This is a genomic window from Brachybacterium sp. GCM10030268 (genome assembly GCF_042666305.1).
Classification (GTDB): Bacteria; Actinomycetota; Actinomycetes; order Actinomycetales; family Dermabacteraceae; genus Brachybacterium.
Genome location: NZ_JBHTCW010000006.1, coordinates 1 through 57,481, shown reverse-complemented (window position 1 = coordinate 57,481; position 57,481 = coordinate 1). Strand labels below are relative to the sequence as shown.

The window sequence follows — 57,481 nt, the reverse complement described above, 5'->3', positions numbered from 1 at the left end:
CCGTGGGAGATCCAGGAGCGCCTCAGCGACATCGCGCGGAAGGTGATCACCGCGACGGGGCTGACCGACTCCACCTTCAACGTCGAGTTCTTCTGGGACGAGCGCACCGGCGCGATCAACGTGCTCGAGGTCAACGCCCGCCACTCCCAGTCCCACGCGCTGCTGTTCGAGATGGTCGACGGCGTCTCGAACCACCAGGCCATGCTGGATGTGGCCTTCGGACGCACGCCGCAGCTGCCCCACCGCACCGGCCCCTACGGGATGGCCGCGAAGTGGTTCCTGCGCGTCTTCCGCGAGGACGGGATCGTGCGCGCAGTCCCCTCCGGCGAGCAGATCGCCGAGCTGGAGCGCGAGCTGCCCGGCACCACCATCGAGGTGACGGCGGTGGTCGGCGAGCGCCTCTCGCAGCGGGTCTCGGAGGACGCCTACAGCTACGTGATGGCCACGATCTTCACGGGCGGGGACGACGAGGCCACCATCACCCGTGCCTTCCAGCGCTGCGTGGAGGCGCTGGACTTCCGGATCGACGAGGTCGCCGCCGACGGGACGACGATCTCGGACTCCGGGCTGGAGCTGTGACGAGCGCCCTCGAGCCGGGACGAGCGCTCAGGCTGTGACCAAGGCCCGGAGCTGTGACGAACGGACCAGAACCGTGACGAGAGGAGACGTGGAGACCGGATGAGGACCGTGACGAGCTTTCCGCACGAGGTCACCGAGACCGAGCACCTGTGGATCGAGATGTCCGACGGGACGCGCCTGGCGGCGCGGATGTGGCGGCCGGTCTCCTCGGACACCGAACCGGTGCCCGGGATCCTGGAGCTGATCCCCTATCGCAAACGCGACCTCACCGCCCAGCGCGACTCCATCCACCATCCCTACATGGCCGGGCACGGCTACGCCTGCCTGCGGGTGGATCTGCGCGGCAGCGGCGACTCCGAGGGGGTGCTGACCGACGAGTACCTCGAGCAGGAGCTGCGCGACGCCGAGGAGATCCTGGCGTGGATGGCCGAGCAGCCGTGGTGCTCGGGCCGCACCGCGATGATGGGCATCTCCTGGGGCGGGTTCAACGCCCTGCAGGTCGCGGCCCGTCGGCCCCCGAGCCTCGGCGCGATCGTCACCGTGTGCTCCACCGATGACCGCTACACCGACGACGTCCACTACATGGGCGGCTGCCTGCTCACGGACAACCTCTCCTGGGCCTCGACCATGTTCGCCTACAACGGCTGCCCGCCCGACCCGGCCGTGGTGGGCGAGAGCTGGCGCGAGATGTGGCTGGAGCGGCTGGAGAACAGCGGGCTGTGGCTGGATACGTGGCTGCGCCACCAGCGGCGCGACGACTACTGGCGCCACGGCTCCGTGATCGAGGACTACTCGGCGATCGAGGTGCCGGTGCTCGCCGTCAGCGGCTGGGCCGACGGATACTCCAACGCCGTCTTCCGCCTGCTGTCCGGCCTGGACTCCCCGGTGCGCGGCCTGATCGGCCCGTGGAGCCACAAGTACCCCCACCTCGGCGAGCCCGGACCGGCCATCGGGTTCCTGCAGGAGATGGTCGACTGGTGGGACCACTGGCTGAAGGACCAGCGGGACAACGGCGCGATGGACCGGCCGGCGCTGACGATCTGGATGCAGGACCACGCCCCACCGGCCACCACCTACGAGGAGCGGCCGGGCCGCTGGGTGGGCGAGAGCTCCTGGCCCAGCGACCGCATCGAGCCGACGCACTACCCGCTGGGCTACTACCGGATCCATCCGCCCGGCTCCGACCCCTCCAGCCCGCCGCGATCGGTGCGCTCGCCGCTGTCGGTGGGGCAGTTCGCCGGCAAGTGGTGCTCGTACAACGCCCCGCCGGACATGCCCTACGACCAGCGCGAAGAGGACGGCGGCTGCCTGGTCTTCACCTCCGACGAGCTCACCGAGCGGCTCGAGGTGCTGGGCTCGCCGATGGTCTCGCTGGACGTGGCCGTGGACCAGCCGATCGCGCAGGTCATCGTGCGGCTCTCGGACATCGCGCCCGACGGCGCCTCCACCCGCGTCAGCTACGGGGTCCACAACCTCACCCACCACACCGGCTCCGACGACCCCAGCGAGCTGGTCCCGGGCGAGCGGCAGACCGTGCAGGTGTGGCTGAACGGCATGGCGCAGTCCTTCCCGGCCGGGCACCGGCTGCGGGTCTCGATCTCCACGTCGTACTGGCCGGTGGTGTGGCCGCCGCCCGAGCCCGTGCGGCTGACGATCCACCCCGAGGCCAGCGAACTGGTGCTGCCGGTGCGTCCCCGCCCGGAGGACGAGGTCAGCCCGCAGTTCGGCGAGCCCGAGGGGGCTGAGCCGCTGGCCACGACCCGGTTGGAGCCGGGCAACCACGAGTGGAAGGTCAGCCGTGACCTGGTCGAGCTCGCCGGCCGGCTGGATGTGGTCAAAGGGCTGGGCACCGTGCGCTTCGACGACATCGACCTCACCGTCAGCCGCGACGCCCACGAGACCTACAGCTTCGTGGGGACCGACGTGAACTCGGTGCGCGGGGAGACCCTGTGGGACATCGGGTTCTCCCGCGGGGACTGGGCAGCGCACACCACCACCCGCACCGTGCTGACCTCCACGCCCACCGACTTCCACGTCTATGCCGAGCTCGATGCCTGGGAGGGGGTCGAACGCATCCACTCCCAGACCTGGAGCACCACCATCCCCCGCGACTACGTGTAGGGGCGCGGGGCCGCGGACGCCCCGCGAGCACCCCCTCCCCCCGCCACTACGTGAAGGGGCGCGGGGCAGCAGGCGCACCGCGAGCACCCCCTCGTTGAGGCCGTTTACGCGGGGTCCAAGCGGCCTCTACGAGGGGGTGCTCCCCCGGACGCCGGCCGGGGCCGCCGTGCACCGCGGACCGCCTCGCATCAGAGCGTCCCGCACCTCGCGGCCATACCGCCGTAGTTGCCGGTCTGCGACCCTTATTCCGACCACTGCGGCGGTATGGCGACCAGAATCGTTCGCCCGGGGCGGCTGACGGGGCGCCGCACTGAGCACCTCGAACTGAGCACGTCGACACAGCCACTAGGAGCACGCCATGTTCTTCATCTTCTCCATCGCCCCGAAAGAGCGGGACCTCGGCCCGGGAGCGACGCGCACCTGCCCGCGCTGCCACAACACGGCTCAGTGGATGCGCCGCAAGGCCTTCCAGCAGTTCACTTTGTTCTTCGTCCTCCCCGTGGCGCGCTGGGGCCGTAGGGAGTACGAGCAGTGCCCCATCTGCGGAGCGACCCTCGGGGCGTGAGACCCCGCGCGACCACCCGGTCGAGAGTGCTTCGGTGTGGTTCGTATAGTGGGCGGCCAGAACGGAACGCATGTTCGCGTCGACACCAGGAGGCACCGATGAGTGCAGACGAGAAGTTCGAGAACGCGAAGGACAAGGTGACCGGCCAGGCGAAGGAAGGCTTCGGCAAGGCCACCGGTGACAAGGAAGCAGAGTCCGAGGGCCAGGCGCAGCAGACCAAGGCCGCCGCCAAGGACAAGGCGCAGGATGCCCGGGACGCCGTCAAGGGCGCCCTCGACGGGCTCCGCGACGACAAGGGCGACGGCTCCCGCTGACCAGCGCCCACGACCGGCGCCCCCTCCCGCGCGCTCCCGGACGACGCGCGTTGGGCGCCACGGTGGCGGCTCCACCTCGGTGGGGCCGCCACCGGTGTGTCCGGCCCCTTCCACGGTGGCCGCTGATGTGCGGCGGGCCGACATGGCGCGGCAACGGCCGACCGGCATCGTCGCAGGATCGGACAACGCCAGGCGCCTGCGAAGCTCTAGTCTGAGTCGACGCATACCCGTTCGCGACCCCCGCCGCGACGACGCCCGAAGGAAGCACGCGATGACCCAGCGAGTCCGAGTCCAGAACTTCAACGTCTCTCGCGATGGCATCGGCGCCGGCGAGAACCAGACCCTGGAGCGGCCCTTCGGCGAGGTGGACCCCGGTGACCTGTTCGGCTGGGCCGGCGCCACCGCAAGCTGGGTCAACCGCACCGACCCCGGCGGCACCCGCGGCATGGAGGACTACATCACCCGCGACTTCGCCCGGAACATCGGCGCCGAGATCATGGGCCGCAACAAGTTCGGCCCCATCCGCGGGCCCTGGCCGGACCTGGAGTGGGAGGGCTGGTGGGGCGAGGAGCCCCCGTTCCACACCCCGGTCTTCGTCCTCACCCACCACCCGCGGCCGGACCTCACCCTCGGCGAGACGACCTTCCACTTCCTCGAGGCCACCCCGCACGAAGCGCTCGAGCGCGCCAAGGAAGCGGCCGACGGGAAGGACGTGCGCATCGGCGGCGGCGTCACCACGCTCCGGGAGTTCCTCGATGCGGACCTCATCGACGAGATGCACGTGGCCGTCTCCCCGACGGAGCTGGGAACCGGGCTGCGGCTGTGGGACCGGCCCGAGGATCTCACCGATCGCTTCCACCTCGAGAAGGTCACCCCGCCCAGCGGCATCACCCACTGCTTCTTCTGGCGGCGCTGAGAGGCCGAGAGCGACGCCGACGCGGACAGGGGCAGGATCCGCGGAGACGCCGCCGCGGACAGGTGCACGATCCGCGGGATCCCTGGGGATGCCGACTCAGACCGCCCAGTCCAGCCGCGTCGTTTCCGGCCCCTGGTAGGGCCGGTCGCCATAGTGCTCCTGCAGCCGGGCCAGCTCCGCCTCCAGCCGCCGGCGCACCTCGGCGTACGCCGGAGCGTCGGCGAGGTTGGTGAGCTCGGCGGGGTCCGCCCCCGAAAGTCTGGACAGCGCTGTCCGAGCGGTTGTATGTTCACGTTCTCGCTGTGCAACCCAGAGATCGACGACGCTCGAAGGGGCCCATCATGCTCACCACCTCGCTCCCCCGCACCCTCTCGCAGCACGACGGCACCGCTCGCAGAGGCTGCCCATCAGCAATTCCGCTGCATCCTGCCTGCTCGGCCCTACACGTCGCAGGCACCGGAGCCGGGCGACGGCGGCCCCGTACCCCGCGCCGCCGCACCGTCTTGGCCGGCGGGCTCACCTCCTCGATGATGCTGGCCGCTTGCGGCCCCTCGGCCCGAGAGGCCGAGACATCGACGGGGGTGAGCTTCGTATTCTGGGGCCCCGGCTTCTACCAGGAGTTCACTGCCGAGATGGTCGATGCGTTCCGCGAGGCCAATCCTGATATCGAGGTCGAGCTGCAGCCTTCGGAGTGGGACGGCTACTGGGACAAGCTCGCCACGCAGGTGGCCGGTGGAGACGTGCCCGACGTCATCAACATGGACGGCAAGTACATCGCTGAGTACGCCGGTCGCGGGGTCCTCGCTGACCTCGAGTCCTTGCCCGGCCTCGACCTCTCCGGCGTCGATGACGCCGACCTCGACGCGGGCCGGGTCGATGGCGTCCTGGCCGGTCTGTCCACCGGCTCCAACGCCTGGGTGGTCGTCGCCAATCCCGAGCTTTTCGAGCAGGCCGGCGTCGAACTGCCCGACGACACTTCGTGGACATGGGAGGACTTCCATGACATCGCCCGCCGCATCAGCGATTCCGGAGTGGCCACAGGCGTTACCGGTGGCGCGAGCTACGCGGACCTGACGATCTTCCTGCGCCAGAAGGGCGAAGACCTGTGGGGCGCCGATGGCATGGGGTGCACGCCCGAGTCGCTGACGGAGTGGTACCAGCTGTATCTCGACCTGCAGGAATCCGGGGCGACGCTGCCTGCCGACGCCGCGGTGGAGGACGGCACGGTGACTCTCGAGCAGCAGGCGTTCTCGGTGGGCCGGTCCGCGATGAGCTGGACCTGGACGAACCAACTGCAGTCGGTGCGCGATGCCGTCGGCTCCGAGGACGTGGTGATGCTGCGCCCGCCGTCGCAGACGGGCTCGGCGACAGAGAACGGCCTGTTCAAGAAGGCCTCGATGTACTGGTCGATCGGAGAGGGCTCGCAGAGTTCCGAGCAGGCGGCCGAGCTCGTCGACTTCCTGGTCAACGCTCCCGAGGCGCAGGCGATCCAGCTGCTGAACCGCGGTGTCCCGTCGAATCCGGCAGCGATCGAGGCGATGGGTGATGCGTTGACGCAGGCCGACCGCGACGTCGTGGAGTTCCTCGAGGCGGTGACGCCGGAGCTGGCCGAGGCCCCGGCCATCCAGCCCACCGGCACCGCGGATGCGCAGAACACCTTCACCCGGCTGCTGACCGACGTGCGCTTCGGGAGCGCCACTCCCCGCGAGGCCGCGGAGGCGACCATCTCCGAGGTCAACGGGATGGTCGAGTGAACTGACGGGGCCTCACGCCCCGATCGCGCCCTCCATCAGGTGGACGAACAGCACGATGACCGGCCCGCCGAGCAGGAAGTTGTTCAGGGCGTGCATCAGCAGCACGTGCCAGATGTTGCGCGTCCACAGGTAGACCAGGTTCATGACCAGGCCCGCTCCGGCGTAGGCGAGAGTCAGCAGCCAGTGCCCGTCGAAGTTGTTGACGTGGATCAGGCCGAAGACGAGGGCGTTGCCCACCACCAGCAGCGCGGCCAGGGCGGCCTTGTTCCACACCGGGAACTTCATCAGCAGGGTGTGGCGGAAGGTGAAGTCCTCGACCAGCGCGGTCACCGTCGGCCCGAGGGAGGCGAACAGCACCACCCCGAAGGCGATCGACGCCTGCTCGGGCACAACGCTCTCCTCGGTGAGGTCCGCCCCGGACAGCGGTCGCAAGATCGCTCCCAGCAGGGAGATCACGATCTGGATGACGACCATGCCGACGAGGATGAGCCCCAGCGAGCGCCACTTGGCCCGCCACATGGCCCGCCAGTGCCGGGCCAGCAGCTCGCGGTTGGCGATCACCAGCACGATGAACAGCAGGATCCGGATGCTGGTGTCGGAGATGGCGAGGACGGTGGTGCTCTCGGTCGCCGCCTCGACCAGCCAGCCGCCCAGGAAGATCAGGGGGACGGCCGCGATCGCGATCCAGTCGCGCAGGGCCCAGTGGGCGGTGGTGGGCAGCTCTTCGGCGCGGACCAGCTCGAGGAAGCCGGGTCTATGAGGGGAAGAAGGGGATGCGCTCATGTCCCGACCCTATGTGCGCGGCTGCCGGATCGGAGGCGTTTCGACCTGGCATGGCGCGCGCCGATCGATCTCGACCGACTGCCCGGATCCCGAGATGAGCCCCCGCGACTGCGGCGGGGACGAGCCGTCGCGCTAGCGTGGCCGCGCGATGGGGGACGCCGCACGGGCGCTCCGGCCGGTACCGGTGGAACCGACGAGGAGAGAACGCATGGGCCTGTTCGATTGGCTGCGGGGACGACGCACAGAGCGCGGCGACGCGGGTGCGTCGCCGGGCGCCGCACAGTCCTTGAGTGTCGAGGAGAAGCTGCGGCTGCTCGAGGAGGCCGGGATCCCGCGGCGCGAGGGCGTCGACATCTCCGTCTTCGACGATCCCCTCATGGACGATTCCTGGGGGTACTTCCTGGGCGCCGAGGGCCCGGACCCGGCCGATGACCGCTACGACGTCGGCGCTTTCTGGTACGTCTATGCCGTCCCGGATTCTCCGCTCGATGATCCGAGCTCCGACTGGCCGGACGTGGTCAAGACCCTCGCCGAGGTGCTCCGCCACGCCGGTGAGCCCGAGGTCGAGACGCGCCTGGATGAGGACGGGGACGGCCACCTCCTCATCACGGTCGACGGGACGGAGCACGAGATTCCCGTGGAGGGCATGGGCAAGCATCTCGACCTCATGGCGCTCGGAGAAGCCGCCGATCTCTTCACGCCGGAGGATCGGGAGTACATGGCCGTGGACGACGTGTGGCTGTGGCCGTACGCCTCCTCCGTCGGCCGCCTGCAGGAGGTCATGCAGGCCGGCTGAGGGCGATGGATGCGCCGGGCTCCCCCGCCGACGGACAATGGTTCCGTTCCTACACGAGTCGGGGACATCCCGACACGAGAGAGAGGCTGGTCGCCCATGATCACCGTGCTGATGTGGACCGGAATCGTGATCGCCGCGATCGGCGTGATCCTCCTGGCACTGTCCAGCCGCTGGGTGAAGTCTTGGGGCGACCAGTACGCCACGACGAACATGCCGGCCGCCTGCCTGGGCTGGCTGCTGCTCGCCGTCGGCTTCGCCCTGCTGGTGGGGCCGGCCGTGTTCACGGGGCAGCTCAGCTAGCCGGGGCCTGCGGACCGCGGGGGCAGGTCAGCTAGCCCGCAGCCTGCCGAGAGCGGGGGCGGTCCTCAGTGGGCGAGCTTGAGCCCCACGACCCCGCCGATGATCATCAGCAGGAACAGAACCTTCGTCACCGAGATCAGCTCTTCCCCGGTGGCCATCGCATAGACGACGGTGAGCACCGCCCCGATGCCCACCCATACGGCGTAGGCGGTGCCGGTGGGCAGGTCCTTCATCGCATAGGTCAGGCCGGTCATGCTCGCGGCCAGGGCGACGAAGAACACCAGGGTGGGGGCGAGCCGGCTGAAGCCCTCGGACTTCCCCAGCGCGGTGGCCCACACCGCTTCGAGCATCCCGGAGAGCACCAGAACGAACCACGACATCACAGCCTCCTGCGGGCCGTCTTGTCGCACTCCGGGTACGGCACCCCTCGTCCGGGAGCCCGATTCTCCGGGCTCACTGTCAAGATCGCACGCCTGGTGGCCGGCGACAACGTCAGGCGCATCACCGCGCGGTCACAGCCAGCGAATCGTGCGACCGCCTCCGGCCGTGACCGTCCGCGGGACGCCTCCGACCGCGACCGTCGGCGGGACGCCTATCGCACCTGCCGCGCCATACGCAGGGCAGATGCGATAGGCATCCCGCGCATGGACAACCGCGTCCGGATGGGTCGTCCATGATCGTGCTCGATGGCGGCCGACGGGGTGGCTCCCGGCCGCCGCGCGGTCATCGCGCGAGGGACTCGTAGTACTCGCTCATGGACGGGTAATAGCTGTGCCAGTCGACGTCGTCGGCGTCCTCCCCCTCGAGGGTGCGGGCGAGGCGGTCGAGGTAGTACTCCCAGCCCGGCCCGACGCTGCCGAGGGGGTCGTCGCCGAGCGCCTGGGCGAAGACCACGGTGGTGATGCCGTCCTCGTGGCTCAGCTCGAACCGCAGATGCCAGGCGCCGTCGCCGACGCTGGTGTCCGCGGCGAAGCGGTGAGGCGGGCTGCACTCCGTGATGGCGAATTCTTCAGGCTCGACGTCATCGCCCTCGGCGGTCATGTAGAACGTGACTCTGCCCGTGGCCGGGTCGCCCTCCCATCTGCCGATCCACCGCTGGAGTCGCTCGGGCTCGGTCATCGCGGCCCAGACGTCGTCGATAGGGGCTCGAAAGCGGCGCTCGATGCGGACCTCACGTCCGTGGGGCCCCTCCCCCAGCTGTCCGTTCGGTTGCGGCGTGGCGTTCATGCGGAGTTCTCCTGTCGGTGATCCTGTCTCGCGGGGCGGTCACGCACGGTTCGGCGCACTTCCAGCTCGAGCGCGTCCAGATGATGCTCGGAGACCGGCGGCGCTGGTTCCGGGGGCGAGGCGATCCGTTCGACCAGGTCGCGAACCGGTTCCAGTCCCTGGGCTCGCAGCGCGTAGAAGCGCTGCCGTCCGTTCTGCTGCACATCCAGCACGCCCGCCTCGCGGAGCACCTTCAGGTGGCGGCTGATCGCGGGCCGCGAGATGGTCTCCGTCCGAGCCAGGTCCCCGGCCGTGTGTGCACCGTCGGAGAGCTGCAGGAGCAGGCGGCGGCGCGTCTCGTCCGCCAGCGCGTCGAACACGTCCATGCCGAAAGCGTAACACTGCGGTTACGCATAGAGCGCCGGTTCGCGCGATGTGTGGACGGGCCCGCACCGGGGAGGAAGACTGACGACCGAGCACCGGAGCACGTCTGCGGACACTGCCCGCTGCCCCGCGACGGGCACACCTCAGCGTCTGCCGATCCGGCGGCTCTACGATCCAGGACACGGGAGGACGGCGAGCAGTCGGGCCCCGTGCGGCAGCGAGGACACTGATCATGGCTCAGCACTACGACGCGGACGCGATCGTCGTCGGCAGCGGATTCGGCGGGGCGGTCGCCGCGGCCCGCCTCGCGCAGGCGGGACTGTCCGTGATCGTGCTCGAGCGCGGTCGCCGGTGGGCCCTCGGCGAGTTCCCGCGTCGGCCCGAGCTGGAGGACCGCTGGCTGTGGCGGGCCGGCCAGGGCCTGTACGACATCCGCTGGCTGGACACGATGGGCAGTGTGCAGGCGGCGGGTTGGGGCGGCGGCTCCCTGGTCTATGCCAACGTCTTCTCCCGCCCCTATGAAGGCGTCATGGACGAGCGCTGGCCATCGCACCTGCGGCGCGAGAGCCTCGACCCGTACTACGAGCTGGCCGGGCACATGATGGGCATCGCCCCGGCCGGGGACGATCCGGCGACCGGCAGGCCCGCCCCGCGCACCTCACTGATCGAGCAGATGGTCCAGGGCATGGACATCCCGGCCACGGTGCGCCCGAGTCTCGCCGTGACCTTCGGGGATCCTGAGACGTGGCATCCCAACGTCCACGGGGTGCCGCGGCGCGGATGCGCTTTCGTGGGCGAGTGCATCATCGGCTGCAACCACGGCGCGAAGAACACCCTGGATGTCACCTATCTCGCGGTGGCCGAGCAGCACGGGGCCCGCGCGGTCACCGACGCCGAGGTCCGCCGGATCGAGACTCATCGCGACTCCTCCGGCCGATCCGGCTATGCGGTGACCACCACGTCCCCGACGGACCCGTCGGCCCCGCCCCGGACCTGGACGGCGCCGCGGGTCGTGCTGGCCGCCGGGGCGGCGGCGACCAACGAGCTGCTGCTGCGCGCCCGCGATGTCCACGGAACCCTGCCCGACCTCTCGCCGCAGCTGGGCCGGGGATTCTCCGGCAACGGCGATTTCCTGACTCTCGCCGAAATGCCGCGGGATGCCGCGGACATGACCACGGGCCCGACGATCACCACCACGACTGTGCTGTCCGTGCCCGAGGGCGGGCGGTCGGTGTGGTTCCAGGTGCAGGACGGTGCGATCCCGCCTCCCCTGCAGGAACTCTACGACGCGCTGCTGCCGGGGCGCACCGTCCGGCGCTGGTGGAAGCACCTGCGCGGCAGCGACCCCACGCGCACCTTCGCGCTGCTGGCCATGGGCCGGGACTCGGCCCGGGGCACGCTGCGGTTAGATGACAAGGGCGAGGCGGCGCTGAGCTGGAGCAATCGCTGGCAGGCTCACCTGTACCGCTCGCAGCGTCGGGTGGGGCCGCTGGTGCGGCGGCTGCTGGGCGGGCGACAGTACAACCCGCCGACGTGGTCGCTGCTGCGCCGCACCATCACCGTCCACCCCCTCGGCGGGGTGCGCCCCGGGGCCGACGCGGCATCCGGCGTGGTCGACGACATCGGCCAGGTGCACGGCTATCCCGGCCTCTACGTGATGGACGGGTCCGTGGTGCCCGCCGCGACGGGCGTGAACCCGTCGGCGACGATCCTGGCCGGCGCCGAGCGCGCCATCGAGGCCGTGATCCGGGCCGCCGGACGGCCCGAGTGGCGCGCCCCTGAATGGGACGCAGTGCAGGCGACTCCCGTGCCGGAGGACGGCGCCTTCGCCCATGCGGCGGCCGCGCGCGAGGCGACCAGGGGCGACGGGGTGGTCTTCGCCGAACACATGGCGACACCGTCGGGCACGAGACCGCGAGCGGAGCTGCGCCTGCGCGCGGAGGTGCGCAGCATGGACGGCTTCCTCACCGACCACGCTCATCCGATCGCCGTGCACGGCTCGATCGATCTCGAGGGCATCGCCACCGGCGCGGAGACCGCCGGCACGCTCTCGCTGTTCCCGCGCGGGGGCGACGAGGCCATGCGGTACTCGCTGGAGTTCGCCGACGACGACGGCAGGCCCCGCCGGCTCATCGGCGTCAAGCACACGTCCGGCCGCCGCCCGCTCGCGCTGCTGGCGGGGCTGACGACGCTGCACATCGAGGTCTCCCCCGCCGACGGGGCCGACGGGGCCGAGGGTGTGGCCGACGGGGCCGACGGGCAATCCGTCCGGACGGTCCTGAGGATCAGCGCACCGGACCTCGTCCGGCTCCTGACCTCGATCCGGGGGCAGGGCTTCACGCGGGCCCGACGGCTGACAGCAGCCGGGCGCTTCGCCGGGTTCTTCGTCCGCTCTGCGCTGGCGCGGCCGAGACGCCGGGTCGCGTCTGCCGGTCCCGGGTGAGCGACGGCATCCGAGCCTGGGTGGCCCCCTCCACGGCACGGACCAGCCGGGCCCGGATGCGGACACCGCACGGCCGCCCCATGCGCGAGGATGACACTGCGATCGACCACCCGCCAAGATCGACCACCCCCGAGCGACCACGGAACGAGGCAGCCGAGCATGAGATGCACACTGGTCACTGGAGCCTCCCGCGGGATCGGACGCGCGACCGCGATCGCCCTCAGTGAGCGCGCCGACCGGGTGGCCGTCCACTACGGCGCCGACAGGGCGTCGGCGGAGGAGACCCTCGCGCAGTTGCACGGCGAGGGCCACATTCTCGTCGGCGGCGACCTCTCCGACCCCGAGACCGCTCGCCGCGTCGTCGAGGAGGCCGAGGCCGGGATGGGGCAGATCGACATCCTCGTCAACAACGCCGGCATCGCGCCCGGGGAGGCCACCTCCCACCGCGTCGACGAGGTCGACTACGAGACGTGGCAGCAGCGCTGGAGGCGGATGATCGACGTCGATCTGAGCGCGCCGGCGAACCTGACCTATCTCGTGGCCAGTTCGCTGATCGCCCGCGGCACCCAGGGAGTGGTCGTCAACGTCGGCTCCCGCGGCGCCTTCCGCGGCGAGCCCGACGCCCCGGCCTACGGGGCGGCGAAGGCCGGACTCCACGCGTTCGGGCAGTCCATGGCCCTGGCCCTCGCGCCGCACGGCATCGCCGTCGCATCGGTCGCCCCCGGCTTCGTCGACACCGAGCGCCAGCAGCCCAAGCTCGACGGCGAGAACGGTGATGGCCTGCGGGCCCAGAGCCCCTTCGGGCGGGTGGGAACCGCCGACGAGGTCGCCGCGGCGATCCTCTACCTCACCTCACCCGAGGCGCAGTGGGCCTCCGGGGCTGTGCTCGATCTGAACGGGGCGTCGCACTTGCGGACGTGAGTCGAACAGGGCTGCTCACGCCTCCTCCGGGCGCTCACTCCCGCCGGCCGAGCCGCTGGCCTCGTGGGCGGCCGCGACGTCGTCGTCGGCCCGCGCAGCCCGTACAGCCACGAGCCCCTCTCGCAAATCCTCGACGAAGAACTCGGGGGCCTCGAGCGAGGGGAAGTGCCCACCGGCGTCCGGTGTCCGCCACCGGACGATTCGCCGGAACCGCTCCTCGGCCCACACCCGCGGCCACTTCTCGATGTCGCGGGGATAGACGGTGATGGCCGACGGGACGTCGACCCGAAGGACGGGATCCAGCGCGGCGTGGCTCTCGAAGTAGATCCGCGCGGACGAGGCGCCGGTGGCAGTCAGCCAGTACAGAGTCACGTTGTCGAGCACGTGGTCCCGGCTGATGGTCTCGAACGGGCTGTCCTCGGTATCCGTCCACTCGGCGAACTTGTCGAGGATCCAGGCGAGCAATCCCACGGGTGAGTCCACGAGCGAGTAGCCGATGGTCTGCGGCCTGGCGGCCTGCTGCTTCGCATACGCGGCGCGGTGACTCCAGAAATCGCGGGACTCGGTCACCCAGGCGCGCTCGGCCTCCGTCAGGCCCTGCGTGGTGAGGCCCGGGGGCGGCTGGGCGACGGTGGTGTGCAGGCCGATGACGTGCTCGGGGTACCGGCCGCCGAGGACTGTGGTGATCACCCCTCCCCAGTCGCCGCCATGGGCGAGGAACCGGTCGTAGCCCAGTCGCTCCATCAGCTCCGCCCAGGCGGCCGCGATTGCCTCGATGCCCCAGCCGGTGGTGGTCGGTTTGTCGCTGTAGCCGAAGCCGGGCAGCGACGGGACCACGACGTGGAAGGCGGGCGTCTCGGCCGAGTCGGGCTCGGCGAGCTCGTCGATGATGTCCACGAACTCGGCGATGCTGCCCGGCCACCCGTGGGTCAGGATCAGCGGCGTCGCATCGGCCCGGGAGGAACGCCGGTGCAGGAAGTGGATGCCCAGGCCGTCGATGCTCGTGCGGTACTGACCGATCCGCTGCAGACGTGCTTCGAAGCGTCGCCAGTCGTACTCGTGGATCCAGTAGCCGACGAGCTCGACGAGGTCCGCGCGCGGGACGCCCTGGTCCCAGCGGCGCGGATCGGGCGCGGGGCGATGGACCGTCTCGGTCTCGGGCAGGCGTGCCGCGGAGAGCCGCGCACGCAGGTCAGCGAGGTCGGCGTGACGTGCTCTGGTCTCGATGGCGTCGATGTCGCAGGGCGCGTTGGTCATGGGCTGTCCTCTCCGGGACTCACTGGAAGCGGCATTGCGGGACCGGCAATGCTGGAACCGGCATCACTGGAACCGGCATTGCTGGTTCTATCACGCTGCGTGTGACAGGGGCAACCAGCTAAGGTGGTTCCATGTCCACGGCGCACCCCGAATTCCGCCTCGGCACGGTGCTCGCGACCAGCTTCACGGCGACCCTGTCGGAGCGTCACGGTGAGCCCGTCGAGCGCATCCCCACGCCGAAGCGGCTCCTCGACTGGTTCGCCGTCAGCGGCCTGCCCGTGGACTCCTGCGACGGCGCCGATCTCGAGCAAGCACTGGAGCTGAGGGAGTCCATCCACGTCGCCGGGACGGCGGTCGCACAGGGAGAGACTCTCCCCGCCGACCGTCTCGAGGTGATCAACGACTGCAGCGCCGGCGGGCATGCCGCGGCCGTCCTGACCGCCGACGGCACCCGGCGCTGGCAGCTGGGCTCCCTCTCCCCCGCCCGGGACGCCCTGGGGGTGGTTGCCGCCGATGCCATCGAGATCCTCTCCGGCGAGCGGGACGGACGCCTGGCCATCTGCGCGTCACCGACCTGCCGTGCCATCTTCTTCGACACCAGCCGCAGTCGCACCCGCCGCTGGTGCGACATGAACACGTGCGGGAACCGGCAGAAGAAAGCGCGCTTCAGGAACCGGCACTGAGCAGTCGCCCGTACGCAGCTACCGACCCCGTGTGCAGGGCCGCGGCCCGCACCGTGCGAAGATCGGCCCATGACCGACCGATCCAAGTTCCGCGCCCTGGTGGAGGAGCTGCGCGCTCAGATCGAGGCGCTGCCCGTCGGCACCTCCGTGCCCAGCGAGCGGGCGCTCGCGGCCGAGAGCGGCGTCTCGCGGATGACGGCACGCCGCGCGCTGGATGAGCTGACGCGGGAAGGCCGGGTGGTGCGTGAGGTGGGCCGGGGCTCGTTCGTCGCACGCCCCGCGGTGAATCTGCCCCTGCATCTGACGGGGTTCACCGAGGACATGGCCGCCCGCGGCATCCGCGCGGGCTCGCGGGTGCTCAGCCTTGTCGAGGCGCCTGCCGACCCCTTCACGGCGGAGGCCCTCGGCCTCGGCGACGGCGCCCCGGTGGTGCGGCTGGACCGCGTGCGCCTGGCCGACGAGCGGCCGATGGCCATCGAGCGCACCGCGCTGGATGCGAGCGTCGTCCCGGGATTGGCCGAGGTCGACTTCTCGACCCAGTCGCTGTACAGCGTGCTGGAGTCCCGCTACGGCGTGCGGTTCGACGCCGGCGAGCAGACGATCCGCGCGGCGATCATCCGCCCCGAGGACGCCGACGAGCTCGGGGTCGAGCGGGGCTCGGCGGCGCTCGAGTTCGTGCGTGTCTCCGGCCGCGGCGGGCAGGCGATCGAGCGCACCGTCTCGACCTACCCCGGCGACCGTTTCGAGCTCTCCGCGCAGATCGCGCCGGTCACAGCTCAGGAATCCGGGGGGCGAAGCGCTCTACGAGTGCGGCGTTGAACTCATCGGTCCCGGCCACGTTCGCGCTCTTCCACCGCGGCACCTCCGGGGCGATGGTGTCGATCCGCCGCAGGATCGCCGTCCACAGCGAAGCCGTCACCAGGGTCGAGGCGGGCGCAGTGACGGGCTCCGACGGCGGCCAGGTCACATCCCCCGCCGGCACCTGCGTGTCCAGGACGATGTCGGAGAGCTCGAACAGCCGGCCCTCGGCGCGCTGGGGCGCGGTGCGGCTCGCCTGGACGGAGGTCATGGCGATGACGGTGGCGCCGGCCCGTCGGCCCTGCTGCGCGATCTCCACCGGATAGGGGTTCACGCCGGAGTTGGAGAAGATCAGCACGGTGTCCTGCGAGCCAACCCCGGCGCGTTCGGCCACGGCCTGACCGAGCCCCGCCTCCCGTTCGGCGGCGGTCGAGGCGCGGGCCCCGGCCAGCGGCAGCACTCGCTGATCCCACAGGGGCCGGACGAAAGCAAGGCCCCCGGCCCGGAAGAACGTCTCCATGACCGCGGCGAGGGAATGCCCCGCCCCGGCGGCGTACAGCAAGCCGCCGTCCCGGCCCGAGGCGGCGACGGCCTGCGCAGATGCCTCGATCCCGTCCCGGTTGTCCTCGACCACGCGGGTGAGCATGCTCGTGAGGTCGTCGATCATCGGGTCCTCGCTCATCGCCATCCTTCTTTCTGCAGCGCCTCGGAGATGCGGCTCTCGACGTGGTCGACGTCGACGAAGTTCTCGATCGGGACCATCACCGGGGCGATGTCGCCGAGCTCCTGGAGGTAGCTCTGCTGGGCGACGACGATGTCGGGGTGCTCACCGCGGGCGGAGCCGACGTCGGTGTGGCGCATCGTCGCCTCGATCCCCATGCGGTCCAGCGCTTTCTCGGCCGTGGTGCGCAGGATGAGGCTCGAGCCCATGCCCGCCCCGCACACGGCGAGGACGTCCAGCGGGCCGGAGGGCGCGGTGGGTGTGGGCGCGGAGGCCGACGGGCTGGTCGCGGCGTCGGCCCTCGGAGCGGCGTCACCGTCGGCCGTCGGGGCGGCGCCACCGTCGGCCGTCGCGGTCCGCCCCTCCGCCGCGGCGGTCGCACCGACCGTGGCGGGCTCGCCGCGGTGGCTCTGCGGGGCGTCGGTGCCGGTCGAATCGGTGCCGGTCGGGTCGGCACCGGTGGAAGCGGTGGCCTCGGCCGGGGCGCGGCGGCCCAGGGCGACGAGGATCGCGATGGTCACCAGGAGTGTGACGGCGGCCAGCACCCAGATCGCCCAGGTTCCCAGTGGCGAGAGCAAGGCGCCGAGGCCGATCAGTGCCCAGCCCACCGCGTACCAGTCGGCGTCGGCCAGCGTGGCGATTTCCGGCGCGGTGCCCGCGTACAGGCCCCAGCCGATGGCCTGGCCGATCGCGAGCACGATGCCGTTGAGGATGCCGCCGAAGATGGCGCCGCGCCAGCCGGCGACCGCGTTGCCGAACACGCCGCCGGCGCCGCCACCGAAGAACAGCATGATCATCGGCGGGACGAGGACGAACCAGCCGGTGGCGGCGAAGATCAGCATCAGTGCCAGGAACACCACGGTCGAGACGAGGAAACCGATCATCACGGCGGTGGGGGCGCGGGTGAAGGCCACCGGCAGGTCCAGGGCGGGCTTCGTGCCCGGCAGCGCCTTCTCCGAGAGTCCCTTGAAGGCGGGGACGATCTCGGCGAGGAACATGCGCACGCCGAACAGCAGGATCGCGATGCCCGCGGCGAAGCGCAGCGCCTGCAGCACGGCCCAGACCCACGGCAGCAGGGTCTCATCGCCCATCTGCTCGGCGACCACGCCGGAATCGGCGAACAGGATCGCCACCAGCATGATCACGCCGATGATGGTGGCGGTGGAGACGTTGATGTCCTTGAAGAACGAGACCGGCTTGGGCAGGCGCACCCGCTCGGAGTCATGCTGCTCGGGGTCGCCGAGCTTCAGGGCGCGCGCCCCGTACCCGGAGGCCACGGCGATCAGGGAGTCGGTGTGGCCCAGACCCACCTCGTCATCGCCCATCACCTTGCGCATCAGCGGGCGGGTCCACAGCGGCTGGAGGACCCAGTAGCAGCCGATGAGGATCGAGCCGACTCCGGCGAGCACCCAGCGGTTGACGTCGCCGAAGGCCTCCACCAGCGACGCCGAGATCACCACGGACATCCAGTACATGAGGTGTCCGGTGAGGTAGACGAAGCGGGCGGCGGGGAAGATCCGCACCAGTGCCAGGTGGACCACGAAGCCGCCGGCGATGATCAGCGGCACGACGGAGCCGGCGCCGGCGGTGAAGTCGGCGAGGGTGGAGGTGGCCTCCGGCGGGTCCAGGCCCATGGCGCTGGAGACGATGGCCTGGAAGCTTGACAGTCCCCCGGTGAAGATCTCCACGCCGATGTTGAGGATGACCACGCCGATGGTGGCGCGCAGCGCCCCGGCGACGACCTCGTCGAACGGCTTGCGCTGCAGGATCAGGCCGACCAGCGCGATGAGCCCGATGAGGATGGAGACCTGGGCGAAGAGATTGTCGGTGATGACGCGTATGACGTCTTCGAAGGTGTTCATGGGCGCGCTCGCTCCTGGACGACGGGGCGGCAGGCGATGCCGCCACTTGATCCGGAAATGGTATAGCCCACTTGGGGTGGTGGCAACGGGGCGGCTCGGCGCGACGGTGCCCGGCAGGGCGAGCATGGATCACGGCGACGGGAACGCGGGGGCCGTCGTGCCGCGACCCGGAACTCGCCAGCCGATGACTCCCGGCAGGCCGCCACCTCCGCCACATGCGCACGATCCGAAGACACGAATATTCTCGCCGGGTAAGCGAATTCCCAGCTCAGCAAGCCCCCAGAGATTCCATCGATGACCTGCCGACGCACCCGTCGAGCGCCTCTCCGTGCTATCCGCGACCCCGCCAGACGCCCGTGAGGCAACTTCTGGCAACCCGTCGAACACCATGCTCTTCTCACGTAGGAAATGCCGTGCTTCACATCACAGCACCGCCCCGGAGCGCAAAGGAGCCGCTCACGGGAGGCACCTTCGGCACGATCACCCGAGACGACAGCAGGGTGCACGCGCCTCCCACGACGACATCTCATCGAGGAGAACGTCCGCCATGGCCGTCATCGAGAACCAGGCCCCGCCCCGCGAGGCCTCATCACCTCCGCTGGAGCGAAGATCCAAACCCACCCTGTGGCGCCGCATCCTGCGCGACCGCATGGTGCTGGTGCTCGCCGTACCCGGCATGCTGCTGCTGATCGGTTTCCAGTACTACCCGCTATTGGGCAACGTCATCGCCTTCCAGGACTACCAGCCCTACCTAGGAATCCGCGAGAGCCTCTGGGTGGGATTCCAGAACTTCGAGATCCTGGTCTCGGGCGACCCTGCGTTCCTGAATGCGCTACGCAACACCTTGATTCTCACGCTGATCCAGTCGGTGCTGATCTTCCCGCTGCCGGTGGTCCTCGCCCTGCTGCTGAACAGCCTGATGTCCAACAAGATGCGCCAGATCGTGCAGTCGATCCTGTACCTGCCTCACTTCTTGTCCTGGGTGATCGTGGTCGCGATCTTCCAGCAGATGCTGGGCGGTTCCGGCCTGATCAACAACGTGCTGCGTTCGCACGGGCTGGCGACGCTGGACATCATCGGCAACGCCGACATCTTCAAGGTGCTGCTGACTTCACAGGTGATCTGGAAGGACACCGGCTGGGCCACGATTCTCTTCCTGGCCGTGCTCTCGGGCATCGACAAGGCGCTGTACGAGGCCGCGGCGGTCGATGGGGCCTCGCGCTTCCGGCAGATGTGGCACGTGACGCTGCCGGGCCTGCGCCCCATCGTGATCCTGCTGTTCATCCTCCAGCTGGGCAACTCCCTGACCGTCGGGTTCGAACAGATCATCCTGCAGCAGCAGGCGGTGGGGATCGACGCCAGCGAAGTGCTCGATACCTACGTCTACAACGAAGGCATCGCCGGCGGCCAGTGGGGTCCTGCTGCCGCCGTGGGCCTGGTCAAGAGCGCGCTGGGCCTGTGTCTGGTCCTGGCCGCCAACAAGGTCGCCCACGCCTTCGGCGAGGAAGGGGTCTACAAGGCATGACCGCCGATACCCGCATCCCTGACAGCCCCGATACCTCCGGTGCGCCCCCGCGCACCCCCGCTCGCGCCCAGGTGCGACGCCGCAGCCTGCAGGACACCGCGAGCCCGCTCGAGAAGGCGCTCAAGGCCGTCGTACTCACGGTCATCTGCGCCCTGGTGATCATCCCCTTCATCGGGATCGTCTCCACTTCGGTGGCCCCGGCCGATCAGGTCACTGAATCCGGCGGCTTCGTGCTGCTGCCGCGCGAGATCGACCTGACGGCATACCGTTCGATCCTCTCCGGCGGCGTGGTGGCGCGCTCCCTGGTGATCTCCATCGGTATCACCGCCGTCGGCACCTTCATCAGCCTCGCGCTGACCGCCATGCTGGCCTGGGCCCTGTCCCGCCGCGGCACCGTGGGCAATCGCCCGATGCTGCTGCTGGTTCTGATCAGCCTGCTGTTCTCCCCCGGCCTGATCCCGACCTACCTGGCCGTCCGCCAGTTCGGGCTGATCGATTCCTATTGGGCGCTGATCCTGCCGACGGCCGTCAGCGCGTTCAACGTGATCGTGGTGCGCTCGTTCTTCGCGAGCCTGCCCCAGGAGTTGATCGACGCCGCGAAGATCGATGGCGCCTCGGAGTGGCAGATCTTCCGCCGGATCGGCCTGCCGCTCTCCCGTGCGGCGCTGGCCGTAATCGGGCTGTTCTACGGCGTGAACTACTGGAACGCCTTCTTCAGCGCCCTGCTCTACCTCAACGACGCCGCGAAGTGGCCGCTGCAGATGGTGCTGCGCACCTACGTGGTCAACGGCACCGAGATGGGTACCACCGAGATGGGCACCGTGATGGAGGCTGCACCTCCGCAGACCACGATCCAGATGGCGATCCTGGTGATCTCCATCGTGCCGATCCTGTGCGTGTACCCGTTCCTGCAGCGCCATTTCGCCAAGGGCGTGCTGACCGGGGCGGTGAAGGGATGACCGACTCGTCGATGCCGCCCGGCGCCCCCGCAGCGCGCACACTCCCCGACCGCTACCGTTCCCATTCGGGCCGCACCGTCCTCGCGCCGGCCCGTCGGCCGCTGACCGACCCGGAGGCCCTGCGATGACCGCACCCACCCGACGCTCTCTTCTCACGGCCGGCACCCTCGGAGGGGCCGGCGTCCTCGCAGCCTGCAGCAACGAGGGCCGCGGGGGCATTCCCGCAGAATTCGCCAATGCGCCGGTCGAGCTGCCCGACCACATCCCGTTCGAGGGCGCCACGCCGGATCTTCCCGGTGACGCGGAGTCCGGCCTGATGGACGGGTACTTCGAATACCCGGCCGAGCCACGGGTCGCGACGTCCGGAACTCCCGGTGATGGCAAGGAGATCGCGTCACTGGTGCGCACCGACTCCCCGGTCCCGCCGTCGGTCTCCCGCAACGCGTTCTGGCAGGAGTTGAATTCGAGACTCGGCTCGGATCTGCGACTGAACATCGTTCCGGGCCCGGACTGGGAGCAGAAGTTCGCCACGATCGTCGCCGGAGATTCGCTCCCCGACCTGTTCTGCGTCGACAGCGGCACCCCGCAGCTGCCCCAGTTCATCGACGCCTCGGCCGTGGATCTCACCCCGCACCTGTCCGGCACCAAGATCGCCGACTACCCGTTCCTGGCGAACATCCCCACTGAGACGTGGAGGCCGACGGCGCTGAACGGGAAGATCATGGGCGTGCCGATCCCTCGTGGGGTGATGAGCACGTTTATCCTCTACAAGCGCCAGGACCTGCTGGAGGCCAAGGGGATCACCGAGGACCCCAACGACTTCGAGGAGTTCCTGGATCTGTGCAAGGAGCTCACCGCACCGCAGGAGAACGTGTGGGCGCTGGGTTCCGTGCCGCTGGATCTCATCCGTCAGATGCTCGGCATTCCGAACACCTGGATGGAGCAGGACGGTTCGCTGATCAGGAACTTCGAGCACGAGGCGCAGCGGGAAGCCCTGGAGGCCGCGCGGCGCCTGGTCGAAGCCGGTGTGCTGAACCCGGACACGTTCGCCGCGCAGGGCAACGATGTGAAGAACTGGTTCGGTTCGGGGCGCAGCTACTTCACCTGGGACACCTTCTCGGCGTGGCCGCAGTTCCACCGCGAGCAGACCTCCGGCGAGGACTTCGCGATGGCGGCGATGCGCACGCCCGACTACGACGGCACGGGCGGGACCGCCTGTTCCTGGCTGTCCAATCCCACCTACGGGATCTCGGCGATCCGGAAGGACGCCGAGGACCGGGTCGAGACATTGCTCAGCGTGCTGAACTGGCTGGCGGCCCCGTTCGGGACGGAGGAGTACCTGTTCCGGGTGTACGGCAGCGCGGGCGTGCACTATGACCTCGACGGGACCGACCCGGTCCTCACCCAGCGCGGGACCAGTGAGACCCCGCTCGGCTTCCGCTATCTCACCGATGCGCCGTGGCCGATCTACGTGCCCGGCAATCCGCAGTCCACGCAGAACTGGTACGACGGCCAGAAGGTCGCCGTGGGGTATGGCTCCGCAAACCCGACGCTGGGACTCTATTCGGAGACCGACACCGAGCGCGGTGGAGCCATTACAGGCCGCATCGACGACCTCACCAGCGACATCCTGCAGGGCCGTAAACCCGTCGACGCCTGGCCTGACGGCGTGAAGACCTGGAAGGCCGAGGGCGGGGACCAGATCCGCGACGAGCTCGAGCAGGCGATGGCGGATCGGAAGGGGTCGCTGGACTGACGCCGCCAGGTCGGGTGCTCTCGTCCGGAGATCACCTGCTCTCGTCGCCGCCGGTCTCCTCATCCTCGACCCTCACCAGCCCGCTCGCCCCGTCGATCGTGATCAGCTGCCCGGTGCGGATCGCCGACGTCGCGTCCTTCACGCAGATCACGGCGGGGATGCCGTATTCGCGGGCGACGGTGGGGCCGTGGGCCATGGTGGCACCGGTCTCGGTGACCAGGCCCGCGGCCGTGAGGAACAGCGGGGTCCAGCCCGGGTCCGTGGTGGGCGCGACGAGGATCTCCCCGGGCTCGACCCGCGCCCCGTGCGGGTCGCGGATCACGCGGGCCCGGCCCGTCGCGGTCCCCGCGGCGGCGCCGATGCCGGTCAGTCCCTCGGCGTTCTCGGGCACGGGGAGGGTGGCCTCGACATCGGTGCCGTCGGACAGGAGCACCACGGGCACGTGGCGCCGTCGCAGCTCCCGCCGGTGGGTGGCGCGGCGGGCGGCGGCCAGCTCCCGCTGGTCGGTGCCGGTCTCCGCGGCGGCGCGGACCTCCTCCCGGTCGAGGAACATGATGTCCCCCGCCTCGGTCAACAGCCCCTGCCCGGCGAGGATCTCGCCTGCCGCGAGCAGTTCCTGGCGCACCCGGTCCAGGGCGTACAGCCACAGGAACTTGGGCAGTTCGCGCAGCCCGATGAGCGCTCGGGTCCGCCGCAGCAGGAATGCGATCAGCGGCGCCAGCGGTGCGCGCCGCCGGCGGGCCCGCGCAACCAGCTCCTCGATCGCGGCCTCGCCCTCGGTGGCGGCTCGGCGGAAGCGCACGTCGGGCGCCTGATGGGGATCGCTCTGGCGCAGGTAGTTGGTCAGGGCGTCGAAGACGGGGGCGGGGTTCTCGGCCCAGCGGGGCACGCCGACGTCGATCTCGGCGGCGGAGCGGTGACCGTACGCGGCCAGGAATCCCTCCAGCCCGATGTCCGGCAAGGAGCCCTCGCGGTACCGCGAGACCAACTGCGCGACAGGGGTCTCGGTCAGCAGCTGCCGATGCTCCGTCGCCTCGGCCGCGATCTGCCACAGCCTCAGATCCATCTCGGTGGTGACGTTGTGCGGGGCGCCGCGGACGACCGCGGAGACCTCGCTCTCGGTGGCGAGGCCGTGCAGCAGCACCGTCGCAAGGCCCTGGCAGCCCATCGCCGCCCACAGAGGGTTCAGAGCATCGAGCATGGGGCCGGACAGCACGTCGAGGTGGACCTCCTCGGCAACGGCGAGGTGCTCCTGCGCCGTCGTCACGTCGGACGGGGCCCGGCATGAGGCACGCACCGCCGGAGCGGAGGCCAGGACTCGCCGGCGTTCAGCCTCGGGCCGACGCAGAGCGCTGATGATGCCGCGCAGCATCGGCGGCCCGGTGCGTGCCACCACCCGCGCGAGAGTGCCGACCGGGATCCGCAGACGCCGCGGGGTGAACCGGGGATCCTCGAGGACCTTCTCGACGGCGGCGACCACCCGCGGCCCGTAGAGGGCCATCGACTCGGGCAGCTGCCGGCGGATGCCCGGGGCGCGGACGAAGCCGGTCAGGTCCACGAACAGCCGGCCGCCGATGATGGTCAGCAGGGAGGAGACATCCGCGCCCTTCGCCCCGAACATCTCGAACCATTGCCGGGAGACCTGGAGCATCACCGAGGCGCCCATCGGGGTCATCGGCTGCAGCATGCCCTGCATGTGCCCGGTCTCCATGTACACCCGCAGCTCGCCGCCGGCAGTCTCCGGCACGGGGAAGAGGCTGGTGACGGCGCGGGACTGGAGCAGCCAGAGGGTGCCGCCGTCGTCGAGCGCCCACTCGATGTCCTGCGGCGATCCGGCATGCTCCTGGATGCGGCGGCCGACGGACTGCAGCTCGGTGAGCTGGGCGCGGTCGAGGCACCCGCCCGGGTGCAGCGGGATCTGCTCGCCCAGCACGTAGTGGTCGGCCTCGATGCTGCCGTCGACCACGCCGGATCCGCGACCGGGGGCCGCATCGATCACCATCTCGCCGCGGGCGCCGGTGATCGGGTTGGCGGTGAACAGCACTCCCGCGGCCCGCGGTTCGACCATGGTCTGGACGACGACAGCCATCTGCGCCTCGGCGACGTCGTTCGCCTCCCGGTAGGCGCGGGCCCTGGCGGTCTCCAGCGATTCCCAGCAGGTCTCGATTGCGGTGACCAGGTCATCCAGCCCGCGCACGCCGAGGATCGTGTCCTGCTGCCCGGCGAAGCTGGCCCACGGGAGATCCTCGGCGGTGGCGCTGGAGCGCACCGCGACGGGCACCTCGCCGCCGAGCTCGGCGTAGGCGGCCGCGACCTCCTCTCGCGGAACGGCGCCGGCTTGATAGGCCTGCGTGGTCAGGCAGAACCCGTCCGGGACGCGCTGACCGGCGGCGATCAGCATGGCCAGCCCGGCGGCCTTGCCCCCGATCCGCTCGGTGTCGCCGGGGTCGAGGTCGGTCAATGGGATCACGGTCATGGCGCATCCTCCTCGGTGCCCTCGCCCGCCCTCGCCCGCGGAGGACCGCCGCATCCTTGCCGATCGCGGCCGAGGTGTCCGGACATACGACACCTGGGCCGCCCCGGGGGTCAAGGGATATCGGCGGGATGATTGATCGCCAGAGACGGGGAGCCAGGATCCGGCGTGAGCCACTGCCGCATCCACTGATCGGTTGACCCTGTCGCCGCCGGTTGCCGGATCCGCGAGAGCTTCGCAGCCTCCACGCTGAGGACATGCACGCAGAACCGACCCCGCGCGAGCCGGCCGTCGTCGACGGGCCGGCAGTCGTCGTCGAGGGACTCCGCAAGACCTACGGCGACAAGGTCGCCGTCGAGGACGTCAGCTTCACGGTGGCCCAGGGCGAGATCTTCGGCATCCTCGGCCCCAACGGCGCCGGCAAGACCACCACCGTCGAGGCCATCGCCGGGCTGCGCAGCAGCGACGCCGGCAGCATCCGGGTGCTGGGCATCGATCCGTGGACGCAGCATGATCGCCTCGCCCGGGTGCTGGGCATCCAGCTGCAGGAGAGCAAGCTCCAGCCCAAGATCACCGTGCGCGAAGCCCTGCGGCTGTGGTCCACCTTCTACGACGATCCCGCGCCGTGGCAGGACCTGGCCGAGCGAGTGGGCATGAGCGAGCACCTGGACCGGCGTTTCGCCACGCTCAGCGGCGGCCAACAGCAGCGCCTGTCCGTGGCGCTGGCGCTGGTCGGCCGGCCGGAGGTGGCGATCCTGGATGAGCTCAGCACCGGCCTGGACCCGCGGGCCCGACGGGAGGTGTGGGACATGGTGCGCGGCCTGCGCGACAGCGGCGTGACCATCCTCCTGGTCACCCACGCCATGGACGAGGCCCAACAGCTGTGCGACCGGATCGCCATCTTCCAGCACGGGCGCCTGGCCGCACTGGACACGCCCGACGGCCTGATCAGCGCGACCGCGGCGGCCACGGTCACCTCCTTCCGGGCCGACGATCCCGTGGACCTGGAGGCACTGCGGGATCTGCCCGACGTCGCCGCCGTCCAGACCGACGCCGGACGCATCCTCGTCCACGGTCAAGAAGGCGTGGCCCTGTCGGTGGTGCGCCACCTCGAGCAGGCCGGCGTCACCCCGCGGCAGCTGCGAGTGGTCGACGGATCGCTGGATTCGGCCTACCTCGACCTGACCGACGAACAGCCGCATCGCGCCGAGGAGCCCGCATGACGTCCGCATCCGCCGCCCTGATCCGCAACGAGGCACGCCTGTATCTGCGTGAGCCCATGGCCTGGTTCTGGGTGATCGCCTTCCCCACTCTCCTGCTCATCGTCCTGGGCTTCATCCCCACGTTCCGGGAAGCCGATGCGGATCTCGGCGGGCAGACGGTCATCGGGCTCTACGTCTCCATCTGCATCCTGCTGTCGATGGTCATGGTCGGAGCCACCGCCATGCCGATGACGCTGATCGAGTACCGCTCCAGCAGGATCCTGCGCCGGCTGCGCACCACACCGGTCAGCCCCCTCACGATCCTCGGTGCGCAGGCTGTCGTGTTCGGCGTCTCCGTGGCGATCGCGGCCGCGCTGTGCCTGACAGTGGGCCGGCTCGCCTATGGCGCTCCGCTGCCGCAGCACCTGCTGGGCTGGCTGGTGACGTTCATATTGGCGCTGGCGGCGATGCTGGCCACCGGCGGCGTGATCACGGCGCTGACGCCCAACGCCTCCGTGGGCAATGTGGTCAGCATGATGGTCATGCTGCCCACGATGTTCACCACCGGGGTGTGGTTCCCCGTCCAGACGATGCCGCAGACGCTGCAGACGATCGTGCACTGGACGCCGATGGGCGCCGCGACCGAGGCGCTCAACCAGGCGACGATGGGTGCCTTTCCCGATGCCCTGTATCTGCTGGTGGTGGCGGGGTGGACGCTCGTTCTGTCCATCGTCGCCGTGCGCACCTTCCGGTGGGAGTGAGTGGCTGACTCCGCGTCACCTCACGTGCACGTCATAGTAGAGATGCGTGGTCCGGGTCGAGGATTCGGTCCCGGTCTGCTCCAGACGCACACGACTGTCCTCCACGCCCTCGAACAGACGAACCCCCGACCCGAACAGCACGGGCGAGATCGCTACGTGGAACTTGTCGATCAATCCGGCATTCAGATACTCCACGATCGTCGTGCCGCCACCCGCGACGCGGACGTCTCGACTGCCCGCCGCCAGGCGGGCATGATCCAGGGCGGATTCGATCCCGTCGCCCACGAAGTGGAATGTCGTCCCGCCCGGTCGTTCCCACGGCTCGCGCTCTTCGTGCGTCACCACGAATACCGGCGTATGGAACGGCGCCTGTTCCGGCCACATCTGCTCGCCGGCGTCGAACATGCGCTTGCCCATCACGCTCGCACCGGTGCGCTCGAACGTCTCGGTCACGATGTCGTTGTCGCGCCCCTCCTCGCCGCCCTTTCCGAGCCCGAGATTCTCTCGGAAGTGGCGCTGGCGAAAGACCCACTGCTGCAGCTCCATCCACTGCGTGCCCATCAACTCCTCGGGCGAGTCGGGGGCGATGAATCCGTCCAGCGACATCGACACACTGAAGAACACCTTCCCGGCCATCAGCCCTCAGCCCCCTTGCGGACGAGCTCGGCGGCGTAGGCAGCGAGGTTGCCCAACGTCTGCTGACCAGCCTCGACCGCGCCGTGCTTCTCGATCGCCTCGTCGCGCAGCTCCTCGGTCGGGAACACCGCGAGCATCTCGACCCGGGTCGCTGACCCGTCGGTCTCGAACGTGAGGACCGATTCGAACACATTCGGGTCGTCGCGGTGCTCGCCGTGGAGCATCGTGATCCGCTCCGACGGGACGATCTCCGTCCACTGGATCCATTCCTGGTAGTCCGTCCCGTCCGGACCGTGCATCACGAAGTCCCACACACCACCGACACGGAACTCGAAAGCCCGCGTGGTCGTGGTGAACCCTTCCGGCCCCCACCACTGCGCCAAGTGGCGCGTCTCGGTGAATGCCTCGTAGACCAGCTCTCGCGGGGCATCGATGACCCGCGAGACGACAATCTCGCGGTTCGCCGTCTCGTCCCGTTCCGACCTTCCGGATCCCATGGAGTTCATGAGCTACTCATCCTGCCTCTCGTGTTTGAGTTCCTGCACGTACGCATCGAGCCGCTCGAAGCTCTCGCTCCAGAACTGCTCGAAGCCCCCGGTCCATTCATGGACTGCCTTCAACCCATGGGCATCCAGGCCGTACACGCGCTGCTTGCCGTCCCGGCGATCGCGGACCAGCCCGACGTCTCGGAGCACGCGAAGGTGCTTCGAGGTCCCCGGCTGCGGCAGGTCCAGTTCGTGCGACAGTTCGGAGACCGGCCGCTCACCTCCCCGTAGAAGCACGAGGATCTGGCGACGCCGAGGTTCAGCGATCGCATTGAAGACGTCCGACGTGGTCGCTGCTCGTGCCATGACTCCCATCATATTCCTATATAGGAATATGACAACCCCGTGCGATCTGCACGGGTGTGGAAGGGGCGCCCTGCGCGGCGCGTGGCACCCGGGTCAGGCGTCAGGCATCAGGCGTCAGGCGTTAGGCGTCAGGCGCAGGATGCGGTCGTCTCTCTCGCCGGGATCGCCCCGCCCGTCGGTGTTATTGGTCAGCACCCACAGCGAGTCATCAGGGGCCACCACCACGTCACGCAACCGGCCAGCGCCCTCAGTCAGCAGCTCGCGGGAATCCTCGGGGGCGGCCAGCGGGACCACGCGCAGGCGCTGACCGCGGAGATTGGCGAGGTACAGGTTTCCACCGCTGATCGCGATGCCGCTGGGGCTCGCCTCGTCCGGCGACCACTGCTGGATCGGGTCGCGGTAGCCCTCTTGCTCAGCTATCCCTTCGGTCGCAGGCCAGCCGTAGTTCCCGCCGGGCTCGATGATGTTCAGCTCGTCCCAGGTGTCCTGGCCGAACTCGCTGGCGTACATCGTGCCGTCCTCGGCCCAGGCGATCCCCTGCGGGTTGCGGTGCCCGTAGCTGTAGACGAGGGAACCGGGCAGCGGGTTGTCCTCCGGCACTCCTCCGTCGGGCGTCATCCGCAGGATCTTCCCGCTGAGGGCGTCGACGTCCTGGGCGCTGTCGCGGTCCGAGGCGTCGCCAGTGGTCGCGTACAGCATCCCGTCGGGCCCGAACGCGAGCCGGCCGCCGTTGTGGACCTGGGCCGACGGGATGCCGCCGAGCACGGTCGATGCCTCTCCGAGCCCGAGACCGCCGGGCTCTCCGGCCAGCGGGCGGCGCTCGATGCGGTTCCCGTCCGAGGCGGTGAAGTACATGTACAGCTCGCCCTCGTGCGCCGCAAGGCCGAGCAGCCCGCCCTCCCCTACGGCGACGACGGGGTCGATGACACCGACCTCGCGCGGGGTGCCGTCCGTGGCGAGCTCGAGGATGCGGCCGGAGTCGCGTTCGCTGACGAGAGCGGTCTCGCCGGCGAAGGTGATAGACCACGGGGCCTCGAGGCCGGTGGTGACGAGCTCGGCGGGTCCGAGGGATTTCTCTCGGGACGCAGTGCTGCTGCCCACACCCGGCCCGTCAGCGGTCCCAGTGCATGCTCCCACCAGTGCACCGACGGCGAACACACCGCCGAGCACACCGATCTGGCGTCGTGTGGTCACAACGGCCCCTCCCGGTGGACGAGGTCATGCATCTCCCACGGTAGATCGTGCTCACATCCGAGGTCGGCTGCATGCGCCGGTCGGCGCTCCCTCATCACGGCAAGGCAGCGCCCGCGGCCTTCAGGGCGCTGTGTACGAGACTCCCGGTGGCGGCAATGTCAGCGCCGTGTGCGCAGGCTTGCCACTCGGCGGCACGACGGTCCGTCCCGCAGCGTCGAACTCGACTCCGACCCCGAGCAGCAGGGGGTCACACGGTCGTGAAGCCCCCGTCCATGAGGTAGTTGCTGCCGCTGATCATGGCGGCGTCGTCCCCGGCGATGAACGCGATCAGCGCCGCGACCTCCTCGGGCTGGGCGAAGCGCCCCACCGGGATCGCGGCCTTCGCCTTCTCGCCACGCTCCCCGGCCCACGCCGCCTTGCCGAGCGGTGTCTCGACGACCGTCGGGGAGACGGCGTTGACGGTCACGCCGTGGCGCGCCCATTCGAGGGAGAGGGTGTGGGTCAGCCCGACCACCGCAGCCTTGCTCGCGGAGTATGCGGCGTGCTGGTCCAGTCCAATCACGGCGGCCTGCGAGGCCAAGTTGATGATGCGGCCCTTTCCCGCTTCGATCATCACCTTGCCGGCGGCCTGCGCCATGTAGAAGGTGCCGCTGAGGTTGACGTCCAGAGTCAGCTGCCAGCGCTCCGCCGGGACACCCACGGCTGGGTCCAATAGCGCGACCCCGGCGGAGTTGACCAGGATGTACGGTGTGCCGACCTCGCGGACCGTCTCCTCGATCACCCGGCCGGCCGCCGCAGCATCGGTGAGGTCGGCGACGATCCCGTGATGCCGTCCGCCCGGCATGTCGGCGAGCATCTCGCCGATGTCGGGGTTCAGGTCGACCCCCACGATTCGGGCACCGCGCTCGGCGAGGTGCCCGGCGACGGTGTGGCCGATTCCGCTGGCAGCTCCGGTGATGACGGCGATCCTGCCCTCGAATGTGCGCTCCATGGTCGCTCCTTCTCTCGTTCTCTCGATGTCTTCGGATCGATCGTTCAGCGGTGCGCCGGGGAGGTCCCGGCGTCGGTCGCGTCCCCTCCGGGCACGGGAGCGGGGAGCTCCTTCGCCTCGAGGGTGTGCTCGTGCTGCGCCATGTCCTCGGCGAGCGCCTCGACGAGGAGCGCGAAGGACTGCGCCCCGGCGTCCGGCGTGCCGAGGCTCTTCTCGGCGAGGGGGCGGGCCCGGCCCTTGCGAGGCAGAAGGTCCTCGGTCGCATCGGCCGCGAAGCGCGCGGCCCGGCCGGCCGCGCTCCACGCCGCGGGAAGGCTCATGCCCGAGCGGACGGAGTCATGCAGGCTCCGGTGGAACGGCACGGCCGCGTCGATCAGGGTCTTGTCGCCGACCTCCGCGCGGCCGAGTTCCTGCACGGCCTGCACGAAGGCGCCGACGGCCTCGGCGACGTCCTGGCCGTTGTAGGTCTCGCGCGCATCGCCGAGGGACTCACCCGCCGCCTCGAGCCCGGCTCCCCAGAGCACGCCGGAGGTGCCGCCCGCCTCGGCGGCCCATGCCCTGCCGGCTGCCCTCAGCGTCCAGGCCGGGCCGACGCCTGTCAGCGAGTTCGCTGCCTGCACGGCGGCGCCGGCTCCCTTGACCATCCCGCGACCGTGATCGCCGTCGCCGGCCACGGCGTCGATCCGGCCCAGCTCGTCCTCATTCCGGCGCAGCACCTCCAGCATCCGGGAGAGTCCTGACGCGATGTGCGCGGAGAGCCGCGCACCGGCCATGGACGGCTGCGGCGCCTGTGCTGCCGAATCGGGAGCGGCGCCGATCTCGACCGGTCGCAGTGCCGCGAGCGGGGAGGCCTGCTTCCGGTAGGCGGGGGTGTAGGCATCAGCGCCCCACCAGCGCTCGAGGTCCCCGTCGAGCCACGTGAGGGTCAGGGAGCAGCCGCCCATGTCGAGACTGGTCACCAGCTCCCCGACCTCGGGCTGGACGGGGGTGAGACCGCGAGCCTCCAGCAGCCGGCGCACCTCGCCCCACAGCAGGAACAGTTCCTCCTGTTTCGTCGTGCCCAGGCCGTTGACGATCACGGCGACGCGAGTGGACTCCGTACGGGGCCGCGCGGCGAGCACCCCGTCGACCATCATCGCGGCGAGCTCGGAGGCGGGGGCGATCGGGGCGTCGCGGATACCCGGCTCGCCGTGGATGCCGAGGCCCACGCCCATCGTCCCGGGCGGCACGGTGAACAAGGGCTCCTCGGCTCCCGGCATGGTGCACCCGGAGAAGGCGACGCCGAAGGTGCGGGTGGCGGCATTCGCGGCGCGTCCCGCCTGCTCGACGGCGTCGATGTGCGCCCCGGTGGCGGCGGCCGCTCCGAGTGCCTTGAACACGACGAAGTCGCCGGCGATCCCGCGCCGCTCCTCCTCCACGGCCGAGGAGGCGACGTCGTCGGTGACCAGCACGATCCGGGCATCGATGCCCTCGCGGCGCAGCCGCTCGGCGGCGATGCCGAAGTTCATCACGTCCCCGGCGTAGTTGCCGAAGGTGAGGATCACGCCGCGCCCCTGGTCGGCGGCCTTGGCGACCGAGTAGACCTGCGCGGCCGAGGGCGAGGTGAAGATGTTGCCCACCACGGCTCCGGCGGCGAAGCCGGGGCCCACCAGGCCTGCGAAGGCCGGGTAGTGGCCGGAGCCGCCGCCGGCGACGACGGCGACCACGGGATCGGGGCCGCGATGGCTCACGACGCCGCCGGGGACAGCGCGCAGCCGGTCGGCGTAGAGGGAGGCGAAGCCCTCGAGCTGCTGGTCGACGAAGTCGGCGGGGTCGTTGTGCACCCTGGTCATCGCCGGCTCAGCGCTCCTGCCCGGGGAGGCCCTCGTAGGCGATGTCCTCGGAGGCGAGATTCTCGTCGATGAGGTCCGGCAGCTCCTCCATGAAGGACTCCCGCTCGGTGACGACGTTCTCCATGACGGCATCGACGTTCTCGGATGTCACCGCGGGCATCGTGTAGACGGGCTCGGTGGGGACGTCCTCGCCGCGGGCGATCCCGGCGGCGACGGCGAGCCCGGCCGCCAGCTCGACGGTCCCGTGCTGGAGGGAGGTGCCGATCATGTCGCCGGCCCTGACCGCTTCGAGCCCGTCCTCGATGCCGTCGATGCCCACCACGGGGATGCCGTCCATGCCGGCCTCCCGCAGCGCCTGGATGGCGCCGAGGGCCATGTCGTCGTTCTGGGAGATCACGCCGGTGATCTCGTCACCGAAGGCGGAGATCCAGTTCTTCATCTGATTGACCGCCTCGTCGCGGCTCCAGTTCGCGGTGTCCTGGGCGAGCACCGTGACGCCCGGGTTCTCCGCCAGGATATTCTCGATCCCCTGGCCGCGGTCGAGCTGCGGGGACGAGCCCAGGGGTCCCTCGAGGATCACCACGGCGCCCTCGCCACCGAGCGCCTCCATCATCTGCGTGGCCTCCTGCTCCCCGGCGGCGACGTCATCGGGCTGGACGCTCGCATCGACCTCCACCCCGGACAGCGCGGTGTTCACCGCGATGACCGGGATCTCGGCCGCATTGGCGGCCTGGACCTGGGGGCCCAGGGAATCCGCCTGGACGGGGACGATGATGATCGCGTCCAGGCCCGCGCTGACGTACTGGTCGACCTGGCTGGCCTGGGAGGAGACGTCTCCCCCGGCCGAGTTCCACTGCAGCTGGATGTCTCGGGCCGCGGCGAAGGCCTCCATGCCCTCCCTGCCCTGCGTGATGAACGAGGACATGTCGTACACCGTCACGCCGACGGTGACGGAGTCCGCGCCGGCGCTGCTGGGATCGCCTGCGCCGCAGCCGGTGGCGGCGAGGGTCGCGCCGACGGGCACCGCGGCGAGCATGAGGGTGGTGAAATTCCTGCGCTTCATCGGATTCTCCTTGAGAGAGGGCTGGCGGGTGGTGGGATCGGTGTCGGGGGTCGTGAGCGGCGGTGAGACCGGGCGCCCCCTGGGCTGCCGGCGGCGGTGTACGGGGCAGGTCGGGAGGCTATTTGCGGTTGCGAGTGTTGGCCCAGACGTCGGCGGCGACGGCGGCGACGATGATCACGCCCTTGATGACGTCCTGCCAGTAGGCCGGGACCAGCAGGAGGTCCAGGCCGTTGTTGATGGTCTGGATGAGCAGCAGCCCGATCGCGGTGCCCCAGATGGTGCCGCGACCGCCCATGAGGCTGGCCCCGCCGATCACCACCGCGGCGATCGCGTCGAGCTCGTAGCCCTGCCCGAGGTTGGGCGAACCGGAGATGACACGGGAGGAGAGCATGAGCCCGGAGATCCCGGCGAGCAGACCGCTGATCGCGTAGACGCTGAAGAGGATCCCGCGCGAGCGCACCCCGGCGATCTCGGCGGCCAGCCGGTTGCCGCCGATCGCGTAGACCCGCAGGCCATAGGTGGTGCGGCGCATGAGCAGGGCGAAGCCGACGATCGCTGCGATCATCAGGATCACGGGAACCGTCAGCCCGCCGATGCCCGTGTTCGCCCACATCCCGAACGAGGCCGGGAGGCCGTTGATCGGGGCACCCCCGCCGATGACGTAGGCGACGCCGGAGGCGAGGGTGAGCATGCCGAGGGTGACGATGAAGGGCGGGACGTTCAACCAGGCGACGACCACCCCGTTGGCGGCACCGGCCAGCAGCCCCGCGAACACGGCCGCCAGCAGCGGGAGGATCGGGTTGTCACCGAAGGCCTTGGCGGTCCATGCGGCGGCCATGGCGCTGGCGGCGATGACGCTGCCGACGGAGAGGTCGATGCCGCCGGTGAGGATCACCAAGGTCTGCCCGAGGGCGATGAGGGCGAACGGGGCCGCTGCGACGAGGATCGTCAGCAGGTTGTCCGGGGTGGCGAACCGCGCGCTGCGATAGGCGAAGAACGCCACGATCCCCAGCATCACCACGATCATGATGTGGCGGATGAGGAAGTCGCGCACGATGGTCGCCCACCTGCCGGACGGAGAGACTGAGGTCGTGGTCGCGGTGTCGTGAGTCACTGGAGGTTCTCCTGGTGGGAGGTGAGATCGGTGGACGGTGCGCCCGAATCCGAGGAGTCCTCGAGACCGGAGGCGAGGCGGAAGATGGTCTCCTGCACGCCGGGGGCGTCCAGCTGCTCCCGGGAGAGCTCGCCGGCCACGGCCAGGCCGCGCATGACCAGTGCGCGGTGCGAGAGTGCGAGGATCTCGGGCATGTCGCTGGAGGCCATGACGACCGCCATGCCCTGCGAGGCGAGATCGACGATGATGCGGTAGATCTCGCTGCGCGCTCCGACGTCGACACCGCGCGTGGGCTCATCCAGCAGGAGCACATCGACGGTGCCCGTCAGCCATCGGCCGAGGACGACCTTCTGCTGGTTGCCGCCGGAGAGGTGCTCCATGCTCTGGCCGAGGCCCGCGGACTTCAGCCGCACCGACTGCATCGCGGATTCGATCGTGGTGCGCCGGCGGCTCTCGGAGAGCACGCCGAACCTGGAGAACGCGGCGATGCGGGGCAGGGTGGCGTTGTCGACGACGCTCATGGAGAGCACCGCGCCGGCGCCCTTCCTGTCCTCGGGGACGATCGCCACGTTGCGGGCGATGGAGTGGCGCGGACTGCCGGGGCGCAGCACACGCCCGGCGATGCTCACCCGGCCGCCGGCGGGCCGACGCGAGCCGTAGAGGCATTCGATCAGCTCGGTCCGGCCGGCCCCGACGAGCCCGGCCAGGCCCAGGATCTCCCCGCGACGGACCGTCACGGAGATCGGAGCGGTCTCGGGCTCCACCGCAAGGTCACGGACCTCGAGGACGGGCTCGGGCGTGTGCTCCGGGCGAGTGGGGAAGAGGTTCTCCAGCTCGCGCCCGATCATGGCGGTGACGATTTCGTCGTCGGTGATCCGCCCGATCGGGGAATCGGCGATGAGTCGGCCGTCGCGCAGCACGATCACGCGATCGGCCATGCTGCGCATCTCCTCCATCTTGTGGGTGGTGAATAGGATGGCCACGCCGCGATCGCGGCAGCTGCGCACGACCATCTCCAGTTGCGCGACCTCACGCTCGGCGATCGCACTGGTGGGCTCGTCCAGCAGCAGCACGCGGGCGCCGCGGCTGCTGGCCTTGATGATCTCGACGATCTGACGCACGCCGACGGGCAGCGGGCCCATCCGGACGGTGGGGTCGAGCTCGATCCCGAAATCTGCGAGCGCCTCCTGGGCACCGGCGATCATAGCGCGACGGTCCAGCAGACCGAGTGCGTTGCGCTCCTCGCGGCCGATGTAGAGGTTCTCGTAGACCGTCAGCTCAGGGATCGAGGCGAGCTCCTGCGGAACGATCGCCACCCCGAGGTCGTTGGCGGCTCGGGTACTGCCCGGGGTCAGCGCCCGGCCGCGCACCGTCACGGATCCTGCGTCAGGCGTGTACTGACCGGAGGCGATCTTCATGAGCGTGGATTTGCCCGCCCCGTTCTCCCCGGCCAGCGCGGTCACGCTGCCCGGCTCAAGGTGCAGATCGATCCCCTTCAGGACCGGGATGCCACCGAAGGACATCTCGATCTCCTCGCATCGCAGCATCGCGACGCCTGCCTCGGTATCCGTCTGCGTCTGCGTCTGCGACACGCTCAGCTCCTTCGCTCGAGGCCGCACCGGTTGCGACGAGTTCACCGTAGGACCGGCCGATCACAGCCTGCAAGCACCTCTGCTCACATGAGCAGAATGGACGGACGTACCCGAGGGCGCTCAAGCGAGCAGGAGGTGGTCGCCGCCCCGGGCCGTGCCCGGCTGCGGCGGGAACCGCAGGAACCCTGTTCGGATCGCCGCCGGGCTCAGGCAGGGTCCGCAGCGCGCCCTGTTCGGACGGCCGTCGGAGGGTCCGTCTGGCTCAGCTGGAGTTCGCGGCGGGCCCGGCCGGGCGCCCGAGCCCGGCGGCTCGGTGCGCGGCCCGGACGTCGACGGCCCAGGCCCCGCTGCTCTCGCTGGGGTGATGCGGCGAGAGACCGAGGGGCCAGCGCGGCAGCGTGCCGGTCAGCACCCACGCCGCCTGCCGGGCCGCTCCGAACGCGGCATGCTCTCGCTCGGGAGCCGTATGGATCGTCCGCCCTGTCAGGTCGACGAGCGCCTGTCGCAGAGCCCGCGATTTCGCCCCGCCGCCGACAAGGAGGATCCGCCGCGGCTCGCCGGCAACCCGCGAGAGGGCGTCGGCGGCATCGGCGATCGCGCAGGCCAGGCCGAGCACGGCGGCTCGGGCGATCATCTCCGGTGTGAGAGCCGGGCGGGAGAGTCCGAGCAGCGCGCCGTGCCTTTCCTCCCGCGGAGGGTTTCGCTCGCCATCGAGGTAGGGCAACATCACGGCACCCCCGGCCGTCGGCTCGGCGCGAGCTGCCAACTTGTCCAGCCGGACCGGGGTGATACCGAGCATGCTCGCCGTCGCGACCAGGACCCGGGCACCGTTGAGCATCGCGATGATGGGGATGGCGCCGGAGCGCGCATCGGCCATGGTGTCGACCCGGCCGGTCGGGTCGAGGACCGGGCCGGTGGTGCGCATCGAGACGGTCGCGCTCGTCCCCACGGAGATGACCATGTCCCCGACATCGGTCGCCAGCGCCAGGTGCGTTGCGGCGTTGTCGCCGCATCCGGCCCCGATGAGCAGCCCCTGGGCGCTCGCCCCGGCGGGGGCGTCCGGGGGAAGCACTTCCGGGGTGAGCACCGCCCTGCCGAAGCTGTGCCGGAGGAGGTCGTCGTCATAGTCGCCGCCGGAAATGGACCAGTATCCGGTGGAGGAAGCGTCCGAGCGGTCCGTCGAGGGCTGCGCCACCCTGCCGAGCAACGACCAGGTCAGCCAGTCGTGCGGGAGCAGCACGGTCTCCACCTGCGCGGCGGTCTCCGGCTCGTGCTCGCGCAACCAGCGCAGCTTGCTCACCGGATGCGCGGAGTCCGGCAGCAGACCTGGCGAGCGCAGCCAGCGGTCCGGACCCAGCTCCCGGACGAGATTGGCGCCGGAGGCCATGGCGCGCAGGTCGTTCCACAGGAACGCCGGTCGCAGCACCTCGTTCCGGCGGTCGAGGAGGATGGTGGTGTGCTGCTGTGACGTGATGCTGAGCGCGCGCGCCTCGGTGATCGAACGGCCCCCTGCCTCCCCGAGCGCTTCCCACCACTGTTGCGGCCACACTTCGGGGACTTCCGGGTGACGCGCCGCGGCGGAATGGACGAGCTCGCCGCTGTCCGCGTCCACGACCACCACCTTGGTGCTCTGGGTCGAGGAGTCCACTCCGGCGACGCGACGGGAGGCCATACTCACCCTGCCAGGAGTCGGTCTGCCGTGAAGGCGTCTGTCACGATTCCCGTGAGCAGTCCCGAGGCAAGCACGGCGCGGATCGCCCTCGTCTTCGAGGGTCCGCCGGCCACGCCGATCCGGGAGCGGATCGCCCGCAACTGGTCCTCGCGGATCGAGATGCAGCGGTCATCGAGATCGTGGATCGCCTGGCCCTTGTCGGTGAGCGCGGTCGCTGCGATCTCGGCGACGACTCCCTGGCGCAGTAATCGCGCTCGATCCTCGTCGGTGATCGCCGGATTGACCATCATCAGGGAGTTCGGCGGGGCCCACGAGCCGATGGCGCACAGCGCCACGGTCACCTCGTCGAACATCTCCACGGCGGAGCGGATCCCCGGCTGGCGCAGCACGCCGCGGGCAGTCTGGGCATCGCTCATGACCATGGAGGCGTAGATCGGCCAGGGCTGGACATCGGGAAGGTTCGCCAGACGGCGGATCACTTCCAGCCCGCTCTCCTGGATGGGGCCGGCGACGCCGGCGAGCTGGACCACCGCCCGGCAGGGCAGGCTGCTCACCTGGCGCGCCATGACGTTCAGGGTGCGGCCCGAGGTGAGCCCGAGGATGTCCTCCGGACCGACGAGATCGTCGATCAGATCGGCTGCGAACGTGCCGAGTGACATCTGGGCCTCCGCGTCGGTATCCACCGGGAGCTCGACGGCAATCGCGTGCTGAAGGCCGTACCGCTGCTTGAGCTGCATCGACAGATCGAGGTCCACACCCGGGGTGCTGACGATCTCGAAGCGGATGATCCCGCGGGCGACGGCCTCCTCGAGCATCCTCCCGACCTTGAAGCGGCTCAGCCCGGTCTCCTCGGCGATCTTCACCCGGGACTTCCCCTGGACGTAGTGCTCCCGCGCGGCGTGCGCCAGCTGCACGTTCGAGAGCGGCCCGATGTCCACGATCGTCTCCTTCGACCCCGAGTATTCGCGAGGTACGACGGTCCTCGGGGATGCTCACAGTAGCACTGGAGTGCACCTATGAGCGGGCTTGGGGTGCGCATCGGCGCCTACCGAGCCGCGTGAGCGGCGCTGCATGGTCTGCCTCCGACAGACCAGCACCGCGACCAACGGGCTGGCCGGTCAGCGGCCGACGCCCGATGCGATTCCCGTCCGAGGCGAAGAACTACATGTACAGCTCGCCGGCGCATTCGAGGGCAGTCTCGCCGGCGAAGGCGATGGACCATGAGGCTTCGAAGCCGGCGACCACCCTTCACGGGTGTCGAGTGACAGACTCTGCGACGCGGTGGCGCGTTGCGGCCTCGAGTTGCCAGTCGGTTCGGCGCACCCGTTCAGCAAAGTGCCGGCGGCGACCGCGCCGCTCATCACGCAGAAACCCCGTCGGGTTGTCACGGCCATGACCCCTTCCGCTCGAAGCGAGCGTGCAGCCCTCACGGTAGACCGTGTCCGTGTCCCGTGAACGGGGTCAGCCGCCTCGCTCTGGACCTCTCATGACACGTCAAAGAAGCGCAGTCCTATACCCGAAGTGAATTCACAAGCCAACGACTATTGACCGAAGCGGCGCTCACCGTCGGCCTGGGACCCGGGACCATTCCTCCAGCATTCGGCCGCCCTCAACTTCGTCAGCAAGACTGCAACCAGCGTAAACACGCTGTGTGAATCGCCTGTTGGGCCTGCCCGCAAGTCGTTGACAGTTGATCAAGCTGCTTGAGCCTGATCTGCGTGTACTTCGGTCTCGGCCTGGTCGCGCTTGATGGCATTCTCGAACGCGACCGGGCTGGTGTAGTCGAGGCTGGAGTGCAGCCGGCGACGGTTGAAGACGATCTCGATCCAGCGAGCGACCTCGCGACGCGCTTCGGCCCGGGTCGGCCAAGAGCGCCGGTCGTAGAACTCAGTCTTCAGCGTGGCCCAGAACGACTCGGCCATCGCGTTATCCCAGCACACCCCGGTCCGTCCCATGGACTGGCGGATCCCCAGCTCCTCGCAGGTCTCGAACAGGGTCTTTGACGTGTACTGGGTGCCGCGATCAGCGTGAAACACAAGGTCATCTGGGACATCCCTACGCAGGGTTCGTGCCATCCGCAGCGCGCGGTCAACGAGACCGGCGTCCTGACACTCGTCCATTGCCCAGCCCAGCACGCGCCGGGAGTGCCCGTCACGGACCGCGGCGAGGTAGAGCCAGCCCTCGCCGGTTCGCAGATACGTGATGTCGCTGATCCAGATGGCATCGAGGCGTCCCTGGTCCCATCGCCGCTGGGCGTGATCCGCGAAGCCTCGGGCGGCGGGATCTTGGATCGTCGTCACCGGGGTGAACATGCTCGGGCTGATGCCCTCCGTTCCCTGACGACGCATGGACGCGGCGACCGTCTTCCGGTCGACCACCACGCCCTTGGCGGCGAGCTCACGGGTGATCCGCGGGGCCCCGTAGACATCGTCGGAGGCCCGGAACTGCGCGCGCACGGCCTGATCGATCACCGTCCGCCGCTGAGCCCTCGACCCGGGGCCATGCTGGCGACGGCGCTGCCAGGCGTAGTAGCCCTGCCGAGTCACACCCAGAAGCCGCGCCATGCGGGTGATCTCGAAGTTCGCCTTCTCCGCGTCCATCAGCTCGAACCGTTCCGCCGAGGTGGCTTCGACGCGAAGAAGGCGGCTGCTTTTCCCAGGAACTCATTGTCCGTCTCCAGCTCATGGACCCGCCGCCGCAGACGCTTCAACTCTTCCCGCTCGCCGGCCGCCAACGGCACTTCCGGGCCCGGAGCCGGGCCCCGGCGCTCGCGTTCTTGCTGGACCCAGCGACCCAGCAACTGCGCACCCACGTCGATCTCCTCGGCCACATGCGCGATCGGCCGGTCCGTATCCAGCACCAGAGCTGCTGCCTCTCGGCGGTACTCCGGCGTGTACCTCTTCCGCTTGCTCATCACGACAACCATCCCGCAGGCCAGCACGACCCGCTATCTCAGGCGTCAACATCAGAAGGGTAAGCCCATGTCCATCCGCCAATATTTAGTGGCGCCGCACGTATCGGAAAGCTATCTCGCGCGTTATTCCCAGCTTTGGCTAGAGCTGTTGGCGACGGCAGGGCACGAACGACTGCAAATATTGAAAGAGTGGCCTACAACTACTCACCCGGAGCACATACCGGCCGCGTCCCCGCACCACCGCGCCACTACACTCATCCAAAGTTCCGCCCCCATCCCTCTCCCTCGGCAGGAGGCCGCGCCCATGGCGACATCGAAGTTGCTCACGGGCGTGACCACGCCCCCTGCCCTGTCCACGCTGATTGCTGAACGCCTCCGCGAGATGATCACCAGCGGCCAATTGGCGCCGGGAGAGCGCCTGAAGGAGACGGAGCTGGCAGAGTCGATGTCCGTCAGTCGCGGCCCGGTCCGTGAGGCGATCTCGTTGCTGGACCGTGAAGGTCTGGTCGAGTCGCAGCGCCACCGCGGGGCCCGGGTGATCACGCTGGGTTACGACGACATCGAAGAGATCTATTCGATGCGCCTGGCGATCGAGCGACTGGCGATGGAGCGCTGCGCCGAACGGATCGACGAGCACGTCCTGGCCCGGTTCGACGAGGTGATCGCCCAGATGCGCAAGATCTCGCTGGACGAGCCGGGCGATGAGCACGTTCGTCTGGACCTCGAGTTCCACGATCTGGTCTACGAGACGGCCGACCACTCGCGGCTGCAGTGGACCTGGAACACGTTGCGCAGCCAAGTCGCGATGTTCCTCAACGCCCGCACCGACCGATCCGAGTTTCGCTCCAAGCTCCATCAGGAGCACCAGGAGATGCGCGACGATCTCGCCTCGGGAGACCAGGCCGCAGCGGTGCGCTCGATCGAGAAGCACATCGGCTGGACGCTCCGCCAGATCCGCAAGGTGCGCGCGCTCGAGAACGGGCCGGACAAGGCCGGCCCTCTGTCGGGTCCCGGCCCGGAAGGCAAGACCGGGCTCTGACCAGGCCCGACACTGGGCCAGCCCGCACCGAACATTCCACCGGATCGAAGAATGGCCAAAGTAGTCGGCGTAGATTGTTGACAACTTGCAATCTGCAATCCTAGTGTGGCGGCACAGTGAGAAGCCCACCCGGCTCCCCTCACCGCGCGGTGGCACAGCAGCCACTGCCTGCATGCAGCGACCACTGGCGCCGAGCCGATCCGCTCCCCGCCGAAGCGCAGCACCATCACCACCCCTGCTCCCACCCTCAGCCGAGCATTGCTGCTCGGCGACAGCCGATCCTCCAGTTCCAGCTCCACCGTGAGCCCTGAAAGGCAGTGACCGCGTGTCCACGACGGCCCAGAACACCCACGTGAACCTCACCAGCTCCCGCGCCTTCCCGCCTCATGCGCCGAGCGATCCCACCGCCCCGCACGTCACGTCGGCGCAGGTGGAGATCGATGCCGGCCAGGAGATCGGCATCCTCACACGGCTGTGGGAGAGCGTCGGCTACGACGAGATCAACTGGACCTACACGCCCACGGGCCGGCACCTGCTGAACACCTTCGGTGAGCTGACCAGCACCGGGTATCACATCCGCCCCCACTACGCGCTGTGCTCGGGCTCGGGGTTCGGCATCCCCCACTGGGGCAACGGGAACGTCTACCACGAGGACGCCGACGGCACCCCGTACTACGACTTCACGATCCTCGACCAGGCCTATGACGCCATCGTCTCGGCAGGTCACCACGTGCTCGTCGAGATCGGCTTCACCCCGCGTGACCTGCTCCCGCCGGAGGCCGCGGAGCTCACCGTGACCTCCAGCCCCACCGTCTACTCGGCCTACGAAGCGGGCCAGTGGGCCTACCCGCCGCGCGACTACGACCGCTGGCGGGACCTGATCGCCGCGGTCGCCGCGCACTGCCTGGAGCGCTACGGGGCCGAGGAGGTCGACACCTGGCTGTGGGAGCTGTGGAACGAACCGGACATCTTCTACTGGCGCGGCACCCCGGAGCAGTTCCACGAGCTCTACGCGGCCACCGTCGAGGGAGTGCGCAGCGTGCTGCCCTCAGCGAAGGTGGGCGGCCCGGCCGTCACCGGCGGCGGCGCCGAGTTCCTGGACGGATTCCTGGCCTACGCCAACGAGCGCGAGCTGCCGCTGGACTTCGTCTCCTTCCACACCAAGGGCTCCTCCTTCACCCCCTGGCGCGTATACGGACCCACCGGCGGCGAGGCGCCCGAGAAGCAGAACCCCTCGGCCCACAAGATGCTCCACGAGGTGCGCTCCATGCTGCGCGTCATGGCGAAGTACCCCGCCTACCGGAGCCTCCCCGCGATCATCGACGAATGCGATGCGGGCGTTCCCGCCCACTTCTCCTTCTACGACAACGCGAACTTCCGGTTCCAGAACACCGAGTACTTCCCGGTGTTCCAGGTCAAGCTCATGAAGAAGCTGCTCGACCTCAGCGCCCAGGAGGGCGCAAACATCCAGCAGGCGATGTCGTGGAGCTTCTACTTCGAGGGCGAGCGGTTTTTCGAGGGCACCCGCGCCTTCCTCACCGCCGACCGGGTGGAGAAGCCGCTGCTGAACGCGTACCGGCTCCTCGCGCAGATGGGCCAGACGCGCCTGGAGGCACGCAGCAGCGCAGCCCACGGCGTGGAACTGCTGGATCAGGCCGAGGGCCGGTCCATGCCCGAGGAGGTCGACGTGCTGGCCTCCCGGGACGGCGACGGTCGTATCGCCGCTGCGCTGTGGCGCCACACCGATGACCAGTACCGCACGGCAGAGGAACCCACACCCGTGAACCTCACCGTGCGCGGCCTCGAGCAGGGCTCGTACCGTCTGAGCCACCGGCGCATCGATGCCGAGCACTCCAACAGCCACACCGTGTGGCAGCGCCTGGGATCCCCGCAGGTCCCCACCCCGGAGCAGCTCGCGCAGATCCACGCCCGCGAGGGCCTCGAGGACCTGGCCGAGCCGGCCACCGTGGACGCGACCGCGGAGGGAGCGCTCGAACTGACTCTCGAGCTGCCGCTGCCGGCCGTCTCGCTGCTCGTCCTGGAGCCGATCCGATGAGCCTCTCCCCCACCGCGCCCGTCACCACCCGCGTCCCGATCGCCCCGGGGATCGAGATCCCCCAGCTGGGTCTGGGCGTCTTCCAGATCGTTCCGGACCAGGTCCAGCCCGTCGTCGAGCAGGCCCTGGAGGTCGGGTACCGCCACGTCGACACCGCCGCCGCATACAACAACGAGGCCGGCGTCGGCGCCGCCCTCGCAGCCTCAGGCGTCCCGCGCGAGGAAGTCTTCGTGACCTCCAAGCTGCGCAACGGTGAGCAGGGGTACGACAGCACCCTGCGCGCGTTCGCCGAGACCCTCGACCGTCTCGGGCTCGACCAGCTGGATCTCTACCTCATCCACTGGCCGAACCCGGCAGCCGGGCTCTGGCAGGAGACGTGGCGTGCCTTCGAGCGGCTCCACGCCGAAGGGGCCGTGCGCGCGATCGGCATCTCGAACTTCCTGCCCGAGCACCTGCGTGAGCTGGAACAGATCGCGCAGGTCATGCCCGCGGTGAACCAGATCGAGCTGCACCCCACGCACGCCAGCGCCGAGCTCGTCGCCCTCCAGCAGCGACTGGGCATCACCGTTCAGAGCTATTCCCCGCTGGGCCAGGGCGCCGACCTCGAGCTGCCGCCGATCACCGAGATCGCCCGCAGCCACGGGGCGACCCCCGCCCAGGTGGTGCTGCGCTGGCATCTCCAGCACGGCTACGTGGTCATCCCCAAGACCACCTCCCGTGCGCGACTGGTGGAGAACCTCGACGTCGACGGCTTCACCCTCACCTCCGAGCAGATGGCGCAGATCGACTCCCTCGATCAGGGCCACCGCATCGGCAACGACCCCGCGACCTTCTCGATCAGCCAGATCCGCTGATCAGACCGCCGCGGCCCCTGTGCACTGCGACCACGCTCCGGAAGGAGGTACCCGATGACCGGCTCCTCGGTTCTCGCCCGGCCCTCGACCCCTCGTACACCCGGCACCCCGGAGGCCTCCCGTCGGCCCCGGCGCCCGGCACAGCGCGCCCGGCAGCGGCGGCGCAACCTGTGGATCTACGCCTTCCTGCTGCCGACGTTCGTGCTGTACGGGATGTACACCCTGTATCCGATGGTCGCCAGCTACTGGTACTCGCTGGTGGAGTGGAACGGGTTCACCGCCGATCAGCGCTTCGTGGGGATCGCCAACTATCGCGCCGTGCTCGCGGACCCGATGTTCTGGTCGGCGGTGCGGATCACGCTGGTATTCATGCTGATCGTGGCGCCGCTGCGCGTGTTCGGGGCGTTCTTCCTGGCGATCCTGCTGAACTCACCGAAGCTGCCGCTGTCGGCCTTCTTCCGCACGATGTACTTCCTGCCCGTGGTCACCACGACCGCGATCGTCGGCGTGGTCATGCGCTTCGTCTTGGACCCGGCCAGTGGGCCGCTCTCGCTGCTGTCCGAGATGCTGGGGCTCGGCTCGATCGACCTGCTGGGATCCTCGACCACGGCGCTGGCGACGTCGGCCCTGATCTACGTGTGGAAGTTCTTCGGGATCACCCTGATCTACTGGCTGGCCGCCCTGCAGACCGTCCCGCGGGACCTCTACGAGGCGGCGCGCATCGACGGGGCCGGGGCGATCCAGACGTTCCGCCACATCACCCTGCCGTTGCTGGTGCCCTTCCTGCTGATCATCGCCGTGCTCACGGTCGAGGACTGCTTCCACGCCTTCGACCTCATGCAGACCATGACGGCAGGCGGCCCCTTCTACAGCACCGAGATCATCGAGATCTACATCTACCGCTACGCCTTCGCGGCGACGATCCCCCAGCTCGGCTTCGCCTCCGCGGCCGCCGTCCTGTTCGGGCTGCTCGTGCTGGTGGTGGTCGGCATCCAGCTGTGGGTCACGATGATCGCCCGACGCTCAGGAGCCCGCGCATGAGCACTGGTACCCGCCCCTCTCCGACCTCCACCGCGGTCCCTGCCGCTTCGCCGCGCCCGGCGCGCACCGCCCGCTGGCGACGCCGGCTGCCGTGGTGGCTGCTGGTGGCAGCGCTGGGGCTGATCGCGCTGCTGTGGATCTATCCGTTCATCTGGATGGTCTCGGCCTCGCTGAAGTCCTCGGGCGAGATCTTCTCCGGCGGGCTGGCCCTCATCCCCGAGAAGCTGCGCTGGGAGAACTACGCCCGGGCGTGGACCGACGGGAACTTCCGCCGCTACCTGCTGAACACGGCGATCGTCACCGTCGGCACCGTGGTGATCGTGGTGGTGCGCTGCGCCCTGGCCGGGTACGTGCTGGGGCGGTATCGCTTCCCCGGGTCGCGGCTGATTCTGGGGATCCTGGTGGCGACGCTGTTCGTCCCCACCGGCTACACGATCATCCCGATCGTCAAGCTCTCCATGCAGCTGGGCCTGCTCGACCAGCTCTCGGGCATGATCCTCGCCCTGTCCGGCGGCGCGAACGTGGCAGCGATCCTCATCTACGCCGGGTACTTCCGCCGCCTGCCGATGGAGCTCGAGGAGGCCGCCGTGGTCGACGGGGCCGGGTTCCTGCGCACGTTCACCCGAATCATGCTCCCGCTGTCCATGCCGGTCACCGCGACCGTGTCGGTGCTGACGTTCCTGTTCACCTGGAACGCATTCTTCCTGCCGCTGGTGTTCTCGTTCAGCAATCCGGCCCTGCGCACCGTGAGCGTGGGCATGCAGGCGTTCGTCGGCGAGAACTCGACGGACTGGCCCGGCATGGCCGCCGCCGGCGTCATCTCGCTGATCCCCATCGTGGCCCTGTTCGCCTTCATGCAGCGCTACTTCGTCGAAGGCATCGCCGGGTCCGTGAAGTCCTGACCGTCGCCCCGTCTGCCCTGTCTGTCCTGTCCGTCTCGAAGCATCCAGCACTCAATGAGGAGTTCCCATGCATCACCTCACCCGTCGTCACGCACTGGCCGGCCTCGGCGCGACCGGCCTCGCCTCTCTCGCCGCAGCCTGCGGCGGCCCCAGCGCACCTCCCGCCGCCGGCGGCGGTGACGGTGCCGCACCGGGAGCACTGCGCTGGTGGGACCACTTCGGTGGCCTCCAGGATCTTCACGACCAGTGGGCCACCGACCTCGGCGAGAAGATCGGTGCCACCATCGAGCACACCTACAACGAACCCTCCGCGGCCACCGAGGCGCTCCAGCTCGCCAACCAGGCCGAGCAGCTGCCCGATGTGTACACCGCCCTGGTGGGCCTGCCGCTTCCGGCCCTGGTGGATGCCGGCTGGGTACATGAGATCACGCTGTCCGACGAGGCGAAGGGACGACTGCCCGAAGGCTCCTTCGTCGAGGGCCTGACCCAGCTGGACGGGAAGATCTACGGCCTGCCGGCTTTCAGTGACAAGCAGTACGTGGCCTGCGCCTGGTACAACACGGAGATCGCCGAGGCCGTCGGTTTCGAACCGCCCAAGAGCTACGACGACTTGCTCGCGGCGCTCGCGGCGATCGCCGCCCACGGGGAGTTCGATCCGATGACCATGGCGCTCGGCGTGCCCCGGCGCATGACCGAGCAGATCGACGACCTCGCCCAGGCCGCCGGCTTCCCTGGCTACCAGGGACAGCGGTACGACACGGGCGCCTTCGAGTATCACCACGACGCGTACATCACCGCCATCGAGCTGTACAAGGAGATCAACGACAAGGGGTATCTGCTGCCCGGCAGTTCCGGCTTCCAGATCCCCGACGCCCGCGGCCGCTGGGCGGCCGGCAGCATCGGCTTCCACATTGACGGCCCCTATTCCCCCGGCGCCGTGCGCTCCCTGAACCCGGACATGCTGCCCAAGATGGCCGTGGCCGGCATGCCCACCCCGAACGGCGAGGACATCGTTGCCGCGCGAGGCGCCCGGGCCAGCGACTGGGTGATCGGCGGCAGCACGCAGAAGGCCGAGCAGGCGTCGCAGCTCATCGAGTCCTTCACCCAGGAGGACTACCAGACCGAGCTCGCCACGGCGATGGACCAGCCGCCGATCCTCCTGGACGTCGTCCCCGGCGCCGACGTCATCGAGCCCTACGCCTGGCTGGTCGAGGACTACGCCAAGCGCATCTTCCGCGCCCCGCAGGCGATCGTCCGCAACATCGAGGTCTCCGCGGCCGAGGCGAAGCGGGCCACGGTCACCCCGGAGCTGGGGAACGTGGTGCAGGGGTACCTGGGCGGGGAGATCGACAACCTGAAGGCCGCGCTCATCGACCTCAGCGACGCCAACTCCGAGGAGCTCGACGGCGCCATCGAGGCCGCGAAGCAGGAAGGGGCGTCGGTGGACCGGACGGACTGGGAGTTCCCGGATTGGGTGGCTGGGGAGGATTATGTGTACTGAGGAACACGGGGAAGGCCGCCTACAAAACTCGCAGCTCGCGTAGTTCTGGGTAGATCCGCTGGGGAATGAAGACAACGAGAAGCGATGCCTAGCACTAATCCGCTCGCCGACGCTAGCTGAAAACCCCGTCGACCCGCATTGGATCTGCCCACCGCGGCCACGTATGCTTCGGCAGCTCGTACCAGACATCGGTGTGCGCCCTCGGTACCACTGATGTATCGGCTACTGGGAAGCCAATGAGGGCGCGGGTGAACTGCCGCCGGTCCTCGGGCGGAGCGTGACCGGCACCCAGGCCCGACGGCAGCACGACGCGACTCCTCCCGGCATCGGGTGACCCACCGGACGCGCGCGAATCGGCACCGAGTGTCCGCTTCCCTCGGTACCGTTGCCCCCGGGTTCAACAGTTGGAGGTCGGGATGGAGAGCGCTCTGAGCATCGTCGGAACGATGACCGCCCTGGTCAGTGCCATCATAGCCCTATCGGCATACACTGCGGAATCCCGCCTTCATCGACGCATAAACCGCCTGCAGTCGGTGATGTCCCTGATGAATAAGGCGCCGAGCCCCGTTATCAATCGTGCACTTCGATACAGCCTGGCGGAGTTGCAGTCTCGCGAAGCCTTGCGCGAACAGCGAAAGACCGCTTTCTCCCTCAGCTTTGTGCTTCCGCCACTCAAGATGTTGTTTTTCTCGCTCCTCACCATTAGCCTGCTCGCATTCGTGGCGCCCGGCCCGCTCGCGGCCGACTACTCAGCCTCACTAGCACTGGGGCTAGTCTGGTTGAGCATTTCCGCAGTAGCACCCCTCCTCCTCGCCCGCGGCTATCTACTGGAATTTAGGCGCCGCGATTTTCGCAACGCATTTTTTAGCGGAGACACCCCTTCCCAGGAAGATATTAAACTTCCGTCGCTACACAAGCTCGGGAACGAGGACGTCCGACGCGCTGTCGCCGCTGGAATGCTGGTCGCAGTTGCGTGCGATTTTGCTGGAGCAGCGGTCGGCCTGCTGGCCTTCGCGGCGACGGTGCCTGCGTATGCTTCGTTCTTTTTCGGCGCCTCAGGGCTTGCCGGGGCCACAGCTATTGGTCTCTATCTATACGGGCACGCACCCCGAGTCCGCGCGAAGGACTCGTCGGTGTGGCCTTGGCCAAAACGCTCCGACTTTCAAGCCCGACGCTAAAGGGCAGGCGCAATTATTGCCCGGGCGCGCCGAGGTACAAGAACCCAATCTCCAAGATTCCAATTCGCGCGGCCGGCGCCCACCGCAGACGTTGGAGTCATTATTCCAGATGGGCAAGGCCACGCATTGATGGCCGAACGAGACTGGCAAAGGCAGCGGCTCCGCCTCCCTAGGCTAGATACCGGCGACGGCCACCGGTGCACTGCAACCCAAGGCGACCTCGGCCGGAGATAACTGAATGGTCGAGCGGGGATTCGATAGGCGCGACACTACGTCTCGGAGGTCAGACAAACGACAAGATTCATCTGATCACCGAAAGCAGGGCGGCCGCCGATTATTGATCTCTATTCGCGGCTCGGGGGCACCCTGCAACTGGATGAGAACGGCGAGACCGCGCTGACCTGGAGCACCCGGTGGCAGTCGCAGCTGTACCGCTCCCAACGACGGGTGGGGCCGCTAGTGCGTCGGCTGCTGGGCGGACGCCAGTACAACCCGCCGACGTGGTCGCTGCTGCGACGCACGATCACCATCCGTCCCCTCGGCGGGGTGCGCCCAGGACCCGACGCCGAGACCGGGGTGGTCGACGAGATCGGCGCACTGCTGCGCGGGCTGACCACGCTGAGCACCGAGGTCTCCCCCGCGGACTCGGCCGACGGGGAGTCGCTGCGGACGTTCCCGCGGATCGATCTGCCGGATCTGGTGCGCCTGCTGGCGTCCATCCGCGGGCAGGGCTTCCCCCGGCCGCGGCGGCTGACGGCGGCCGGCCGTTTTGCGGGCTTCTTCGTGCGCTCGGCGGTGGCTCGGCCGAGGCGACAGGTCGCGGCACGCACGTGAGGGTGACGGCCGTCCGGCCGCACGAGGGAACCACAAGACGGAGCGAGCGTGGTCTGCGCCGGCGCTGCTCACCCGCCCGCCACGAGGGAGTCGTCCTCCGGGCGGGCGGCCTACACCGCGGCGAAGCCCTCCCGCAGGTCCTCGAGGAAGAACTCGGGGACCTCGAGCGAGGGGAAACAGCACCGAAAGGGCACAGACCTGGCAAATGCGACCCTAATGTCATACCCCTGCCCCAAACTGGAGGACATGTCTTCCTCTGCCTTCGGTTGGTACGCCGTCGACCCCGCGCAGCGACGCCGCATGATGGAAGCCGTCGACCAGCTCCGCGACCGGACGACGGTGGACGACCTCGGAATCGGCGGGATCCGCGACTCGTTCTCGGACTCTCTCTTCCCCGGCACCTCGACCCTCCACACTCGCTTGCGCTACGTCCTTTTCGTGCCCTGGCTGATGCAGGCCTCGACGCACCGGGACACCGCCCGCCAGATGCAGCTGACGTTCCGCGACCTCGAGTACAAGTTCATCGACGCCCTCCAGCGCGGTGGCGAAGCCCAGGGGGTGTTCGGCCGCCAGTCGGGTCGGAACCTCACTCGACTCCCCAGCGTCGTCTACTGGGGCGGGATCGTGAGCTGGGGCCTCGTGGAGCGGGGGATGCAGGTGCATGACGTCTTCGAGCGCAGCGTGCTGCGCCGAGAGGAACAGAAGCGGCAACCCCCGACGGAGGACAGCGAATCCCGCCCTGAACTCACCCCGACCGGCATCGACTCAGGGCTCCCTCACCCGCCAGCAGATCTTCACCGCTCAGCCACGTTCGCCCTGCGCCGGGAGGACGCCGAGTACCTCAGCGAGGCCATCTCACGCAGCCAGCCGGACTCGCTACTAGCGCACCTGCTCACCCACCGGCCTGCAACCTGGACCAGCGCCGCCTCTGCTCCCGAGACTGTCTGGGACCCGAGGATCCGTGAACAGCTGCCCGAGCGGCTCGCCGGACTCGTCAGCCGGGCCGAGAAGTTCAGCTTCTCGATGCTTGGCGCGAGCCTGCTCTACAACCTGCTGGTTGCCGAGGAAGCAGCAGGAGGCAACAAAACCGACGACGAGACGGTGCAGCTGTACAGGGAACGGCTCGACACCTGGAGCGACGACGCCCGGCACGCGCCATCCGTCACGCAGACGGAGCGCCTCGAGATCTGGGAAATGGTGTGGGGGATGAACCGTCGGCTGAACTCGTCCACTCAAGGCTTCCTCAGCACGTGGTTCGACTCCGCGCATTCGACGCGCGTAGTCGCCGATGATCCCGCATTGCGGGATCTCGTCCGGGGCCGAGAGCGGCAGGTCAAGGGGAGCCTCGCGCGGCTCGGGAACCGCCGTGCCCTCGACGCCTGGGGCGGGGCCAGCGGTGCCGGCCGCCTCGAGTTCCGTTGGCGGTACGCCCGCTCGCATCTCCAGGACATCTACGACGGATTGGAGGCCGCCTGATGTTGCAGCCCGACGAGACCGTGCTGCTCACCGAGGCGCTCCGCCCGCCCGCGGGATACCGCGTGGACGTCGCCGTGGCGACCACGTACTCGCTGAACCTCACGGCGATCCTCATCGCACCGATGACCTTCGCGCTCCACGACGTCGGTGACGCCTCGACCATCCCCAGGCAGGACCCCGTCGAGCTGCTCGATGCGGCGCAGAAGTATCTCTCCCGCACCACTGTCTTCTGCCAGTCGGCCGCCATCCACGTGCCCTCGGCCTACTCGAGGATCTTCACGTTCCTCGAGGACTCGATCGTCCAGGTCAACGCACCCCGGGAGGGGGCGCTGTTCCACCCGAAGATCTGGGCCGTCCGCTACCGCGACGATGAGGGCACAGCCCACCATCGCCTGCTCGTCGCCAGTCGGAACCTCACGCTGGACAACGCGAGGGACACGCTCCTCGTGCTCGACGAGGATCCCTCCGGAGAGATCAGCGGCGCTCCCGCGGCAGGCTTCGTCGGCAAGCTCCCGGAACTCGCATTGATCTCGATCCCGGCAGAGCGTCGATCCGAGATCGCTGACCTCACACGTACCCTCCACTCCACACAGTTCAGCGCGCCCCTCCCCTTCACCGGTGGCCGCCTGGTTCCCCTCGGTCTCGGCGACGACGCCGACTGGCCGTTCCCGGACGATGCTCGGCGGATCCTCGCCCTCAGCCCGTTCCTCGCAGCCAGGACCCTGGAGCGCCTCCGCGGTGCGGGCACGCAGAACGTGCTCGTCTCCCGTCCAGAGGAGATCGACCGGCTCGGGGCACAGGCGCTCATGCGCTGGGACGTCAACGTATTGAGCAGCACACTCCGCCTCGACGACGACGCGCCCGCAGTCGCGCTCGACGAGTTCACGGCGGTTCCGGCCGAAGGCGAGGACCCCTCCCTCACGTTCGACGGTCTCCACGCGAAGACCGTCATCGCCGACGGTCCCGACGGCACCTCGACGACAATCACCGGCAGCGCCAATCTGACCGAGGCCGGGTGGTCCTCGAACGTGGAGTTCGGCGCCGTGCTCACCGGGCCCAGCGCTCTCTGCGGCATCGACACAGTCCTTGACGAACAGGGCGACTCTCCAGGGCTCAGAGCCGTGCTCCAGCCGTACACCCCTCGCGCCGAGAACGGCGAGCACGACCCCGCGACCGCCACCAGCATGGCCCTCGAGGCCTTCCACCAAGCTCTGGCCATGTCGTCGCCGCGGCTGGACGTCCTAGGCGGAAAGGACACCGTCCTCGCACGGCTCGACCTGCTGATGCCCGAGAACGCTCCCGGACGCACCGAGATCTGGCCGATCACCGTGCCGAACCAGAAGAGACTGCTCGGCGAGGCCCTCGAGTGGGACATCTCCCCGGAGAACGTGACCCCCTTCCTCGCGGTCCGGACCACCGACGGAACAGGTGACGCCCGGGTGACACGCTCTTGCTGCCTGCTCGTCCCGCTCGCCGGTGACGTCCCGGATCGACGACAGGCCATCCTCTCCGCACTCCTGTCGGACCCGGAGCGGATGCTGCGCTACCTCTCCTTCCTGCTGGGAATCGATGATCCGTACAGCACTCGTATGGAGACGGAATCTCAGGAGTACTCTGCCAAGACCGGGGTCGACGACGATGCCACCGCAGCGCCGCTGCCACCCGTGGTGCTGTTCGAGCCACTGCTGCGCGCCGCCTCCAGGTCCCCCAACCACCTGGCGTCGATCGCGGATCAGATCGCCGAGCTGAGGCAGCTACCGGAAGCCGAGGAGCTCATCCCCGAGGAGTTCACCAAGATGTGGGACGTCGTCCTGGACGTCACCCGCGAGAGGAGACACCGGTGACGGCTACACGCGATCAGCAGAGATCCTCGACGGAGCGACCCACCCCCGACGCCATCCTCAGCGCCTTGAAGCCCTTCCAGCGCGCAACGGTCGAGCACACCTTCCACCGACTATGGGCCGATCAGGACCGTGTGGACCGGTTCCTCGTCGCCGACGAGGTGGGGCTCGGCAAGACCCTGGTCGCCAAGGGTGTCGCCGCACGGGCAATCGATCACCTCTGGGACCAGGACCGCCCCATCACGATCGTGTACGTCTGCTCCAACGGGCAGATCGCGAAACAGAACCTGCAGCGCCTGCGCGATCTCACCGGCGGCGAGGTGCAGGACAACGCCGATCGCCTCACACTGCTGCCGGCGACGATGGGACAAGGTCGTGGTGACCGCGTCCAGCTGATCTCCTTCACGCCCGGCACGTCGTTCCGGCTCGGCAACGCGACCGGCACGGCGCCCGAACGTGCCCTGGTGCACTGGATGCTCTCCCAGGACTCCGTACTGGGCCGGAAGGAGATGCGGCGGTCCGCCTGGACGTCGTACCTCGCGTGCAATGCCGGGGTCGAGGGCTTCAAGCACCGACTCACCTGGGAGGAGAGCAGGCCGCCGCTGGACGAACAGCTGGTCGACGACTTCGCCCTGCACCTCCGCACTGCACCAGGCCCGACGGGCGGAGAACTGCTGGACGAGCTCCGAGAAGATCTGGACACCTGGGCGCGAAGCGGGCGTGGGCGCGGCCCCGAGCTTCATCGCCGCAGGAACGACTTCGTCTCCCGGCTGCGTATGGCGATGGCCCACGTCTCGGTGGAGAGGCTGGACCCCGACCTCGTCATCCTCGACGAGTTTCAACGCTTCAAGGACCTCTTTCCTTCGGAGGATACCAGCGACCAGGACCATCAGGTCCTGAGCGAGCCGCAGCGACTGGCCCGACGGGTGATCACGACGGAGCGAGCGAAGGTGCTCGTGCTCTCGGCGACGCCGTACAAGATGTACACCCTGCCCGACGAACCCGATTCAGAGGACCACTACCGCGACTTCACTCGTACGATCGCGTTCCTGGCCGGCCCCACGCGGGCCGCGCACGTGACCGACCGGCTCGGCGTCATGCGACGCGCCGCCCTCTCCGGCGACGAAGCCGAGATCGCTGCGGGGAAGGCCGCACGAGCCGAGGTCGAGGTCGAATTACGCCGCGTCATGACCCGCACCGAGCGCCTCGCCGCAACACCGGACCGCAGCGGCATGCTCAGCGAGCGAAAGCTCGGTCCAATGGAGCTGACAGCGAAGGACGTCAAGGGCTGGCTCGCCGACGACGCCCTGGCCGCGCACGTCGGCTCCCGCGACGCCTTCGAGTTCTGGCGTTCGACCCCCTATGCGCCGAACCTCATGGACCGCACCGCATACCAGGTCCAGGAGCGACTCCACGACGCGATCACGGGCGGGGACTCCGGGCTCGCCGAGCTGCTCCACCGGCACCGGGATGGGCTGCTCAGCTGGGAGGACATCGAACAGTACCGCGCGATCGATCCGGCGAACGCGAAGATGCGAGCTCTGATCGACGACGTCATGTCCCACGAGGCGTGGAGGCTCGCATGGCTCCCGCCTTCCCTCGAGTACGTCGCCCCCGCCGGGCCGTACGGCTCGGCCGCCGCGCGGAGTTTCACGAAGCGACTGGTGTTCTCGGCGTGGGGTGTCGTGCCCAAAGCGATCTCCGTCATGGTCAGCTACGAGGCAGAGCGTCGCGCTCTCGAGGTCTCGGGCCGGCTCTCCGTTGAGGGCGCACTGACGTACACGGCCAAGACGTCGACGATGCCGCTGCGTTTCGGTTGGGACCACGCGAGGAACCGCCCGAGGAATCTCGCACACCTCACGCTCATGCACCCGTCGATCACTCTCGCCGAGCTCGGCGATCCCCTGCGGCTCGCGCGGGACCACGGGCTCCAGCTGCCCCTGAATCCTGATCTACTGCTGCGGATCGTGCGCGAGCGGATCCAGGAGCGGCTCGACGAGATCGGAATCCGCACCACTGCACCGCCGGAGCAGACCCGCAACTGGGAGTGGTACGGCATGGCGCCATACCTGCTAGATCGGGCCCTGCTCGGCAGCAGGGATGAGTTCTCGCGCCGGCTTCGCCGGTGGACCCGTAACGTCCCGGACTCCGACGGGCCCGAGGAGCCGGAGGAGGGACAGTCTGCGGCTGGCCGACGGACCGCAAAGCTGCTCGAAGACACGATCTCCTACGCGGCCTCCGCCGTGTGGGACGGCACGGGCGGGCCCAGCATGCTCAGCGCGGAGACCGCCGAGCTCGGAAGCGAGGCGCCGAGTGATCTCGCGGACGTCCTGGCGGCAATGGCTGTCGCCGCCCCCGGGGTGTGCGCCCTGCGCGCACTCAGCCGAGTCTGCGGTGGCCAGGCGGTGCTCTCGGACCATGCCGTGCGCGGAGCGGCCTTCACTATCGCCGAAGGGCTGCGCACCCTATTCAACCGTCCCGAGATCGTCACTGCAGTGCGTTCGACCGCCTCCGACGATCTCGCTAGCGACTCCGCCGACGCGTACTGGCGACAGGTGCTGCGCTACTCCCAGAACGGCAACCTGCAGGCGGTCCTCGACGAGTACGTGCACACTCTCGTGGAGTCCGAAGGGCTGAAATCCGCGGCGCCTCCCGAACGAGCGCATGCCCTGGCCGAGCGTATCGCCGGCACCTCGTCGATCCGCACAGCGATCAACACCATCCAGGACATCCGAGTCACCGGCGATCGCGCGGGCTCCGAGGAGCGCCACGTGAACTCCCACCTCGCCGCACGGTTCGGTCGCGCCCAGACCCAGGACCAAGCCGCTGAACGTGAGGCCAGCGTGCGCCAGAGCTTCAACTCACCGTTCTGGCCGTTCGTGCTCGCCAGCACCTCGGTGGGGCAGGAGGGTCTCGACTTCCACACCTACAGCCATGCCGTCGTCCACTGGAACCTGCCCAGCAATCCCGTCGACCTCGAGCAGCGCGAAGGCCGCGTGCACCGCTACAAAGGGCATGCCGTGCGGAAGAATGTCTCGGCCACGCACGGTGCCGTCGTCCTCAATCCCGACGTCGAGGATCCCTGGACGGCCATGTTTGACGCGGCAGAACTGTCCAGGCCAGTCGGAGACCCGCTGATCAACCCGTACTGGGTGTTCCCACTCGAGGAGGGAGCGACGATCGAGCGCTACGTGCCCACCAATCCTCTCAGCCGCGAAGCCAGGCATCACGGCCGTCTGTTGAGAACACTCAGTGAGTATCGGCGGGTGATGGGCCAGCCCCGACAAGCCGAGCTGCTGGAGAAAATCCGAGCAGATACGGAGTGGATGCTGATCGATCTGTCGCCCCCTTCGGCGTCTGGTCCTGGTTCTCACTCCTCCACGCCGGCATCGGCCACGTCATGACCCGCAACAGCAAGACTGTTACGAAAACCTCGGTCCCTCGCGCGCTCCATCGCGCGCACCGCCTCTGGCTGCAGGCCGGGCAGAGGGCACAAGCCCCCTTCGCCTGGAGACCTTCCGCCTGGCAGGAGCGTTTCGAGCGCGCGGATATCGGTTCGCTCGCCGACGTGAACCTCCCGGAAGCAGTCTCGTCCGTCGCGGAGGAAGCAGACGAGATTCTGGGCGATCACCCCCCTCGAATCGATCGCACCGTGGTGACGCGGCTGTGCGCCCCCGACCGCATCGGCACTGGAGATACACGTGCCCAGCGGCAAAGTGTGGCCGGTCAAGTCCCGGGAAGTGGTGTAGCGGTCCTTCGGTGAGAGGGGTCAGGCGGTTAGGGCGGGTAGGGAGTTGGTGGTCACCTCCTGCTCGGGGGTA

49 protein-coding genes and 1 riboswitch (1 of these 50 cut by a window edge) are annotated in these 57,481 nt (G+C 69.2%); of the genes, 29 read left to right on the top strand and 20 right to left on the bottom strand.

Annotation, left to right across the window (positions count from 1 at the left end; all coding sequences use genetic code 11):
- The 6 genes from ACFQRD_RS10235 to ACFQRD_RS10210 form a co-directional block, all read left to right on the top strand.
- Positions 1-579, top strand: the 3' end of a protein-coding gene (locus ACFQRD_RS10235; RefSeq protein WP_377015688.1) for an acetyl-CoA carboxylase biotin carboxylase subunit family protein. 741 nt of this gene lie to the left of the window's left edge; only the last 579 of its 1,320 coding nucleotides appear in the window; its start codon lies off the left edge, out of view; its stop codon occupies positions 577-579.
- Positions 580-678: 99 nt separating this feature from the next.
- Positions 679-2,700: a CocE/NonD family hydrolase gene (locus ACFQRD_RS10230; protein WP_377804142.1), complete on the top strand. Its 2,022-nt coding sequence runs from the start codon at positions 679-681 to the stop codon at positions 2,698-2,700.
- A gap of 358 nt (positions 2,701-3,058) precedes the next feature.
- Positions 3,059-3,265, top strand: coding sequence for a hypothetical protein (locus ACFQRD_RS10225; RefSeq protein WP_377804140.1), 207 nt, complete (start codon positions 3,059-3,061; stop codon positions 3,263-3,265).
- 98 nt (positions 3,266-3,363) lie between these two features.
- Positions 3,364-3,579 carry a CsbD family protein gene (locus ACFQRD_RS10220; protein WP_377015679.1) on the top strand — a complete coding sequence of 72 codons (216 nt, stop codon included), beginning with the start codon at positions 3,364-3,366 and terminating at the stop codon, positions 3,577-3,579.
- A 271-nt stretch (positions 3,580-3,850) separates the two neighbouring features.
- Positions 3,851-4,495, top strand: coding sequence for a dihydrofolate reductase family protein (locus ACFQRD_RS10215; RefSeq protein ID WP_377792715.1), 645 nt, complete (start codon positions 3,851-3,853; stop codon positions 4,493-4,495).
- Positions 4,496-5,076: 581 nt separating this feature from the next.
- On the top strand, positions 5,077-6,249 hold the full coding sequence (locus ACFQRD_RS10210) for an ABC transporter substrate-binding protein (protein WP_377792716.1): 1,173 nt from the start codon (positions 5,077-5,079) through the stop codon (positions 6,247-6,249).
- A 12-nt stretch (positions 6,250-6,261) separates the two neighbouring features.
- Here ACFQRD_RS10210 and ACFQRD_RS10205 read toward each other — a convergent pair whose 3' ends face one another.
- On the bottom strand, positions 6,262-7,032 hold the full coding sequence (locus ACFQRD_RS10205) for a CPBP family intramembrane glutamic endopeptidase (protein ID WP_377792717.1): 771 nt from the start codon (positions 7,030-7,032) through the stop codon (positions 6,262-6,264).
- A 208-nt stretch (positions 7,033-7,240) separates the two neighbouring features.
- On the opposite strand from ACFQRD_RS10205, the gene ACFQRD_RS10200 reads away from it, so the two are divergent.
- Both ACFQRD_RS10200 and ACFQRD_RS10195 read left to right on the top strand, forming a co-directional pair.
- Positions 7,241-7,828: a hypothetical protein gene (locus ACFQRD_RS10200; protein ID WP_377792718.1), complete on the top strand. Its 588-nt coding sequence runs from the start codon at positions 7,241-7,243 to the stop codon at positions 7,826-7,828.
- A 96-nt stretch (positions 7,829-7,924) separates the two neighbouring features.
- Positions 7,925-8,128, top strand: a complete 204-nt coding sequence (locus ACFQRD_RS10195) for a hypothetical protein (protein WP_377019752.1) — start codon at positions 7,925-7,927, stop codon at positions 8,126-8,128.
- A gap of 65 nt (positions 8,129-8,193) precedes the next feature.
- Here ACFQRD_RS10195 and ACFQRD_RS10190 read toward each other — a convergent pair whose 3' ends face one another.
- The 3 genes from ACFQRD_RS10190 to ACFQRD_RS10180 all read right to left on the bottom strand — a co-directional run bounded on the left by ACFQRD_RS10190 (position 8,194) and on the right by ACFQRD_RS10180 (position 9,720).
- Positions 8,194-8,508, bottom strand: a complete 315-nt coding sequence (locus ACFQRD_RS10190) for a DMT family transporter (protein ID WP_377019751.1) — start codon at positions 8,506-8,508, stop codon at positions 8,194-8,196.
- A gap of 10 nt (positions 8,509-8,518) precedes the next feature.
- A riboswitch (guanidine-III (ykkC-III) riboswitch) is annotated at positions 8,519-8,586 on the bottom strand.
- A gap of 265 nt (positions 8,587-8,851) precedes the next feature.
- Positions 8,852-9,355 (bottom strand): SRPBCC family protein, encoded by a 504-nt coding sequence (locus ACFQRD_RS10185; protein ID WP_377792719.1) that lies wholly within the window; start codon positions 9,353-9,355, stop codon positions 8,852-8,854.
- Positions 9,352-9,720 carry an ArsR/SmtB family transcription factor gene (locus ACFQRD_RS10180; RefSeq protein ID WP_377792720.1) on the bottom strand — a complete coding sequence of 123 codons (369 nt, stop codon included), beginning with the start codon at positions 9,718-9,720 and terminating at the stop codon, positions 9,352-9,354. Before ACFQRD_RS10180 ends, ACFQRD_RS10185 begins: the two co-directional genes overlap by 4 nt.
- A 230-nt stretch (positions 9,721-9,950) precedes the next feature.
- Here ACFQRD_RS10180 and ACFQRD_RS10175 point away from each other — a divergent pair, with 230 nt between their 5' ends.
- Entirely contained in the window at positions 9,951-12,161 is a 2,211-nt protein-coding gene (locus ACFQRD_RS10175; protein ID WP_377804138.1) for a GMC family oxidoreductase, read from the top strand.
- 159 nt (positions 12,162-12,320) lie between these two features.
- Positions 12,321-13,082 (top strand): SDR family NAD(P)-dependent oxidoreductase, encoded by a 762-nt coding sequence (locus ACFQRD_RS10170; RefSeq protein WP_377792722.1) that lies wholly within the window; start codon positions 12,321-12,323, stop codon positions 13,080-13,082.
- Positions 13,083-13,097: 15 nt separating this feature from the next.
- On the opposite strand, the gene ACFQRD_RS10165 is transcribed toward ACFQRD_RS10170, so the two are convergent.
- The gene (locus ACFQRD_RS10165; protein ID WP_377792723.1) at positions 13,098-14,339 is read right to left on the bottom strand and encodes an epoxide hydrolase family protein; all 1,242 of its coding nucleotides are present in this window, start codon (positions 14,337-14,339) and stop codon (positions 13,098-13,100) included.
- A gap of 131 nt (positions 14,340-14,470) precedes the next feature.
- Between ACFQRD_RS10165 and ACFQRD_RS10160 the strand changes: the two genes are divergently transcribed.
- Both ACFQRD_RS10160 and ACFQRD_RS10155 read left to right on the top strand, forming a co-directional pair.
- On the top strand, positions 14,471-15,022 hold the full coding sequence (locus ACFQRD_RS10160; RefSeq protein WP_377792724.1) for a CGNR zinc finger domain-containing protein: 552 nt from the start codon (positions 14,471-14,473) through the stop codon (positions 15,020-15,022).
- Between the two features lie 69 nt (positions 15,023-15,091).
- Entirely contained in the window at positions 15,092-15,841 is a 750-nt protein-coding gene (locus ACFQRD_RS10155) for a GntR family transcriptional regulator (RefSeq protein WP_377804135.1), read from the top strand.
- On the opposite strand, the gene ACFQRD_RS10150 is transcribed toward ACFQRD_RS10155, so the two are convergent.
- Positions 15,792-16,502, bottom strand: a complete 711-nt coding sequence (locus ACFQRD_RS10150; RefSeq protein WP_377019744.1) for a sugar isomerase domain-containing protein — start codon at positions 16,500-16,502, stop codon at positions 15,792-15,794. The genes ACFQRD_RS10155 and ACFQRD_RS10150 overlap by 50 nt on opposite strands.
- On the bottom strand, positions 16,499-18,403 hold the full coding sequence (locus ACFQRD_RS10145) for a PTS transporter subunit IIC (protein ID WP_377804133.1): 1,905 nt from the start codon (positions 18,401-18,403) through the stop codon (positions 16,499-16,501). Before ACFQRD_RS10145 ends, ACFQRD_RS10150 begins: the two co-directional genes overlap by 4 nt.
- Before the next feature lie 547 nt (positions 18,404-18,950).
- Between ACFQRD_RS10145 and ACFQRD_RS10140 the strand changes: the two genes are divergently transcribed.
- From ACFQRD_RS10140 to ACFQRD_RS10125, 4 genes are read left to right on the top strand one after another with little or no spacing between them, the layout of a single operon-like run.
- A complete protein-coding gene (locus ACFQRD_RS10140; RefSeq protein WP_377019742.1) occupies positions 18,951-19,928 on the top strand; it encodes an ABC transporter permease in 978 nt (325 codons plus the stop codon).
- Positions 19,925-20,887, top strand: coding sequence for a carbohydrate ABC transporter permease (locus ACFQRD_RS10135; protein ID WP_377792726.1), 963 nt, complete (start codon positions 19,925-19,927; stop codon positions 20,885-20,887). The genes ACFQRD_RS10140 and ACFQRD_RS10135 overlap by 4 nt, the downstream gene beginning before the upstream one ends.
- On the top strand, positions 20,884-21,015 hold the full coding sequence (locus ACFQRD_RS10130) for a hypothetical protein (RefSeq protein ID WP_377792727.1): 132 nt from the start codon (positions 20,884-20,886) through the stop codon (positions 21,013-21,015). The genes ACFQRD_RS10135 and ACFQRD_RS10130 overlap by 4 nt, the downstream gene beginning before the upstream one ends.
- Positions 21,012-22,643: an extracellular solute-binding protein gene (locus ACFQRD_RS10125; RefSeq protein ID WP_377792728.1), complete on the top strand. Its 1,632-nt coding sequence runs from the start codon at positions 21,012-21,014 to the stop codon at positions 22,641-22,643. The genes ACFQRD_RS10130 and ACFQRD_RS10125 overlap by 4 nt, the downstream gene beginning before the upstream one ends.
- Positions 22,644-22,674: 31 nt before the next feature.
- Here ACFQRD_RS10125 and ACFQRD_RS10120 read toward each other — a convergent pair whose 3' ends face one another.
- Positions 22,675-25,119 (bottom strand): PEP/pyruvate-binding domain-containing protein, encoded by a 2,445-nt coding sequence (locus ACFQRD_RS10120; protein WP_377804131.1) that lies wholly within the window; start codon positions 25,117-25,119, stop codon positions 22,675-22,677.
- Between the two features lie 254 nt (positions 25,120-25,373).
- On the opposite strand from ACFQRD_RS10120, the gene ACFQRD_RS10115 reads away from it, so the two are divergent.
- Together ACFQRD_RS10115 and ACFQRD_RS10110 are read left to right on the top strand one after the other, a co-directional pair.
- The gene (locus ACFQRD_RS10115) at positions 25,374-26,339 is read left to right on the top strand and encodes an ABC transporter ATP-binding protein (RefSeq protein ID WP_377792730.1); all 966 of its coding nucleotides are present in this window, start codon (positions 25,374-25,376) and stop codon (positions 26,337-26,339) included.
- Entirely contained in the window at positions 26,336-27,079 is a 744-nt protein-coding gene (locus tag ACFQRD_RS10110) for an ABC transporter permease (RefSeq protein ID WP_377792731.1), read from the top strand. Before ACFQRD_RS10115 ends, ACFQRD_RS10110 begins: the two co-directional genes overlap by 4 nt.
- Positions 27,080-27,094: 15 nt before the next feature.
- Here the strand turns inward: ACFQRD_RS10110 and ACFQRD_RS10105 are convergent, their stop codons facing one another.
- The 12 genes from ACFQRD_RS10105 to ACFQRD_RS10050 form a co-directional block, all read right to left on the bottom strand.
- A complete protein-coding gene (locus ACFQRD_RS10105) occupies positions 27,095-27,715 on the bottom strand; it encodes a dihydrofolate reductase family protein (protein WP_377792732.1) in 621 nt (206 codons plus the stop codon).
- Complete coding sequence (locus tag ACFQRD_RS10100; RefSeq protein WP_377792733.1) at positions 27,715-28,221, bottom strand: SRPBCC family protein; 507 nt, start codon at positions 28,219-28,221, stop codon at positions 27,715-27,717. Before ACFQRD_RS10100 ends, ACFQRD_RS10105 begins: the two co-directional genes overlap by 1 nt.
- Positions 28,222-28,224: 3 nt before the next feature.
- Positions 28,225-28,566 carry an ArsR/SmtB family transcription factor gene (locus tag ACFQRD_RS10095; RefSeq protein WP_377792735.1) on the bottom strand — a complete coding sequence of 114 codons (342 nt, stop codon included), beginning with the start codon at positions 28,564-28,566 and terminating at the stop codon, positions 28,225-28,227.
- 114 nt (positions 28,567-28,680) lie between these two features.
- Positions 28,681-29,760: a PQQ-dependent sugar dehydrogenase gene (locus tag ACFQRD_RS10090; protein ID WP_377804128.1), complete on the bottom strand. Its 1,080-nt coding sequence runs from the start codon at positions 29,758-29,760 to the stop codon at positions 28,681-28,683.
- Positions 29,761-30,007: 247 nt separating this feature from the next.
- Positions 30,008-30,751, bottom strand: coding sequence for a GolD/DthD family dehydrogenase (locus ACFQRD_RS10085; protein WP_377792738.1), 744 nt, complete (start codon positions 30,749-30,751; stop codon positions 30,008-30,010).
- Positions 30,752-30,795: 44 nt separating this feature from the next.
- A complete protein-coding gene (locus ACFQRD_RS10080) occupies positions 30,796-32,583 on the bottom strand; it encodes a dihydroxyacetone kinase family protein (RefSeq protein WP_377804126.1) in 1,788 nt (595 codons plus the stop codon).
- A gap of 7 nt (positions 32,584-32,590) precedes the next feature.
- The gene (locus ACFQRD_RS10075; protein ID WP_377019720.1) at positions 32,591-33,646 is read right to left on the bottom strand and encodes a substrate-binding domain-containing protein; all 1,056 of its coding nucleotides are present in this window, start codon (positions 33,644-33,646) and stop codon (positions 32,591-32,593) included.
- Positions 33,647-33,764: 118 nt separating this feature from the next.
- Positions 33,765-34,760, bottom strand: a complete 996-nt coding sequence (locus tag ACFQRD_RS10070) for an ABC transporter permease (RefSeq protein WP_377019719.1) — start codon at positions 34,758-34,760, stop codon at positions 33,765-33,767.
- Positions 34,757-36,352, bottom strand: a complete 1,596-nt coding sequence (locus tag ACFQRD_RS10065; protein ID WP_377804124.1) for a sugar ABC transporter ATP-binding protein — start codon at positions 36,350-36,352, stop codon at positions 34,757-34,759. Before ACFQRD_RS10065 ends, ACFQRD_RS10070 begins: the two co-directional genes overlap by 4 nt.
- Positions 36,353-36,614: 262 nt before the next feature.
- Positions 36,615-38,024 carry an FGGY-family carbohydrate kinase gene (locus tag ACFQRD_RS10060; protein ID WP_377804122.1) on the bottom strand — a complete coding sequence of 470 codons (1,410 nt, stop codon included), beginning with the start codon at positions 38,022-38,024 and terminating at the stop codon, positions 36,615-36,617.
- A gap of 2 nt (positions 38,025-38,026) precedes the next feature.
- Complete coding sequence (locus tag ACFQRD_RS10055) at positions 38,027-38,962, bottom strand: sugar-binding transcriptional regulator (protein ID WP_377804121.1); 936 nt, start codon at positions 38,960-38,962, stop codon at positions 38,027-38,029.
- A gap of 756 nt (positions 38,963-39,718) precedes the next feature.
- Positions 39,719-40,950, bottom strand: a protein-coding gene (locus ACFQRD_RS10050; protein ID WP_377804119.1) for an IS3 family transposase whose coding sequence is annotated in 2 segments (ribosomal slippage) — positions 39,719-40,668 and positions 40,668-40,950 — 1,233 coding nt in all. Because the reading frame shifts where the segments join, the coding sequence is not laid out codon by codon here.
- 292 nt (positions 40,951-41,242) lie between these two features.
- On the opposite strand from ACFQRD_RS10050, the gene ACFQRD_RS10045 reads away from it, so the two are divergent.
- The 11 genes from ACFQRD_RS10045 to ACFQRD_RS09995 all read left to right on the top strand — a co-directional run bounded on the left by ACFQRD_RS10045 (position 41,243) and on the right by ACFQRD_RS09995 (position 57,064).
- Entirely contained in the window at positions 41,243-41,977 is a 735-nt protein-coding gene (locus tag ACFQRD_RS10045; RefSeq protein WP_377804117.1) for a GntR family transcriptional regulator, read from the top strand.
- Positions 41,978-42,302: 325 nt separating this feature from the next.
- Positions 42,303-44,033, top strand: coding sequence for a glycoside hydrolase (locus tag ACFQRD_RS10040; protein ID WP_377804115.1), 1,731 nt, complete (start codon positions 42,303-42,305; stop codon positions 44,031-44,033).
- Complete coding sequence (locus ACFQRD_RS10035) at positions 44,030-44,887, top strand: aldo/keto reductase (RefSeq protein WP_377804113.1); 858 nt, start codon at positions 44,030-44,032, stop codon at positions 44,885-44,887. The genes ACFQRD_RS10040 and ACFQRD_RS10035 overlap by 4 nt, the downstream gene beginning before the upstream one ends.
- Positions 44,888-44,941: 54 nt before the next feature.
- Positions 44,942-45,928 carry a carbohydrate ABC transporter permease gene (locus ACFQRD_RS10030; protein ID WP_377804111.1) on the top strand — a complete coding sequence of 329 codons (987 nt, stop codon included), beginning with the start codon at positions 44,942-44,944 and terminating at the stop codon, positions 45,926-45,928.
- The gene (locus tag ACFQRD_RS10025; protein WP_377804109.1) at positions 45,925-46,830 is read left to right on the top strand and encodes a carbohydrate ABC transporter permease; all 906 of its coding nucleotides are present in this window, start codon (positions 45,925-45,927) and stop codon (positions 46,828-46,830) included. Before ACFQRD_RS10030 ends, ACFQRD_RS10025 begins: the two co-directional genes overlap by 4 nt.
- Positions 46,831-46,897: 67 nt before the next feature.
- Complete coding sequence (locus tag ACFQRD_RS10020) at positions 46,898-48,331, top strand: ABC transporter substrate-binding protein (RefSeq protein ID WP_377804107.1); 1,434 nt, start codon at positions 46,898-46,900, stop codon at positions 48,329-48,331.
- A gap of 416 nt (positions 48,332-48,747) precedes the next feature.
- Entirely contained in the window at positions 48,748-49,509 is a 762-nt protein-coding gene (locus tag ACFQRD_RS10015) for a hypothetical protein (RefSeq protein WP_377804105.1), read from the top strand.
- Between the two features lie 447 nt (positions 49,510-49,956).
- On the top strand, positions 49,957-50,343 hold the full coding sequence (locus ACFQRD_RS10010) for a hypothetical protein (protein ID WP_377804103.1): 387 nt from the start codon (positions 49,957-49,959) through the stop codon (positions 50,341-50,343).
- A 246-nt stretch (positions 50,344-50,589) separates the two neighbouring features.
- Entirely contained in the window at positions 50,590-51,819 is a 1,230-nt protein-coding gene (locus ACFQRD_RS10005; RefSeq protein WP_377804101.1) for a DUF6361 family protein, read from the top strand.
- A complete protein-coding gene (locus ACFQRD_RS10000; protein WP_377804099.1) occupies positions 51,819-53,663 on the top strand; it encodes a phospholipase D family protein in 1,845 nt (614 codons plus the stop codon). The genes ACFQRD_RS10005 and ACFQRD_RS10000 overlap by 1 nt, the downstream gene beginning before the upstream one ends.
- Positions 53,660-57,064 (top strand): helicase-related protein, encoded by a 3,405-nt coding sequence (locus ACFQRD_RS09995; protein ID WP_377804097.1) that lies wholly within the window; start codon positions 53,660-53,662, stop codon positions 57,062-57,064. Before ACFQRD_RS10000 ends, ACFQRD_RS09995 begins: the two co-directional genes overlap by 4 nt.
- The last annotated feature ends 417 nt before the right edge of the window (positions 57,065-57,481 follow it).

Excerpts from the sequence above, each read along its gene's own strand:
- ACFQRD_RS10230 (WP_377804142.1), top strand. The coding sequence starts at position 679 with ATGAGGACCGTGACGAGCTTTCCGCACGAGGTCACCGAGACCGAGCAC.
- ACFQRD_RS10225 (WP_377804140.1), top strand. The coding sequence starts at position 3,059 with ATGTTCTTCATCTTCTCCATCGCCCCGAAAGAGCGGGACCTCGGCCCG.
- ACFQRD_RS10220 (WP_377015679.1), top strand. The coding sequence starts at position 3,364 with ATGAGTGCAGACGAGAAGTTCGAGAACGCGAAGGACAAGGTGACCGGC.
- ACFQRD_RS10215 (WP_377792715.1), top strand. The coding sequence starts at position 3,851 with ATGACCCAGCGAGTCCGAGTCCAGAACTTCAACGTCTCTCGCGATGGC.
- ACFQRD_RS10205 (WP_377792717.1), bottom strand. The coding sequence starts at position 7,032 with ATGAGCGCATCCCCTTCTTCCCCTCATAGACCCGGCTTCCTCGAGCTG.
- ACFQRD_RS10200 (WP_377792718.1), top strand. The coding sequence starts at position 7,241 with ATGGGCCTGTTCGATTGGCTGCGGGGACGACGCACAGAGCGCGGCGAC.
- ACFQRD_RS10195 (WP_377019752.1), top strand. The coding sequence starts at position 7,925 with ATGATCACCGTGCTGATGTGGACCGGAATCGTGATCGCCGCGATCGGC.
- ACFQRD_RS10190 (WP_377019751.1), bottom strand. The coding sequence starts at position 8,508 with ATGTCGTGGTTCGTTCTGGTGCTCTCCGGGATGCTCGAAGCGGTGTGG.
- ACFQRD_RS10185 (WP_377792719.1), bottom strand. The coding sequence starts at position 9,355 with ATGAACGCCACGCCGCAACCGAACGGACAGCTGGGGGAGGGGCCCCAC.
- ACFQRD_RS10180 (WP_377792720.1), bottom strand. The coding sequence starts at position 9,720 with ATGGACGTGTTCGACGCGCTGGCGGACGAGACGCGCCGCCGCCTGCTC.
- ACFQRD_RS10175 (WP_377804138.1), top strand. The coding sequence starts at position 9,951 with ATGGCTCAGCACTACGACGCGGACGCGATCGTCGTCGGCAGCGGATTC.
- ACFQRD_RS10170 (WP_377792722.1), top strand. The coding sequence starts at position 12,321 with ATGAGATGCACACTGGTCACTGGAGCCTCCCGCGGGATCGGACGCGCG.
- ACFQRD_RS10165 (WP_377792723.1), bottom strand. The coding sequence starts at position 14,339 with ATGACCAACGCGCCCTGCGACATCGACGCCATCGAGACCAGAGCACGT.
- ACFQRD_RS10160 (WP_377792724.1), top strand. The coding sequence starts at position 14,471 with ATGTCCACGGCGCACCCCGAATTCCGCCTCGGCACGGTGCTCGCGACC.
- ACFQRD_RS10155 (WP_377804135.1), top strand. The coding sequence starts at position 15,092 with ATGACCGACCGATCCAAGTTCCGCGCCCTGGTGGAGGAGCTGCGCGCT.
- ACFQRD_RS10150 (WP_377019744.1), bottom strand. The coding sequence starts at position 16,502 with ATGAGCGAGGACCCGATGATCGACGACCTCACGAGCATGCTCACCCGC.
- ACFQRD_RS10145 (WP_377804133.1), bottom strand. The coding sequence starts at position 18,403 with ATGAACACCTTCGAAGACGTCATACGCGTCATCACCGACAATCTCTTC.
- ACFQRD_RS10140 (WP_377019742.1), top strand. The coding sequence starts at position 18,951 with ATGGCCGTCATCGAGAACCAGGCCCCGCCCCGCGAGGCCTCATCACCT.
- ACFQRD_RS10135 (WP_377792726.1), top strand. The coding sequence starts at position 19,925 with ATGACCGCCGATACCCGCATCCCTGACAGCCCCGATACCTCCGGTGCG.
- ACFQRD_RS10130 (WP_377792727.1), top strand. The coding sequence starts at position 20,884 with ATGACCGACTCGTCGATGCCGCCCGGCGCCCCCGCAGCGCGCACACTC.
- ACFQRD_RS10125 (WP_377792728.1), top strand. The coding sequence starts at position 21,012 with ATGACCGCACCCACCCGACGCTCTCTTCTCACGGCCGGCACCCTCGGA.
- ACFQRD_RS10120 (WP_377804131.1), bottom strand. The coding sequence starts at position 25,119 with ATGACCGTGATCCCATTGACCGACCTCGACCCCGGCGACACCGAGCGG.
- ACFQRD_RS10115 (WP_377792730.1), top strand. The coding sequence starts at position 25,374 with ATGCACGCAGAACCGACCCCGCGCGAGCCGGCCGTCGTCGACGGGCCG.
- ACFQRD_RS10110 (WP_377792731.1), top strand. The coding sequence starts at position 26,336 with ATGACGTCCGCATCCGCCGCCCTGATCCGCAACGAGGCACGCCTGTAT.
- ACFQRD_RS10105 (WP_377792732.1), bottom strand. The coding sequence starts at position 27,715 with ATGGCCGGGAAGGTGTTCTTCAGTGTGTCGATGTCGCTGGACGGATTC.
- ACFQRD_RS10100 (WP_377792733.1), bottom strand. The coding sequence starts at position 28,221 with ATGAACTCCATGGGATCCGGAAGGTCGGAACGGGACGAGACGGCGAAC.
- ACFQRD_RS10095 (WP_377792735.1), bottom strand. The coding sequence starts at position 28,566 with ATGGCACGAGCAGCGACCACGTCGGACGTCTTCAATGCGATCGCTGAA.
- ACFQRD_RS10085 (WP_377792738.1), bottom strand. The coding sequence starts at position 30,751 with ATGGAGCGCACATTCGAGGGCAGGATCGCCGTCATCACCGGAGCTGCC.
- ACFQRD_RS10080 (WP_377804126.1), bottom strand. The coding sequence starts at position 32,583 with ATGACCAGGGTGCACAACGACCCCGCCGACTTCGTCGACCAGCAGCTC.
- ACFQRD_RS10075 (WP_377019720.1), bottom strand. The coding sequence starts at position 33,646 with ATGAAGCGCAGGAATTTCACCACCCTCATGCTCGCCGCGGTGCCCGTC.
- ACFQRD_RS10060 (WP_377804122.1), bottom strand. The coding sequence starts at position 38,024 with ATGGCCTCCCGTCGCGTCGCCGGAGTGGACTCCTCGACCCAGAGCACC.
- ACFQRD_RS10045 (WP_377804117.1), top strand. The coding sequence starts at position 41,243 with ATGGCGACATCGAAGTTGCTCACGGGCGTGACCACGCCCCCTGCCCTG.
- ACFQRD_RS10035 (WP_377804113.1), top strand. The coding sequence starts at position 44,030 with ATGAGCCTCTCCCCCACCGCGCCCGTCACCACCCGCGTCCCGATCGCC.
- ACFQRD_RS10030 (WP_377804111.1), top strand. The coding sequence starts at position 44,942 with ATGACCGGCTCCTCGGTTCTCGCCCGGCCCTCGACCCCTCGTACACCC.
- ACFQRD_RS10025 (WP_377804109.1), top strand. The coding sequence starts at position 45,925 with ATGAGCACTGGTACCCGCCCCTCTCCGACCTCCACCGCGGTCCCTGCC.
- ACFQRD_RS10020 (WP_377804107.1), top strand. The coding sequence starts at position 46,898 with ATGCATCACCTCACCCGTCGTCACGCACTGGCCGGCCTCGGCGCGACC.
- ACFQRD_RS10015 (WP_377804105.1), top strand. The coding sequence starts at position 48,748 with ATGGAGAGCGCTCTGAGCATCGTCGGAACGATGACCGCCCTGGTCAGT.
- ACFQRD_RS10005 (WP_377804101.1), top strand. The coding sequence starts at position 50,590 with ATGTCTTCCTCTGCCTTCGGTTGGTACGCCGTCGACCCCGCGCAGCGA.
- ACFQRD_RS10000 (WP_377804099.1), top strand. The coding sequence starts at position 51,819 with ATGTTGCAGCCCGACGAGACCGTGCTGCTCACCGAGGCGCTCCGCCCG.